Below are 57223 nucleotides of genomic sequence, written 5' to 3' on the forward strand. Positions count from 1 at the left end.
CCAGAGGCCGAACGCAGGTATTGCGTAGGGGGCACCGCGGCAAGGATGCCGCGGTAGCCGCCCCCGGCCATGGATGGCCGATGGCGGCGGGCCCCCGGAGCAATGCCGGAGTGAGGGCATGCCGAGCCTGGGCGAGGCACCGAATGGCGGGGCAAGAGCCCTTGGTTACTTGGGGCTTTTCCAAGTGACTCGCTGTAAAAGCGAAACCGCCAGCGGCCGTGACCGCAGAAACGGATATGTACGCCCAACACCAAGCACTAAGCGCCAAGCACCAAACCCCGGCAGTGAATCTGTAGTTCAAGAGATGTGTAGATACCCATGGCTATCGCCGGCAAGCCCTAATGCCAGTCAGTTAAGGGTAAATCGGACTTGTAGGAGTCAGGCTTGCCGGCGAAGGCGTCCTTAAGAGCGCCTTCGCCGGCAAGCCTGGCTCCTACGAAAAGCTAGGGCAAGCCCGCGATGGGGCCTTGAAGGCAACCGATCAATCCCGGTAAAACACCTGCACCAGGTGATACCCGAACTTGCTCTTGATCGGCCCATGCACCACCCGCAGCGGTTTTTTGAAGATCACCGCATCGATCACCCCGACCATCTGCCCGGGCCGCACTTCACCCAGGTCGCCGCCGCGTTTGCCGGACGGGCACGTGGAGTATTTCTTGGCCAGCACATCGAAGGCTTCGCCCTTGGCGATGCGTTGTTTGAGCTGCTCGGCTTCTTCCGAGGTTTTCACCAGAATATGGCGGGCTTGGGCTTTCATTGGCAGTACCTTGCAACGGTGGTGGCTATGTTGGTGTCAGCGTAGGGCGCGCGATTATGCCTTAACTCAGTCCGCTTGGCCGATCATCGTGCGAATCTTGTGGGCCAACAGGTCAATGGAAAAGGGTTTGGCCACCATGTCCATACCTTCCTCAAGGAAACCCTGGCGTTCGGCGGCGTTCTGCGCGTAACCGGTCATGAACAGCACCTTGAGACCCGGACGGTGCTGACGGGCGATTTCCGCCAGCTGTCGACCGTTCATGCCCGGCAGACCGACATCGGTCACCAGCAGATCGACCCGCAGGTCAGATTCCAGCAAGGGCAGGGCAGCCTTGGCGTCTTCGGCTTCATGGGCGTGATAACCCAGTTCATTGAGCAGGTCGAGCACCAGCATGCGCACCGCCGGATCGTCTTCCACCAACACCACGGTCTCACCGGCAATCGCTGCCGGTGCTTCGCCAGTGGCCGGCAGCAAAGTGTGCTCTGGCAGCGCAACGTGCAACCGTGGCAAATACAGGCGAACGCAGGTGCCTTGGCCCGGCAGGCTGTGAAGGCTGACGTGCCCGCCAGACTGCTGGGCGAAACCATAAATCATCGACAGTCCAAGACCGGTGCCCTGGCCGATGGGTTTGGTGGTGAAGAACGGATCGAAGGCCTTGGCCAACACAGACGGGGTCATGCCGGCACCGTTGTCGCTGACCGCAATCATCAGGTAATCCCCGGCCCTGACCGGTTCCAGGGGGGTGATGTCGCTACCGTCGAGGTGAACGTTGGCGGTTTCGATCAGCAACTCGCCGCCTTCGGGCATCGCATCCCGGGCATTGATGACGAGGTTGAGCAGAGCGTTTTCCAGTTGACTGACGTCAGTGCTGACCGGCCAGACTTCGTCGGCCAGTTGCAGCCGCATCTCGATGTGATCGCCCTTGGTCCGCCTGAACAAATCTTCCAGAGAAAGCACCAGCTGGTTGGCATTCAGCGGTTTGCGATCCAGCGACTGACGTCGGGAGAACGCCAGCAGGCGATGGGTCAGCGCAGCGGCGCGGTGGGCCGAGGACACCGCGGCGTCGGTAAAACGACCGATCTCGTCAGCGCGACCATTGGCGATGTAGCGTTGCATCAAATCAAGACTGCCGATGATTCCCGTGAGCATGTTGTTGAAGTCATGGGCGATGCCGCCCGTGAGTTGTCCGACCGCTTCCATTTTCTGTGCATGCCGCAAGGCGTCTTCGGCGCGCTCGCGTTCGAACATCTCGTTTTGCAGCCGCTGGTTGGTTTCGGCCAATTGTTGAGTGCGGGCGCTCACCCGTTCTTCAAGGGTTTCGTTAAGGTTGCGCAGGGCTTCTTCGGTCTGTTTGCGCTCGGTCTCGTCGATCACGAAGATGTAAAAGCCATTCACCGCGCCGTCCGGGCCATGACGGGGCAGGTAGTTCATCAAGGCCTGACGGATGCTGCCATCGCGGTGCGGGGTGCTGATGCTGAAACTGCAAGCCTTGCCTTTCAATGCCTCGGCAATGTATTCGGCGCGCAAGGCATAAGCTTCCTCGCCCAGCACCTCACGGATGGTGCGGCCGTAAAGCTCCTGGGGCGTCAGACCGTACCATTCCAGATAGGCGGCATTGTTCAGGCGAAAGCGCTCCTCGCTGTCGACGTAACTGATCAGGATTGGCATGGCGTTGATGATCAGTTGCAGCTCGGTCTGGCTCTGGCGCAAGGCCTGCTCGATGTGTTTGCGTTCGGTCAGGTCCAGTGCCGCGCCAAGGAAACGGATCGGCCGGCCATGATGGTCCTTGTAGCAGCGGCCTCGGGCAAACACCCAGCGCAGTTGGCCGTCAGGTTGCAGCAAGCGATACTCCTCGGCGTACTCGCTGCCATGGGTGATGCAATGCTTGATGCTGCGGGCAATCATGGCGCGATCTTCCGGGTGCACGCCGTGGAGGTATTCGCTGATGGGCAACTGGCTGGCCATGGCCGGGTTGATTCCATGCAGTTGGGCGAAGTGGGCATCAGCGATGAAACGGTCTTCGCCGATGTCCCAGTCCCAAGTGCCGACGGCATCGGTAGCGGCCAGTGCCAGTTGCAGGCGCTGCTCGGTTTCTTGCTGGGCCTTGAGGCTGGCGGCGGAGCGCTGTTCGAGTTCCAGGGCGATGCGCCGGCGTTCGTTGGTTTCGATGGCGGTGACCAGAATCCCGGCAACCTCGGCGCTTTCATTGCGAATGGGGCTGTAGGTCAAATCCAGCCAGAAGTCGGAATCCTGACCGTCACGCTGCAAGGTGAAGCGCTGTTCGCTGTAGGTTCGCACCTGTCCCTGTAGGACGGCGCTGTAAATCGGGTCGGTGAAGTCTTTCAGTTCTGGCCAGATCAGGTGCGTCGGTTGCCCGAAAGCGTGAGGGTGTTTGCTGCCGGCGAGAAGGGCGAAGCCGTCGTTGTAGATCTGTGTGAGCTGCGGACCCCACAGCAACAGCATGGGCATCGGCGAGTGGATCACAATGTCCACGGCGGTGCGCAGGCTCTGCGGCCAATGATCGGCGGCGCCCAGCGGGTTGTTTGTCCAGTCCAGTCGGGCAATCAGGGCCTGGGCGTCGCTGGCGGTCGGTGGTGCGTTCATTACAATGTCCTGCGCGTCAGTCGGTGTGGCGGCGTCTACTATCCTTGCATGGCGGTAGACGCTGGATGACCCGTTTTGGGTCATTTTTTCAATTGAATGCTTCGCGGGTGCTTTTTGCCATGGAAATCGATGCACTGTTGCAGATTCTGGCCAGCCGCAATGGCTCCGATCTTTACCTGTCCACCGGCGCGCCACCCAGCGCGAAATTTGACGGTGTGCTCAAATCCCTGACCGATCAACCGTTCAAGCCGGGGGAAGTGGCGGCCGTTGCCGCGTCCATCATGGACGCCGAGCAGCGCCTGGAGTTCGATAGGGAACTGGAGATGAACCTGGCGCTATCATTGGCCGGAGTCGGGCGCTTTCGGCTCAATATTTTCAAGCAGCGTAACGATGTGTCTATCGTGGCGCGCAACATCAAACTCGACATTCCACGCTTCGAAGACCTCAAGTTGCCGCCGGTGCTGCTCGAAACCGTGATGCTCAAACAAGGGCTGATACTGTTCGTCGGCTCGACCGGCTCGGGCAAGTCGACCTCGCTGGCGGCGCTGATCGATTACCGCAACCGTCACAGCAGTGGCCATATCATCACCATTGAAGACCCGGTCGAGTTTATCCATCGGCACAAGAAATCAATCATCAACCAGCGTGAGGTCGGCGTCGATACCCGCAGTTTCCACGCCGCGCTGAAAAACACCCTGCGCCAGGCACCGGACGTGGTGCTGATCGGCGAGATCCGCGACCGAGAGACCATGGAGCACGCGCTGGCGTTTGCCGATACCGGTCATCTGGTGATTTCCACTTTGCATGCGCACAACGCCAATCAGGCGCTGGACCGCGTGATCAATTTCTTTCCCGAAGAGCGTCGGGCGCAATTGCTCCATGACCTGGGCAATAACCTCAAGGCCTTTGTTTCCCAGCGTCTGGTACGTACCCGCGATGGGCAGCGCCGGGCGGCGGTGGAGGTGATGCTGGGAACGCCGACCATCGGCGACTTGATCCGGCGCAATGAGCTTTCTGAACTCAAGGGGATTATGGAAAAGTCTTCAGAAGCGGGGATGCAGACGTTTGATGGGGCGCTGTTTGAGCTGTTTGCCGAAGGTGCGATTGATGAGGCAGAGGCGTTGAAACATGCGGATTCGGTGAACAACTTGCGCCTGCGCCTGAAAATGCATGCAGAGGCTACCCCCGGGCCCCATTCACCGCCGGGGGAATGGGGATTAGTAGACTGACGGGGCCGCCGCTGATCAAACATGTGGGAGCGAGATAGCGGTGTGTCAGGCGACATCAATGTTTGACTGTCCCGGCGCCATCGCGAGCAGGATCGCTCCCACAGTGGATCTACGTTTCAATCGTTCAATTCGGGGCGGTCGCGAAACTGCTCCAGCGCCTCGGGATTGGCCAGTGCATCGGTGTTCTTCACCTTCTGGCCATGCACCACATTCCTCACCGCCAGCTCGACCACCTTGCCGCTGATGGTCCGCGGAATGTCCGTCACCGCGACAATCTTCGCTGGTACATGCCGGGGTGTGGTGTTGGCGCGGATGACTTGGCGAATCTGTTGTTGCAGCGCTTCGTCCAGCTCGACACCGTTGCGCAACTTCACGAACAGTACCACCCGCACGTCATCCTGCCATTGCTGACCGATGGCCACGCTGTCCAGCACCTGCGGGACTTTCTCCACCTGACGATAGATTTCTGCTGTGCCGATGCGTACACCGCCGGGGTTGAGTACCGCATCGGAACGCCCATGGATCAGCATGCCGCCATGGGGCAGTTGCTCGGCGTAATCGCCTTGGGCCCAGATGCCGGGGAACAGGCTGAAATAGGACTTTCGCAGCTTCTCTCCGTCAGGGTCGTTCCACAGACCGATGGGCATGGCCGGAAAATGTCGAGTGCACACCAGTTCGCCTTTTTCCCCTATCACAGGCTGCCCGGCGTCGTTCCAGACTTCCACCGCCATGCCCAGGCCCTTGCACTGCATTTCGCCACGGCGCACCGGCAGCACCGGGTTACCGATCACAAAGCACGACACGATGTCGGTACCGCCGGACATCGAGGACAGGCACAGGTCGGACTTGAACGCGCGATAGACGTAATCAAAGCTTTGCGGCGACAGCGCGGAACCGGTGGACAGCACGGTTTTCAGGCTGCTCAGATCATGACTTTCGCACGGCTTCAGGCCATTGCTTTCCAGCGCGGTGAGGAACTTGGGACTGGTGCCGAAGACGTTGATGCGTTCGTCGTCGATCAGGTCAATCAAGCGCTCCGGACCTGGATGAAATGGCGAGCCGTCATACAACACCACGGCGCTGCCGACAGCCAGGGCCGAGACCAGCCAGTTCCACATCATCCAGCCACAGGTGGTGTAGTAGAACAAACGGTCGCTGGGGCCGAGATCGGTGTGCAGGCCATGCTCCTTGACGTGTTGCAGCAGCACGCCGCCGGTGCTGTGAACAATGCACTTCGGCACGCCAGTGGTGCCGCTGGAATAGAGGATGTACAGCGGATGGGCGAAGGGCACGGGGACGAATTGTGGCTCGCCGCCCGGGTCGTAGAAATCATCCCACAGCGTCACGTTGGCCTGGCAATGGAAATCCTTGATGCGCGCCTGGGCGCGTACGTAAGGCACAACGATCAACTGCTGCAGGGACGGCAGTTGTCCGAGGATTTCGTTGACCTTGGCGCTCTGGTCGATCTCTTTACCGGCGTAGCGGTAACCGGCGCAGGTGATGAGTACTTTCGGCTCGATCTGGCCGAAACGGTCGATCACCCCGTGGGTGCCGAAGTCAGGTGAGGAACAGGACCAGATCGCGCCCAGACTGGTGGTGGCAAGCATGGCCACCAGGGTTTGCCAGGTGTTCGGCATGCACGCGGCCACGCGGTCGCCAAGGCCGACACCGGCGGCTTTCAGGCCGTTTTGAAAACCGGCGACATGGCTCGCGAGTTCGGCCCAGGTCAGTTGTTCCCGTTGGCCGTTTTCGCCGATGGCCACCACTGCCACGGCATCGTCGCGACGGCGCAGCAAGTGCTCGGCGAAATTCAGCGTGGCGCCGGGGAACCACTGGGCGCCGGGCATTTGTGCGCCCTCTATCAGCACCGCGTCTGGCTGATCGTGAAAACGGATGTCGAAGAAATCGACGATGGCCTGCCAGAAAGCTGCCCTCTGATCGATGCTCCATTGGTGCAAGGCAGGGTAGCCGGCGATCTCAAGGGTATGGCGCTGATTGACGAAGCGCCGGAAGGCCTCCATGCGGGTCTTGCCGATGCGCTCGGTGCCGGGTTGCCAGAGGATGTCGGACATGGCTTGGCCTCTTTTTCTTATGTGTACACAGTCTACTGTGGCGAGGGAGCTTGCTCCCGCTGGACAGCGCAGCTGTCCCAAACCGATTTACGACTGCTTCGCAGCCGAACGGGAGCAAGCTCCCTCGCCACAGGGGTTATCGGTGATTCATTGCGCCAACCATCCACCATCAATATTCCACGCAGCGCCCCGCACTTGGCTACCGGCTTCGCTGCATAAAAACAGCACCAACTCACCCAGCTGCGGCGGGGTCACGAACTCCAGCGACGGCTGCTTCTCGGCCAGCAAATCATGTTGCGCCTGCTGCGGCTCGATCCCGGTCGCGGCGCGATCATCGATCTGCTTCTGCACCAGCGGCGTCAGCACCCAACCCGGGCAGATGGCGTTGCAAGTGACGTTCGTCGTAGCGGTTTCCAGACCGACCACCTTGGTCAGGCCGATCACACCATGCTTGGCCGCGACGTACGCCGCCTTACCCACCGAACCGACCTGGCCATGCACCGAAGCGATGTTGATGATCCGTCCCCAGCCCTTGGTGCGCATGCCCGGCAAGCTCAAACGGGTGCTGTGAAACACCGACGACAGGTTGATCGCAATGATCGAGTCCCAGCGCTCCACCGGAAAATCTTCCACCGACGCCACGTGCTGGATGCCCGCGTTGTTGACCAGGATATCCACGCCGCCGAACTCACGCTCGGCGTACTCGATCATGTCGGCGATCTGCGCCGCGTCGCTGACGTCGGCTGGATGATGGCCGACCTTGCCGCCGAATTGCTCCACTTCGGCAATCACCCTGGAGGCATCGCCGAAACCGTTGAGAATCAAGTTGGCGCCGGCCTTGGCCAGGCTCAGTGCGATTCCCAGGCCAATGCCGCTGGTGGAACCGGTGACCAGTGCGGTCTTGCCCGAAAGAGTCGTCATGAATACCTCACACAATGCCAGTGGCGTAGAAAGTACCGATCACCACAAAAACAGCGAGTGTCTTGATCAGCGTAATACAGAAAATGTCTTTGTAGGCCTCGCGGTGGGTCAAACCGGTAACCGCCAGCAAAGTAATCACCGCGCCGTTGTGCGGCAGGGTGTCCATGCCGCCACTGGCCATCGCGGCGACCCGGTGCAGCACTTCCAATGGAATATTGGCGGCGTGGGCGGCGCTGATGAACGTCTCGGACATCGCTGCCAGGGCGATGCTCATGCCGCCCGACGCCGAACCGGTGATGCCGGCCAGCAGGGTGACGGTAATCGCTTCGTTGACCAGCGGATTGGGAATGCTTTTGAGCCAGCCGGACAGCACCAGAAAACCCGGTAGCGAAGCGATCACTGCACCGAAACCGTATTCCGATGCTGTGTTCATCGCTGCCAGTAATGCGCCGCTGACCGCACTTTTACTGCCTTCGGCCAACTTGCCGCGAATCGTCTGGAAGGCGAACACCAGCACCATGACGATGCCCACCAGCAAGGCCGCCTGGACCGCCCAGATCGCTGTCAGCTTGGCGATGTCGGTGGTCACCGGCGCTGCCATGCCCGGCAGCGAAAGGCTGTGAGTCTTGCCATACCACTCTGGAATCCAACGGGTGAATAGCAGGTTCATCAGGCCCACCATCAATAGCGGCGACAGCGCGATCCATGGGTTGGGCAGCTTGATGTCCGGCGCGGTTTCCGGCTCGTTGCGCAGCGCCGAACCATAACCTTCACCCTTGCGCTGGGCCTTGTTGCGCTGGCTCTGCAAAAACAGCATACCGGCGCAAAACACGAAAATCGTGCCGATCACCCCCAGCCACGGTGCGGCCCAGGCAGTGGTGTTGAAGAAAGTGCTGGGGATGATGTTCTGGATCTGCGGCGTACCGGGCAGGGCGTCCATGGTGAACGAGAACGCGCCGAGGGCGATGGTCGCCGGGATCAGGCGCTTGGGAATATTGCTCTGGCGGAACATCTCGGCGGCAAACGGGTAGACCGCAAACACCACCACAAACAGCGACACGCCGCCGTAAGTGAGCAGGGCGCAGACCAGTACGATCACCAGCATCGCCTGACGAGTACCGAGCAAGCGAATGGCCGCTGCAACAATGGATCGCGAGAAGCCCGACAACTCGATCAGCTTGCCGAATACGGCACCGAGCAGGAACACCGGGAAATACAGTTTGACGAAACCGACCATTTTTTCCATGAACACCCCGGTGAAGACTGGGGCAACGGCGGAAGGGTCGGTGAGCAGGACGGCGCCGAGGGCGGCGATCGGGGCAAAGAGGATAACGCTGTAGCCACGGTAAGCAGCCACCATCAGCAGCGTGAGGGCTGCCAAGGCAATGATCACACTCATGGTGTGTCTCCTGGATTGTTATTTTTGTAGGTGAAGCTTTGTTGGGAGGGCTATAGCGAGTTTCGTGCCAGAAGATAAGTTGTTGAAATTTAAAGGGATTATAGATTTTTGAAGTGGGTTTGTGAGTTTTTGTCTCTGTATTGAGATTTTTGGTGACTGGGCCGACGCTTTCGCGGGCAAGCCTCGCTCCTACGGGATTGTGGTGATTTACAACATTTGCACTATCTGTAGGAGCGAGGCTTGCCCGCGAAGAGGCCATATCTACCAATGGAGATCAACGTCTCGTTATTGAGACTCCGCAATCCCCAACGCCACCATTTTCTTGTACAGCGTCGATCGCCCCAACCCCAACCGTGCTGCCGCTTCGATAACCTTCCCACCGCATTGCGCGAGGGCGGATTCAATCAACTGCCGATCAAACCGTTCGCGAGCCTCACTGAAGGTTTCATGGGCAATCGGTTCAAGGGGCGGAGGCGTCACACGCTGCACCGGCATAAAACTGCCAATTGCCGCGCGGATATCCGCTGCATTCAGCATCAAATCATCACTGAGCAAGGCCGCGCGTTCCAGCACGTTGCGCAGTTCGCGGATGTTCCCCGGCCAGGCGTGTTGACCCAGCAACTCCAAGGCTTCGGGGTTCAGTTCGTGCTGACTGAGCAGCTCTTCCAGAATCGCTTCACTGAGGGCCGGCAGGTCGTCGAGGCGATCACGCAGGGGCGGCACCTGGATCGGCAGGACGTTGAGACGGTAATACAAATCGGCACGAAACTCGCCGCGTTTGATTGCCGCCTCCAGATCGGTGGAAGTGGCCGCGATTACCCGCACATCACTCTGGATCACTTCGTTGGAACCAACCGGCTCGAATTCCTTTTCCTGCAGCACCCGCAGCAACTTGCTTTGCAGCGGCAGCGGCATGTCGCCGATCTCGTCGAGAAACAGCGTGCCGCCCTGAGCGATCTGCAACTTGCCGGTGCGGCCCTTGCGATCGGCGCCGGTGAATGCGCCGGGGGCGGTACCAAAGAACTCGGCTTCCAGCAGTGATTCGGGAATCGCCGCGCTGTTGATGCTGACGAAGGCTTTGTGCGCCCGAGGGGAGGCGCCGTGAATTGCTTGGGCCAGCAGCTCCTTGCCGGTACCGGTTTCGCCGAGCAACAACACCGGAGACTCGGCACTGGCGCTGCGCCGGGCGCGGCGTTTGACTTCCAGGCTGGCGGCGCTGGTGCCGATGAAATGGGCGAAGTTGTACTTGGTCTGCCGTGCCCGCAGCAGCGAGCGGGTAGAGGCCAGTTCTTCCTGCATGCTCAGGTAGCGTTTGAGCATCGGCGACAGGCTGCGCAATTCGTCGAACAGGGCAAAGCCGATGGCGCCGATCACCGCGCCGGCATCGTCGTGAATCGGCAGGCGCATCACCACCAGCGGTTCCTTGGGGGTGTCCTGCATGTCCAGCAGAATGGGTCGTCCGGTGCGCACCACCTCGCGCAACAGACTGCCGGGAATCACACTTTCACAGGCCCTGCCGATCGCACCAGCGGCCGATTCGAGACCGAAACGCTTTGCGTAACGCTCGTTCATCCAGACGATGTTCGCGTCGCGGTCGACAATCACCGTGCCTTCGCTCGATTGCTCGATGATCTCGAACAGCGAGCGGATCGCCAGGGTGCGAACGCGCTGGTAGTCCTTGAGGCTTTCGGTGGTGTTCATGGGCTTCATGTCCAGAATGTTTGTTGTCTGTGCGGGCGCCTTCGCGGGCAAGCCTCGCTCCTACAGGTCGAGGTGATCCGTAGGAGCTAAGGCCGCGACGCGGTCTGACTGCATGGCGCCGATTATGCCCACCCCGGACGCGCCGCCGCCAACAGCTCTTTGGTATACGGATGCTGCGGCGAATCAAACACGTCGTGGCTCGCGCCGCTTTCCACCACTTTGCCATCCTTGATCACGATCATGTCGTGGGCCAGGGCGCGTATCACGGCCAGGTCGTGGCTGATGAACAGGTAGGTCAGGCCATGTTTTTCCTGAAGCTGGCGGAGCAGGGCGACCACTTGTTTTTGCACCGTGCGATCCAGCGCCGAGGTCGGTTCGTCGAGCAGGATCAGCGCCGGTTTCAGTACCAGCGCGCGGGCAATGGCGATGCGTTGGCGTTGGCCGCCGGAGAACTCGTGCGGGTAGCGATGACGACTTTGCGGGTCGAGGCCGACTTCTTCCAGCACCTGGATCACTTGCGCTTCGCATTCGTCCGGGGTGGACTGGCTGTGAACCTCAAGACCTTCACTGATGATCTGCGCCACCGACATCCTCGGGCTGAGGCTGCCGAAGGGATCCTGAAATACCACCTGCATCTTTTTGCGCCACGGTCGCAGCTGCTTTTGCGTCAGGCCATCCAGGGCCTCACCCTGAAAGCGAATGCTGCCCTGCGAGTCGAGCAAGCGCAGGATCGCCTGACCGAGTGTGGATTTGCCCGATCCGGACTCGCCGACGATGCCCAAGGTCTTGCCGCGCTGAACATTCAGGCTGATGCCATCCACCGCGCGTAAGTAAGTTTTACGCTGAAACAGCCCGCCACCGAGGGCGAACTGTACGTGCAAATTGTCCACTTCCAGCACCTTTTCACGCTCGTCCCGGGACAGGGCTTCGCCTTCCGGTTCGGCGTTCAACAGCACGCGGCTGTAAGGATGTTTCGGCTCGGTGAACAGTATTTCGCAGGGCGCCTGCTCGACGATTTCCCCGGCTTTCATTACGCACACTCGCTGGGCGATGCTGCGCACCAGATTGAGGTCGTGGCTGATCAGCAACAGTGACATGCCGAGCCGTTGTTGCAGGGACTTGAGCAGCAGCAGGATCTTGCGCTGCACTGTCACATCCAGCGCGGTAGTCGGCTCATCGGCGATCAGCAATTCCGGCTCGCAGGCCAGGGCCATGGCGATCATCACCCGTTGCCGCTGACCGCCGGACAACTGATGGGGATAGGCCTTGAGCCGCTCTTCGGGTTTCTGGATGCCCACCAGTTGAAGTAACTCGAGAGTCCGCGCTTGCGCCGCTTTGCCGCCCAGCCCTTTATGCAATAGCAGGGTTTCGCCGATCTGCTTTTCAATGCTGTGCAGCGGGTTGAGGGAGGTCATCGGCTCCTGAAAGATCATCGCGATCCGGTTGCCGCGCAGCTCGCGCAAAACCTTGATGTCGGTGCCGATCAATTCCTGGTCTCGATAGCGAATGCTGCCGGTGGTTTCAGTGCCGGTCTCGGGTAGCAGTTGCAGGATCGAGTGGGCGGTCACCGACTTGCCGCAACCTGACTCGCCGACCAGCGCCAGGCATTCGCCGGGGCGGATGTCCAGGCACAGGTTGCGCACTACGGTCTGGCCGCTGAAGGCCACGTTGAGGTCACGGATTTCGATCAGGTTGTCACTCATATCAACAGTCCGTCTCATCATCGTGGATCAAGATCGTGGATCAAAGGCATCACGCAACGCCTCGCCAATGAACACTAATAAAGAAAGAATCAGCGCCAGGGTGAAAAACGCCGTCAGCCCCAGCCACGGCGCTTGCAGATTCTGCTTGCCTTGACCGATCAATTCACCCAGAGACGCACTGCCGGCCGGCATGCCGAAGCCGAGGAAGTCCAACGCCGTGAGGGTGGAGATCGCCCCGGTCAGGATGAACGGCAGATAACTCAGGGTGGCGTTCATCGCGTTGGGCAGAATGTGCCGCACGATCACCTTACGGTCGGTCAGGCCCAGCGCACGGGCGGCCTTGACGTATTCCAGGTTGCGCCCGCGCAGGAATTCGGCGCGCACCACGTCCACCAAAGCCAGCCAGGAAAACAGCGCCATGATCCCCAGCAGCCACCAGAAATTCGGCTCGACGAACCCCGACAGAATGATCAGCAGGTACAGCACCGGCAGCCCCGACCAGACTTCCAACAAGCGCTGACCGAGCAGGTCGACCCAGCCGCCGTAATAGCCTTGCAGGGCACCGGCGGCGATGCCGATCAGCGCGCTGATAAACGTCAGCGCCAACGCAAACAAAATCGACACCCGTGCGCCGAAAATCACCCGGGCCAGCACGTCCCGGGCCTGATCGTCGGTGCCCAGCCAGTTGACCTTCGACGGTGGACTCGGCGCCGGTTGGTTGAGGTCGTAATTGGGCGTGTCGTCGCTGAACGGGATCGGCGGAAACAGCATCCAGCCGCCGTCCTTGTGAATCAGCTTCTGCACGTAATCGCTGCGGTAGTCGGCCTGGAACGGCAGTTGCCCACCGAACTCCTGCTCGGTGTGGCGTTTGAACGCCGGGAAGTACAGCGAGCCCTGATAACTGACCATCAGCGGTTTGTCGTTGGCGATCAGCTCGCCGCCCAAGGTCAGCAGGAACAGGCCGATAAACAACCACAGCGACCACCAGCCCCGGCGGTTTTTCTTGAAGCGGTCGAAACGGCGACGGCCCAGCGGCGAGAGCTTGAACATCAGGCGTTCCTCGCCGCGAAGTCGATACGTGGATCGACCAGGGTGTAGCAAAGGTCGCCGATGAGTTTTATCAGCAGGCCGAACAAGGTGAAGATGAACAGCGAACCGAAGACCACCGGGTAATCCCGTGAAACCGCAGCTTCGTAACTCATGCGACCCAGGCCATCGAGGGAAAAAATCACTTCGATCAGCAGCGAACCGGCGAAAAATACACTGATGAAAGCCTGCGGAATCCCCGACACTACCAACAGCATCGCGTTACGAAACACATGGCCGTAAAGCACCCGGCGTTCGCTCAAGCCCTTGGCACGGGCAGTAACCACATACTGGCGTGTGATTTCATTCAGAAAGGAGTTTTTGGTGAGAATGGTCAGCGTGGCGAAACCGCCGACCACCAGCGCCGTCACTGGCAGTACCAGGTGCCAAAAGTAATCGGTGATTTTGCCCAGGGTCGACAGCGACTCAAAATTGTCCGAGACCAGTCCGCGCACCGGGAACCAGTTCAACGAGGTGCCGCCGGCGAAAACCACGATCAGGAACATTGCGAACAGGAATGCCGGCATCGCATAACCGATGATGATCGCGGTGCTGCTCCAGATATCGAAATGGCTGCCATGGTGCACAGCCTTGCGGATGCCCAGAGGGATCGACACCAGATAAGTGATCAGCGTGGCCCAGAGCCCGAGGGAAATGGTCACCGGCATTTTTTCCAGGATCAGGTCGGTGACGGTGGCGCCGCGGAAAAAACTCTTGCCGAAGTCGAGGCGGGCGTAGTTCTTGAGCATCAACCACAGACGTTCCGGTGCCGGCTTATCGAAGCCGTATTGCTTTTCGATCTCTTTGATCAACTGCGGATCGAGTCCACGACTGGCACGCGAACTGCCCTGCACGGCGTCGCTGGAACCGCCGCCGACATTCGTGCCGCCGATGCCTTGCAACTGCGCAATGGCCTGTTCCACCGGGCCACCAGGCGCGGCCTGAACGATGATGAAATTGACCAGAAGAATGATCACCAGTGTCGGAATGATCAGCAGCAAGCGCCGCAATACGTAAGCCCACATCAGTGTGGCCCTCCGGGTTTGCCGCGTTTGATGAGCTCGGCAGTCATCTGTTGGTTGGTCAAGGGAGTGGAGCTCACTTCCCACCAACTCTCGATGGCTGCGTCATTGCTCGCCTGTACAGAGGGAATGCCGAAGCGGTTCCACCACACGGTCGAGCTGCCTGGCGGGTAATAATTGGGAATCCAATAGAAGTTCCATTGCAGGACACGGTCCAGGGCATGGGCGTAGCGCAGCATGTCAGCCTGGGTGGTGGCGCGGACCAGGCCGTTGACCAGCGTATCCACCGCCGGGTTCTTCAGCACCATGTAGTTGTTGGAACCGGGATCGTTGGCCGCCGCCGAGCCAAAATAGTTGTACAACTCGTTGCCCGGCGAAGTGGTGACCGGGTAGCCGGTGACGATCATGTCGTAATCCCGGGACATCAAGCGGTTTACGTATTGGGAGGCGTCGATGTGGCGAATATTCATGTCGATGCCGATTTGTTTGAGGGTGCGCTTATAAGGCAGCAGCAATCGGTCCATGCCGTTCTGGCTGATCAGGAAGGTGAAGCTCAGCGGTTGACCTTCTGCATTCACCAGTTGATCGCCATCGGGTTTCCAGCCCGCCTGTTCGAGCAAGTCCAGGGCTTGCAACTGTTTGTCGCGAATCACGCCGCTGCCGTCGGTTTTCGGTGCTTCGAAGACCTGGGTGAAGACTTCGTCGGGGATTTGACCGCGCAGCGGTTCGAGAATCGCCCGCTCACCTGCGTCGGGCAGTTGCCGGGCTGCAAGGTCGGTATTGGAAAAGTAGCTCTGCTGGCGGATGTACAGGTTGCGCATCATTTGCCGGTTGCTCCACTCGAAATCCCAGAGCATGGCCAGGGCCTGGCGCACTCGGCGGTCCTGAAACATCGGGTTTTGCAGGTTGAACACAAACCCCTGGGCCGTTTGCGGTGCCTCTTTGGCCAGGTGGGCCTTTTGCAGGCGACCGTCGCTCAGGGCCGGGCTCTCGTAACCAATGGAGTAAGCGGTGGCGGAGAATTCGCGGTTGTAATCGTAGGCGCCGCCACGCAGCACCTGACGGGCAACGTCGGTATCGCCGAAGTACTCGATGCTGAAATGATCGAAGTTGTAGAGGCCGCGACTGACCGGTAAATCCTTGCCCCACCAGTCGGCATTACGCTCGAAGGTGATGCTGCGCCCGGAGTCGACCTTGTTCACGCGGTACGGCCCGCTGCCCAGTGGCGGCTCGTAACCGCCACCATTGGCGAAATCGCGGGTCTTCCACCAGTGCTCGGGAAATACCGGCAAGGTCGCGAGGTCCAGAGGCAGGGTACGGTTTTCATTGCTCTTGAAGTCGAACCGGACAGTGAGTGGCGACTCTACTTCGACGCCTTTGACGTCGGCGAATTGCGTGCGATAGCGCAGGCTGCCCTGGGTCATCAGCAGGTCGAAAGTGTAGCGCACGTCTTCGGCGGTGATCGGCTTGCCGTCGGCGAAACGGGCCTTCGGATTCAGGTAGAAACGCAGAGACAGTCCGTCGTCGGAACGCTCGATCTGTTGGGCCACCAGACCGTAAACGGTATAGGGTTCGTCTAGCGAGCGCTGGGCCAGGGGCGAGTAGATCAAGCCGTCGATCTGCGTGACACCCGTGCCCTTGTCGATGTACGGCAAGATATGGTCGAAATGACCGATTTCCATCGCCGAGCGACGCATCGTGCCGCCCTTGGGCGCTTGCGGGTTGGTGTAGGCGAAATGGCTGAAGCCAGCGGGATACTTCGCCGGTTCACCGTATACGGTCAACGCATGTTGCGGTGCAGCGTTCACACCGGCGGCACTCAATAACAGGGCCACGGCAGTGAACAATAAAGTAGGGAAAGCCAGTCGCATTGTCAGCCTTGGAGCCGGGTGGTCGATAACCACAATTTGTACGCTAGCGGCGCGTCCCTCGCCAGCCGTATCACGTAACGAAAGCACAACGGCCCACCAAAAGGCGGGCCGTTGTGTAGAAAGTTTAGGGGTTGATCAGTCCTGACGGCTGGTCACTTCCAGCAGGTGGTAACCGAACTGGGTCTTGACCGGACCTTGTACCACGTTGATCGGTGCGCTGAAGACCACGGTGTCGAATTCCTTGACCATCTGGCCTGGACCGAACGAACCCAGGTCACCGCCCTGGCGGCTGGACGGGCAGCTGGAGTTGGCTTTGGCTACTTCGGCGAAGTCGGCACCGGCCTCGATCTGGGCTTTGAGTTCATTGCACTTTTCTTCGCTGGAAACCAGGATGTGACGGGCAGTGGCTTTGGCCATGGGAAAATACTCCATTCAATGTTCAATAAAGTGCGGAGCCTACCGGATTCAGTGGGCTATTTCTCTCTCAAAGTTCCGTCAATGTCAGTTCCGTCTATCTCGCATGGCATCGTGGCATTGCCTAAAGGCCGGCATTTCTCAAGCGTTCGGCATGCTGTACGTACAGGGCGATTGGGTCGATGCCCTTGCGGACCTGACCGGTTGTCTGGCCGAGGCTGTCCAGATGATCCAGCGGATAGTCCGAACGGATCACTTTCCCCAGATGGGTACTGAATCGGCCGACCATGCCGTCATTCTGCTCGGCTTCGGTGGTGAAATAGTGGGAGAAGGCCCGCAGGAAACCGTGCAGCGGATTGAGTGCATGGAGCCCCTCATCGGGAATGTTTCCCTGCAGGGTGCCGCTCCAGGAATAGTAGCGCACGCCGTTCACCAGTTCGCGACCCTTGCCGCCCCAGGTTTTCGGTAGGCCTTGAGGGTACTTGTCGTTGAATGCGCCGACGCCTTCGGTGGTCAGTGCATTGAGCGCGGCGATGGCGTTCTGCGGCAGGTGCCGGTTGCCACTGAGCAACGACAGGAAGTCGGCGAACAGGGTGGCCACCGCTCCGGCGACATGCTCCGGCAGGCGCCCGGGCGTCAGCGCCTTGCGCAGGAAGTCGGCCAGTTCCGAGCCATGGTTCGGCCCGCTGACCGATGTCACCGAGGCGACCGCCTCCGGCGCCAGTGCTCCGGCATACCGTGCAGCCAATGCGCCCTGACTGTGACCGATCAGGTTGACTTTGCTTGCACCGGTTCCTTGCAATACCCGATCGATCTGCGCCAACAGTTGTTCGCCGCGGGTTTCATTGCTGTGGGTAGCTGACAGATGTGGGATGAAAACCCTCGCGCCGGCACTTCTCAGGGCCAGCTTGACGTCATGGAACAGTTCCAGATTGCCGATGCGATCGAAGCCGAAGAGCCCATGGGTCAGCAGGATGGGATACTGAGTGGTTGCATTCCTTAGCATGTAGATTCCTTTTTCGCAGTAGGTCAGGTGTGTACTCAAGGGGCACTCTAAAGCACACCAGCCGTTCGGCGATGTATGGAAAAGCCGCTGCAACCTGATGAAAACGGAATAGAAACGGTACGAAAGTTCGGATGAACATGAGGTCTTGGTCGGAATTTCCGGACATCTTTTTAACGATGGCTGAACGCTTCTCCGTAATGACCTACCTCTGAAACGTCCTTTTACCGTGCAAGCCGACGCGATTGTCCGGCAGCGCGGATCGGCGTCGTGAGGTTCAATAGGCTTCGTTTGATGCCGACCGTCAAGGCGGCATTTATTCCAAGGACTGGAGCGTATGAATGACTACTTGTGAAGCAGAGAGCCTGAATGTCGTAGAGCAATATAGGGTGGCACCACAGCTGGACCAGGCGATTAACGCTACGCTCGATCCATCCGAAAAAAAGGCCATCGTCACCGTCGCGGCTTACCCCGACATGGTCTGTGGAGACAAGCTGGACATGCGCTGGTCAGGTATCGACTCAGAGGGTGTTGCGTATTGGCATGAGGTGTCGCGTTTTGTCAGCGAAGCTCAGGTGGGCAGGGCGATTGTCTTTTGCGTATCGGGTGTACACATCGCCGCACTGGACGGTGGGTCACTCGAGGTTTACTACATCCTCTACACTGCGCGCCTTCGTGAACCTGTGGAGTCCGGGCGTTTATACCTGAACGTCGGTGATGCCCGGCCAGGTTTGTTGCCTGTGATTGTGGACGATGCGGTGGGCGGCACGCTCGATCCGGACAGGGTCGCGGAGGGCGCGCGCGTAACGATCAGGCCGTATGCCCGGATGGCGGCTGGAGATCGGGTCTTGTTGTCCTGGGCAGGTGTTACGCCACAAGCGAGCTTCAATGACGCATTGAAAATCGAATCTTTTGCAGTCGGCGGCGAACTATCGTTTTGGGTAAATCCCGACTGTATTGCACCCAATCTCGGGGCAGTTGTTACGATCAGCTATTGCGTCGAGCAGAAGGGGCAAGCGTCACGCTTCTCAGAGCCTGCACGGCTATTGATCGGCCCGCTGGAGCGAGGACCGCTTTTGCCACCTACCGTGCTGGAAGCCGATGAGGGTTGGCTGGATCTGCAAGATGCGATCGATGGTGTCACGATTGTGATCGACGATGCCCAAGCCGAGGAGGGGGAACTGGTCTATCTGAAATGTGATGGGGAGCATTTCAGTCACCGTGATGATCGTGAAATATCCAGGGAAATGGCCGGTCAGTCGCTGGTATTTATCGTTCCCTACAGATTCTGGCGCGAGCATCGGGACTTGACGGTCCGAGTAGCCTATTCAGTTGAACGTCTCGACGATGTGAGCCAGCAGTCCGAAGTGACGTTGGTGCAAGTGCAGTCATAGCTGATTTAACGTCAACCACCGTCCGGTTTTCGATTGAAACCGGACGGCGGGCACTGGTCACTTTGGTTGTTGAGTATGGCGCTGAGAACGAAGTCGCTCGGCTGCCTGCAGCAACAATTGTTCCGTCCCGGTCCAGCCAAGACAGCCGTCCGTTACCGAAACGCCGTAACGCAGCGACGGGCTCAACGGTTGGCAGCCTTCGAACAAATGGCTTTCAAGCATCATGCCGACCAGCGAGCGATCACCTTGCAGGCGTTGTTCGAGCACGTCATTGAACACGGCTGGCTGACGCAATGGATCTTTACCGCTGTTGGCATGGCTGCAGTCGACCATGATCCGTGCCGGAATCTTGAGTCTGGTCAAATCGCTGTGCACTTGGGCAATGCTGTCGCGGTCGTAGTTCGGCCCGCGATGGCCACCACGCAGTACCAGGTGGGTGTCGGGGTTGCCTGGTGTCTGGATAATTGCAGGGTGCCCTTGGCTATCGACGCCGAAATGGCGATGCGGATGGGCGGCCGAGCGCATGGCGTCGCTGGCGATAGCCACACCGCCATCGGTACCGTTCTTGAACCCTACCGGCATGCTCAGGCCGCTGGCCATTTCCCGGTGGATCTGTGATTCGGTGGTACGGGCGCCAATCGCGACCCAGCTCAGCAGGTCATCGAAGTAGCCGGCGGCCATCGGCTGCAGCAACTCGGTAGCAACGGGTAAGCCCAGTTGGAGCATTTCGCGCATCAATTCGCGGGACAGCGTCAAACCGCCCGCCATATCGTCGCTGCCATCCAGATGCGGGTCGTAGGCCAGGCCTTTCCAGCCGATCGTGGTGCGGGGTTTTTCGACGTAGGCGCGCATTACCAGCAGCATTTCATCGCTGACTTGCGCGGACAGACGAGCCAGGTTGGCGGCGTATTCGAGGGCTGAACGGGGATCGTGAATCGAGCAGGGACCGACGATGACCAACAGACGGGAGTCTTCACCGTTGAGGATCGCGCGAACCGCCTGACGGTGGTCGGCGACTTGCCGGGTCAGGGCATTGCTGAGGGGTAATTGTTGTTTAAGCTGCAATGAGCTGGGCAGACGCAAAGTCAGCGCTTCATTGGCAGGGCTCAGGGTGGACAGTGGCAGAGCAGAGACGGACGAGTTCATATTCGGTCTTCCTGGGCTGGCGGCGGGTTCGTTCCCGCACGCTCGGCCCTACTGGGGTGTTCGACAATTGGCCGGATTGGCTGCGTGTGTGTGCTTGCCACCTGTGGGTGACCGATCGGAGGCGGCAGGCTGTCCCGAGCGGAGGCTGGTAAATCGCCAGGCGGTAAAGCTGTCGTAACGGTAATAAGTGGCGTAGTTCATGTTCAAAACTCCTGGATGTCTGATCTGACGCTAAAAATGTTCAGGGCTGAAAAAACAAAACCCCCGGTCGGGGAGCCGACCGGGGGTTGAGAATTCTCTGGTGGCGACCCGTTTAAAGTGGGCGCCGTGTGGGTATCAGGCGCGCCAGTGGCTAAACCAATACCCAAAATAAAAGCTGACCGAAGCACAAACGTCATTCGCCCGGGCAGCCACAACCGAGCGCGAGGCGCTGGCGGTACGAAGCTGTAAGAGGGCGTTGAGCATGGTCTGTCTCCGATGAATGCACCGAGCTTACTAGAGGCCGGTACGCGGATTCAATCAGAAAATGCTATCGATGATCACGGGTTTTTCTATCGCTTGAGTACATAGAGGGTTGTGACACACTTTGCACTGCGCCCAAACACAACGACACAAGGACGAACCATGACGACACTGAGCATCGCCGCCGCTCAAGCGATCTCCATCGCTGGTGATCTTGCCGCCAATATTTCCTGGCACCAGCGCTTCATGCAGGTTGCCGCGGAGCAGGGCGTGCAATTGCTGGTGTTCCCGGAGTTATCGCTGACCGGGTATGAGCGTAGCCTGGCGGCGGAGTTGGCCATAACGCCTGACGCCGGGGTGTTGCAGCCGCTGCGCGATTTCGCACGGGAAGTCGGTGTGACCAGTATCGTCGGGATGCCGATTCGTCTGTCGGACGATTCGCCGATATTGATCGGTGCTCTGGTCTTGGGCGCCGATGGTTCGCTCGGGGTTTACAGCAAACAGCATCTGCATCCGGGCGAAGAGGTAGCATTTGCTCCTGGAACGGGCGGTTCGACATTGAAAATCGGTACCGACACCGTCGCACTGGCGGTATGTGCTGATTTTTCTCACGCCAGTCACGCGACAGCGGCGGCGGCTCAGGGCGCTGATCTTTACGCTGCGGGCGTGTTGATCACAGAAAACGGCTACGCTCCAGATACCGCACTATTGCAAGGTTATGCCCAAACCCATGCGATGGCGGTGCTGATGGCCAACCATGGCGGCGCAACGGGTGGCTGGGAATCGGCAGGACGCAGTGCAATCTGGGCGGCGGACGGGACGTTGATTGTGGCGGCACCGGGCACGGGGAATCTTATGGTTGTTGCTCGCCGCAATGCCGACGGCTGGAAGGGGCAAATCGTGGCTGTGGCGGAGGCTTGAATGGGGTTCGAATTACGTCCGGCAACATCTCGGGACCTGGACTTCGCTCGTAACCTGACTTGCCGAAACATGCTTCGCTACTACATTCAACATGATCTGTTATGGCTGGACGAGGCCTTCGATGTCGCTTGGGAGGGACGCGAAAACTGGCTGATTGTGCGTGATGAGACGCTGATGGGTTATATCAGCCTGAGCCGTGATGCCAGGGCCTTGTATATCCGCGAATTGCATTTACTTGAAGCGTATCAGGGCCAGGGCGCAGGTTCCTGGGCGATCGATCAGGTATTCGCCATGGCATGCAAGGAGCGACGTTCGGCATTGCGTCTGACCGTTTTTGAAAATAACCCGGCAAAAAAGCTCTACGAAAGAAAGGGTCTGAAGGTGGTCGGCAAAGACGACTGTTTCCTGAGAATGCAGCGTGATATCAATGAACTGCTTCGCTGAAACACTCTAGTGGCAAGCCTCGCAAGAAGAATTGACACTTTTTATATGCTGCTTTCCGCTAGGTCTGCCAGTTGCTTTTTGCTAAGGTGTTCGGCAATCCAATAAGACCAAATCGCGAGGTGTCTGCTTGATTAGGGTGCTAGTAGTCGATGACCATGATCTCGTTCGTACAGGCATTACACGAATGCTGGCTGACATCGATGGCCTGCAAGTAGTCGGCCAGGCTGAGTCAGGGGAGGAATCCCTGCTTAAAGCGCGAGAGTTGAAACCCGATGTGGTGCTGATGGACGTCAAGATGCCCGGGATCGGTGGTCTTGAAGCCACGCGCAAATTATTGCGCAGTCATCCAGACATCAAAGTCGTCGCAGTTACCGTATGCGAAGAGGATCCGTTTCCTACCCGGCTGTTGCAGGCAGGTGCCGCAGGTTATCTCACCAAGGGCGCCGGATTGCCTGAAATGGTCCAGGCCATTCGCCTGGTGTTTGCCGGGCAACGCTATATCAGCCCGCAGATTGCCCAGCAACTGGCGATCAAGTCGTTCCAGCCAACCAATGATTCGCCCTTCGACGCCTTGTCGGAGCGGGAAATCCAGATTGCGTTGATGATTGTCGGCTGTCAGAAGGTGCAGATCATTTCTGACAAGCTGTGCCTGTCGCCAAAAACAGTGAATACCTACCGTTACCGAATTTTCGAGAAGCTTTCGATCAGCAGCGATGTCGAGTTGACGCTGTTGGCGGTTCGTCACGGCATGGTTGATGCCAGCCTCTGAAAATGACTGAAACCTTCGATCCAAGTGCTTTTCTGTCGACGGTCAGTGGGCGGCCGGGCGTCTATCGCATGTTCGACATCGATGCGCGTCTGCTTTATGTCGGCAAAGCCAAAAATCTCAAGAAGCGTTTGGCGAGCTATTTCCGCAAAGCGGGTCTTGCCCCCAAGACCGCTGCGCTGGTAGGCCGTATCGCCCAGGTCGAAACCACTATCACGGCCAACGAAACCGAAGCCTTGCTGCTTGAGCAGACGCTGATCAAGGAATGGCGCCCGCCATACAACATCCTGCTGCGCGACGACAAATCCTACCCTTACGTCTTTCTCTCGGATGGTCAGTTCCCACGCTTGAGCATTCATCGGGGGGCGAAAAAGGCCAAGGGCAAATATTTCGGCCCTTATCCCAGCGCCGGTGCGATTCGCGAAAGCCTGAGTCTGCTGCAAAAGGCTTTTTTTGTTCGTCAGTGTGAAGACAGCTTTTACAAGAATCGCGCTCGACCTTGCCTGCAATACCAGATCAAGCGCTGTAAGGCGCCGTGTGTGGGACTGGTGGAACCCGAGGTGTATGCCGAAGATGTACGCCACTCGGTGATGTTTCTTGAAGGGCGCAGCAACGCCCTGGCGGACGAGTTGTCTGCGGCCATGGAGGAGGCGGCGGTCAACCTCGAGTTCGAGCGTGCCGCCGAGTTGCGTGACCAGATCTCATTGCTGCGTCGGGTCCAGGACCAGCAGAGCATGGAAGGCGGGACGGGCGATGTCGATGTGATTGCGGCGTTCGTCAATCCAGGTGGCGCCTGTGTACACCTGATCAGCGTGCGCGGTGGCCGGGTATTGGGGAGCAAGAACTTCTTTCCGCAGGTGGGTATTGAGGAAGACGTTGCCGAAGTCATGGCCGCGTTTCTCGGCCAATATTACATCAGCAGTCCCGAACGCGACTTGCCGAGCGAGCTGATCGTCAACGTGGTACACGAAGACTTTCCGACCCTGATCGCAGCCATCGAAGAGCTGCGCGGTCGTGAGTTGACCATCAGCCATCGAGTACGCGGCACCCGAGCGCGCTGGCAGCAATTGGCGGTCACTAATGCTGAGCAAGCGCTGGGCGCACGTCTGGCTAACCGGCAACACGTTGCGGCACGTTTCGATGCTCTGGCCGACGTGCTGAGCCTGGATGAACCGCCGCAACGTCTTGAGTGTTATGACATCAGTCATTCCAGCGGCGAGGCCACTGTGGCGTCCTGCGTGGTGTTCGGCCCGGAAGGCCCGATCAAATCCGACTATCGCCGCTACAACATTGAAGGCGTTACGCCAGGCGACGACTATGCCGCGATGCATCAGGCCTTGAGCCGGCGCTTCAGCAAATTGAAGGACGGCGAGGGTAAATTGCCGGACATTTTGCTGGTCGACGGCGGTAAAGGTCAGCTGTCGATGGCGCGTGACGTGCTAAACGAACTGGCTGTGCCGGATCTTATTCTCTTGGGTGTGGCCAAGGGCGCAACACGCAAGGCCGGTTTCGAAACCCTGTACCTCAACGATGCGGCCCATGAATTCACCTTGCGCGGCGATTCCCCCGCGCTGCATTTAATTCAGCAGATTCGCGACGAAGCCCACCGTTTCGCCATTACCGGGCACCGCGCACGTCGTGGAAAAACTCGCCGCACGTCTACACTTGAGGGCGTTGCCGGCGTCGGACCGACACGTCGACGCGATTTGTTGAAACATTTTGGTGGATTGCAGGAGCTGTCTCGTGCCAGCATCGAAGAGATTGCCAAAGCACCCGGAATCAGCAAAAAGCTCGCAGAGTTGATTTATGCAAATCTGCACAGCGAGTAGAATGCCCAACTCACCTCGTAGCCAGTTGTGCCGATGAATATCCCTAATCTGATTACCGTTCTACGCGTCCTGCTCATCCCGATCTTCATTTTGCTGTTTTACTTGCCTTACCATTGGAGCTATTTGGCGTCCGCCTCGGTCTTTGCATTTGCTGCCGCGACCGACTGGCTCGACGGGTATCTGGCCCGTCGTCTGGAACAAAGCACACCGTTCGGGGCCTTCCTCGATCCTGTTGCGGACAAGCTGATGGTCGCTGTTGCCCTGGTTCTGCTGGTGCAAGAGCATGGCAACCTGTGGCTCACGCTGCCGGCCGCCGTAATCATCGGTCGTGAAATTGTCGTTTCGGCACTGCGCGAGTGGATGGCCGAACTCGGTGCCCGTGCTCATGTGGCGGTGTCGAACCTGGGCAAATGGAAAACCGCCGCGCAAATGCTGGCGCTGGTGATCCTGCTGGCCAATCCGTCGAGTTTCAGCTTCTGGGTCCTGATGGGTTACGCCTTGCTGCTGGTGTCCGCGGGCCTGACGTTGTGGTCCATGGTCCAATACTTGCGGGCCGCCTGGCCACATCTGAAGACGGACGTGGAAAAGAAATAAAACTTTTTTGAATCAAGGGGTTGACGGAGCATCTGGATTCTATAGAATGCGCCTCACCAAGACGCGGGAATAGCTCAGTTGGTAGAGCACGACCTTGCCAAGGTCGGGGTCGCGAGTTCGAGTCTCGTTTCCCGCTCCAAATATTGCGCTACAGAGTTCCACTGAATTCTGTAAGTGATTGAAATCAGGACCTTCGGGTCCTTTTTTCGTTCCGGCGGGAAGCACTGAAATCCAGCACTATCCGGTGCGTTTAAGTCCAGGATTCTGACGCGTACTAAATCGGTTTGTTGCTGGAGCAGTTTACGTAGCGAGATGAGCATCTAGCCCTGACTCTGTTCAGGAGCTCGCGATGGCACTCTCAGAAATGGCTGTTCGACACGCCCGAGTCACAGGTAATGACTACACGCTCGGTGACAGTGATGGCCTCACGCTCAACGTGGCGGTTAGCGGCGGAAAAATCTGGCTTTTCCGTTACTACTGGTCAGGCAAGCAGAAGCGCATGTCTCTCGGTAGTTACCCGCAGATCAGCCTCAAAGAAGCCCGAGCGCGACGCGATGAGGCGCGTGCCTTGGTAGCCTTTTAGGCGGCATCACTGGCCGGTGTTCGTCAGGCCAGCACGTCCAGGCGTGACGTTACTGCGCCTTGATCGCTGTAACCGTGATCTCCACCAACCAGCCCGGCGGTACCAGGCGTATGACTTGAGCGCGGGTACGCGCAGGCACGTTAGGCTGGGCCTGCGTTCCGAAGTACTGGTTGTAAACCTCTGAGAAGCCCTCGAAGTCGGCCTCTCCGTTCAACGCCGGGTCGCCGACGACAAGCGCTTGCATACTCACCACGTCACCCAAGGTATAACCGTGACGCTTCAGTGTGGCCTCGATCTGCTTGATGACACTCAGGGTTTGCGCCTTGGTGCCGCCGTAGGCCTTGATCGAGCCGGCTGCGGCGCTGGGGTCGGCAAGCTCCGGCCCGACCCCGCTGAGGACGATCTGCCTGGCATTGGCAGGGACCTCGATGGCTTCGGCGAATTCCCGAGCCCAAGGCTCGCTGGCACTGGCGGGGTTCAGGTGGCGAATGATGTTGTCACTGGCTTGAGTGGGCATGATGGATAGCATTCCAGTTAGTACGATAAAGAGGGTTGCAACACGCATTGGAGTGTCCCTTTGATGTCTTGGCATTGCCACGCCGAGCAGCCCTGCCATCAGGGATTGCGGCGCAGCAACCGATCATCGGCAGGTGCTCATGCACTGACAAACGATTTGATTGCACACATGCATGAGCTGAGGGCATGCATGGTGGAATTCACTTGGTTTCATGAATGATCTTGCTCGCCAGGTCACGAATCTGCGCCGCCTCGCTCTGTACCCATTTGCAGAATAATCTCAGGGAGCGGTCCTCCGCCGCGTCTTTGCCGGTCAGCAGGTAATACTCCCCGGCGCTCTCAAGCCCAGGCTCGAAAGGGCACAGCAGTTCATGGCGAAAATCGCATTGCTGGAGTAGCACCAGTGGCACGATCGCCACGCCCTTGCAATCGCGTGCCGCCTGCAACGCAATAAAGAAGTGCCCGAAATCCGCCGTCTCCTTGAATTTTTCGTAATTGAGCTTGTGCTGGCCAAGCCAGTCAGGCCAGGCATGCTTGCGGCTTGAGGTATTTATCAGCCGGTAATGCAGCAGATCCTTGGGCGTCTCCAGCGGTGCGCCTTGGGACAGTAGGCGGCGGGCAATGACCGGCACCAGCACGTCGGCAAACAACGGCTCAGCCCTGACGCCGGTCCAATTGTCGACCATCTCCATTTCTATGCGCGGCTGTTTCTTCTGATAGACCTTGCCCGGCAGCCGCCCCACCCGTAGGGCGACGTCGACGGTGCCTGAATGAAAATCCACCGGATGGATCGAGGTGATCAGGCGTAGCTCGATGTCCGGATAAGCCTGGGTGAACTTGCCCAGGCGTGGCATCAGCCAGAGTGTGGCGAGCGTCGGCAGCACGTTGACCGTCACTATCTGCGGGTCCTTGCTGTTCCTGACTTTGGTAGTGGCTTTGGCGATGGCCTGAAACGCGGCCTGAATGCTCTGCAAGTATTGACTGCCGGCATCCGTCAGCTCAATGCGCCGGGTCATGCGCTCGAACAGCTTGCAGCCCAGGAAGGATTCCAGGGCGCGGATCTGGCGACTGACGGCGCTTTGGGTAATGAACAGCTCCTTGCCGGCGTCGGTGAAAGACAGATGACGGGCGGCGACTTCGAACACTTTGAGCGCAGCGAGCGGGGGCAACTGAGGCGACATGTAGGCACCACCTAGGAAAGGTTTATGCATGATTCTGGCTCATGCATAGAGGTGCAACAAGTTGTTTGTCAGGCCTCGAAGGTCGGCCTTACGATCACCCCATCAGCCGGCGACCAATGTCGGCTGGGGCGTGCAAACCCAGAGCTGGAAGAGCCTAATTACAATGAAAACCATTTTTCAGGCGTCAGGAATTTCCAAACACTACGGCACCACCTGCGCTCTGCGCGATGCGAACCTGGTGTTGAAAGCAGGGCAGATTCACGCATTGATGGGGGAGAACGGCGCAGGAAAATCGACATTCGTCAAAATCCTGGTCGGCGCCATTCGCCCGGATGGCGGGGCACTGGTGCTGGACGGGCAACCGGTGGTCTTCGGTTCGGTGCGTGATGCATTGAAACAGGGCGTGGTTCCGGTTTATCAGCACTCCACCTTGTTCACCCCATTGACCGTGCTTGAAAACCTGAGTGCCTTTGGCCTGGGTAGCGCGCAACGTTCGTGGGCCCGGAACAACTGCCTGGATCGCCAGCAAGCGACTGAAGTGCTGAGCCTGGTCGGCCTGGATGTATCGCTGGACAGCCTGGTCGATGAGCTGTCGCTGGGCGAGCGGCAGTTGCTGGAAATCGCCCGTGGCGTGGGCCGCCGCTGTTCGGTGCTGATTCTCGACGAGCCGACCGCCGCCCTGGGCGCCAGGGAAGCCGATCGCCTGCACCAGGCGTTGCAGGTGCTGTGCGCCAAAGGCACGGCGATTCTCTACATCTCGCACAAGATCGACGATATCAAGCGCATGGCGGACGCCGTGACCATTCTGCGCGACGGTTTGACGGTGGTGAATGCCGCTGCCCGCGACGATATTTCAGCAGAGCAGATCGTCCAGCACATGCTCGGGCAAACCTTTGAGCCGCAAGCGTTGTGCGTGAGTACCCGAGGTGAGGTGGTGCTTGAGGCCAAGGACATCCGGCTGACACCCACGGCGCAACCGTTGTCGCTTTGCGTGCACCAGGGTGAAGTGCTCGGCATCGTCGGTGTCGCCGGTTCTGGCGCCCTGCGCCTGGGCGAGGTGCTGGCGGGTGCGGCCAGCGGCCACGGCGGGACGGTCTCGCTCAATGCAACGTCGGAGGTGGTCAATGATCGCCAGTCGGCAATGCGCGCTGGTATCGGCTACGTGCCCTCGGATCGACATGCCGATGGTTTGTTCCTCGGCTTGTCCGCGCTGCAAAACGCCTCGGCATCGGTCTTGCGTGGTTTTTCGAGCTGGGGCGTCCTGCGCTTGCGCGAGGAGGCCGGTCCGTTCGACGCCTTGATCGCTCAATTCAATCTCAACCCGCCACGACTGGATCTGGACGCGGCGTATTACAGCGGTGGCAATCAACAAAAGCTGCTGTTCCTGCGCAACCTGGTGCTACCGAACCTGCGCGTCCTGGTGGTATTGGAGCCGACCCGAGGGGTGGATGTGGGGGCCCGCGAAAGCATTCATCAAGCGCTTCGTGCACTGGCCTGTCGCGGCATTGCGATCATCGTGGTGTCGTCCGATCTGCTGGAGGTGAACACTTTGTGTCATCAGTTGCTGGTGGTCGCTTCCCATCAGGTCGCGGGCCGGATGATGGCCGACGCGCAAACCGATGCAGTCCTTTCAATGATGGCGGGAGCGTGCTGATGACGACGTTGATCAAACAGCATCCGGCGATTGTGCTGGGCTCACGGATCGGTGTGATTGCCGTGCCGTTGCTGGTGTTTATCTTGTGTATATTGTTCGTGCCGAGATTCCTGTCCGTGGACAACCTGCAGAACGTATTGCGTGTCGGCTCGATTCTGCTGATTGCGGCCTGCGGGCAAACCGGGATCCTGATCGTCGGCGGAATCGATTTCTCAATGGGCTCGGCGGTCGCGCTGCTCAGCGTTGTGACCGTGATACTGGCGCCTGAGTTGGGGGTCGCGCTGGCATTTACCGGCGGTATCTGTGTCGCGGTGCTGGTCGGTTTATGCAACGGTTTACTGATCGCGTACCTGAAGCTTCCGGCCTTTCTGGTGACCCTGGGCATGTTGCTGGTGCTGCATGGACTGGCGTCGCTGCTGTCCGGCGGAATGCCGCTGGACGCCGCACCTTCGCCGGGCTTCTTGTGGCTGGGCAGCGGGCACGTCGCGGGTATACCGGTGCCGATCATCCTCGCACTGCTGGCGGTACTGAGCCTGCATGGCCTGTTGCGGTCCACGCTGGTCGGGCGCAGCTGGTACCTGGTCGGGACCAACTTCAACGCCGCGCTGAATGCCGGGCTGCCGGCACGGCGCATGGTGTTGCTGGCCTATATCGTCGCCGGGCTGTTTTGCGCACTGGCCGGGGCGATTCTGACCAGCCGCGTTGGCTCCGGCCAGCCCAATCTTTATCCCGACCTGGCGTTCGCAACCATCGCGGTCTGTGCCATTGGCGGGATTCCGTTGAATGGCGGGCGCGGCTCTGCGGTGCAGGTGGTGTGCGGTACGCTGATCATCGCCATGCTCAATAACGCTGTGGTGCTGCTCAACCTGACGTCGGCCTGGCAACAGTTGCTGATGGCGCTGGTTATCGGTGCCGCGGTGGTACTGCCGCAATTGCCCAACGTTCGTCGACGCTGCATCCACCTGCTCAGGGGCAACGTTCAATGAAGGCATCAACGATCAACCGCCAGGCACGTTTTCTGGTGGCCCCCGGTGCTTTGCTCCTGGTTTTATTGATGGCCGGGGCCCTGGTTGCCGATTACGCAAGCCTGGGCAACCTGCAAAACATCGGCTCGCAAGCCGCCATCCTCGCGCTGCTGGCGTTGGGGCAGATGCTGGTGATGCTGGTGCGCGGCTTTGATATTTCGGTGGGGGCGGTCGCGGCCTGTTCGAGCACCGTCGCGGCATTGACCATGGATTGGCTGGGTACGCCCTCGATCACCCTCGCGGTGGTGGTCGGTTTACTGTTTGGTGGCCTCAATGGGCTGCTGATTGCCTACCTTCGGGTGCAGCCGATTGTCGCGACACTGTGCAGCATGATCGCGGCTCAAGGCCTGGCGCGGCTGATTTCCGATGACGGTCAACCGGTGGTGCCCATCGACGCCAGCGCACTGACAGACCTTGCCTTTCAAAACGTCGCGGGGATCCCCCTGCTGCTGGCCCCGGCCTTGATCTGCATGCTGCTGGTCGGGCTGACCCTGAAGAAATTCACCCTCGGGCGGCACCTGTTCATGGTCGGCTGCGACCCGCAGGCCGCGTCACTGGTGGGCGTCGACAGTCGCCGGGTGACGTGCATCGCCTATCTGGCCTGTGGCGCATTGGCGGGCCTGGCCGGCGCCGTGCTCTTCTGCAAGACCGGCACCGGCTTGCCCACCGAGGGCGTCAGTTGGGCACTGCAGTCGGTGGCCGCGGCCGTGATCGGCGGCACCGCGTTGCAGGGCGGGACGGCGAGCGTCTGGCCAGTGTTTTTCGGCGTGCTGCTGATCCAGGCGCTGGAGACCGCATTGAATATCGAAGGGGTGTCACCGTTCATTGCGGAGATCGTGATGGGTCTGATCATCCTCGTTGCTGGCGGCCTGGATCGTTTGATCCTGCGGCTTTTTTCCTCCTCTACCGCATACGGTGAATCATGATGAAGACGTTCATACAGCCTTGGCGTGCGCCACTTGCAATGCTTGCCGTGACCCTATCGTGCGTCGCCGAAGTGGGCGCCGAGGAGTTGACGATCGGTTATGCCGTGCCAAGCCTGTCGCAGTCTTTCTGGATATCCAGCGCCTATGGCGCGCAGGACGAGGCGAGCAAGGAGGGCGTCAAACTGATCAAGCTCAGTGCTGGCGGGGATGGCAATGTCGCCCAGCAGATCTCCCAGTTGCAGTCGTTGATCCAGCGACGTGTCGGGGCCATCGTCGTCGGGGCAACCAATGGTGACGCGGTGCGCGCGGTGGTCGATCAGGCGGTGCGCCAGGGGATTGCGGTGATCGGTATTTCGTCACCGCCCAACAGCCAGCACCTGACCTCCATCGTCACCGCCGATCATTACGACATGGGTCGCATGCAGGCCGAATGCCTCGGTGAGGCGCTGCAAGGGCAGGGCGATGTGGCAATGCTCGCAGGTCCCGCCGGGCAAGCGTGGTCGGACCTGCGCGCCCAGGGTTTTCGTCAGACCCTCAAAGACAAATTCCCCGGGATCAACGTGGTAGCGCAATCGCGCCTGGCAGACAACCGCAACGCCTCGCTCAATACCACCGAAGACTGGTTGCAGCGATTCGCCAACCTCAAAGGCATCTACTCGGCCACCGAAGACATGGCCGCAGGTGCCGTGGCCGCGCTGCGTGCCTCGGGCCGTCTGGAGCAAGTCAAGGTTTCCACCTCTAACTTCAGCCCGACCACCCGGGAGCTGTTGGCCAACAACGAGGTGGTGTGCAGTTCGGTGCAACAGGTGGTCGAGCAGGGGCGTTCCGCCTTGCGCCTGGCCGTTGCGGCAGCGCACAAGCAAAGCGTCGAAAAAGTCGTGTCGCTGCCCGCCCTGAAAATCTCGCCCCAGGACGTGGCAACAATCAACCTGGACCAGGTCATGGCGCCTGCCAGTTACACCCCGTGACCATCGGCCAACGGTTTCTCCCGCTCCTTCAAGAACCGTCATCAAAAGAGGCTTGCTCATGCTACCTGGACCTAATCGTTTCGCTTATTCAGGCATAGAGTCACGCGCAGATTTTCAATGGCCGGAGGGCAAGCGACTGGCGTTTTATGTCGCGCTCTGCGTCGAGCATTTTTCCTACGGCAGCGGCGGGCTCGGGCTGTCTTACTCGCCCGGTATTTCTCAACCGAACACCTACAACTGGGCTTGGCGCGAGTACGGCAATCGCGTCGGCGGCTGGCGCATTCTTACACTGTGCAAGGAGTTGGGCATTCCGCTCACGGTGCTGCTCAACACTGAATGCTATGAGCACTGCCCTGAGCTGGTACAGGCACTGGTAGATGCCGGAGCGGAAATCGTTGCCCATGGGCGCAGCAACTCCGAAATACAGAACGGTTTGTCAGAAGAGCAGGAACGACAGTTGATCCATTCGGCGACCGAATCGATCAAGCAACACAGCAGCTTACAGCCCGTCGGCTGGATGAGCCCCGGTGCCAACCCCAGCGCCGTGACCGAGGACCTGCTGCAAGAAGCCGGCTATTTATACACGCTGGACTGGCCGATGGATGACCAGCCGGTATGGATGAAAACCCGTGAAGGCAAGCTTCTGAGCCTGCCTTACCCGCATGAAGTCAACGATGTGCCCATGGTCGTTCTGCACCACGGAACCGCACCGGCCTTCGCGGAAATGGCGATCGCCAATTTCGATGAAATGCTGGTCCAGTCCACCCAGCAGTCCCTCGTCTACGGCATGACCCTGCACACCTTCATCATGGGTCAGCCGTTTCGGCTACAGGCCTTGCGCAAACTGCTCGAACACATCAAGCGCCGGGACGATGCCGTTTGGTTCACCACCGCCGGGCAAATTGCCAAGCATTACGCGCAGCAGATTGCGCCGGATTTCAACGATAGCCCTCAGGGAGCCCCAGCATGACCACTAGCCCCTATTCTTCCGATTTACGCATCGGCATCGTCGGTCTGGGCGCTGTGGGTGCGTCGTTGGCGCGAACCTTCGACGCAGGCATCCCCGGCATCCGCCTGGTGGGCATCACCGTACGCAACCCCGAGCGCGCAGCAGGGGTGTTGGCCAACCTGAAGAATCCACCGGCGCTGCTGGACCTGGATGAATTGGCGCAGGCCAGCGATGTGGTCATCGAATGCGCACCCGCGACGCTGTTGCCGCAGATTGCGCTGCTCGTTCTGAGCGCCGGTAAAAAGCTGGTGGTGCTCAGCTCCGGCGCCTTGCTGGAAAACCCGCACCTGATCGACCTGGCGCGCCTGCATGGTGGCCAGATTCTTGTGCCCACCGGTGCCTTGCTTGGGCTGGATGCAGTGACCGCAGCGGCGGAGGGCGTGATTCACTCCGTACGAATGATCACGCGCAAGCCACCTCGTGGCCTGGTGGGTGCGCCTTATCTGCTGGAGAACTTCATCAGCATCGAAGGGCTCGACAAGCCCAAGCGCGTGTTCAAGGGCAGTGCACGCGAGGCCGCTCGCGGGTTTCCGGCCAACCTCAATGTGGTGGTGGCCCTATCGCTGGCGGGGATCGGCCCTGACCGCACGACCCTGGAAATCTGGGCAGACCCGTCGGTGACCCGCAATACTCATTTGATCGAGGTCGATGCCGATTCGGCGAGCCTGACCATGACCATCGAGAACATCCCCTCGGACAACCCCAGGACCGGTCGCATCACCGCGCAGAGTGTGGTGGCTCTGCTACGCAAAATGAACGCGCCGCTGCGCATCGGTACGTGAAGCCGCAGCCCCATGGCGTCTGTCAATTGGCCGCCTGCTGCTTGCCAGTGCCGACGCCGAGCGGTCGGCCCTGGCTAATCGCCCGATCGATCATGGAGCATTGTCCGTCATGAGCATGATGTCGCTGGAGTCATTGCGTATTGAGTTGGCGCGCGGTCGAACCACCAGCCGCGCACTACTTGAAACCTGCCTGGAACGCGCACTCGATCCAGACGGTGAAGGTGCGCGCACCTTTTTGCATATTGATGTGAGAGGCGCCCGGCTGCGGGCGGATTCGGTCGATGCCTGGCGGCAGAAGGGCCAACAGATGTCGCCTTACGCGGGGCTCGTGGTCTCGGTCAAGGACCTGTTCGACGTGGCGGGGCAAGTCACGGCCGCCGGCTCCTGGGTGCTATCCAGCGCATCGCCGGCCCACGAGGACGCCTTCGCCGTTGCGCGACTGAAGGCCGCGGGCTTGATCATCATAGGCCGAACCAATATGAGCGAGTTTGCCTATACCGGCATTGGCCTCAACCCCCATTACGGGACGCCGGCCAACCCCTTTGAGCGGGCACTCAAACGCATCCCCGGGGGCTCGTCTTCGGGGGCGGCGATATCTGTCACTGACGGGATGGCGGCGGCGGGGCTCGGTACCGATACAGGTGGCTCGTGCCGGATTCCTGCGGCCTTGACCGGCATTAGCGGCTTCAAACCCAGCGCATCGAGGGTCAATGGCAGGGGCGTGTTTGGGTTGTCCAAGAGCCTCGACTCAGTAGGCGTACTGGCGCCTGACGCGGGCTGTTGCGCGATTATCGATAGCATCGTTGCCGGAACAGACATCCGCCTGCCCGCTGAAATCAATCTGCGTGGAGTGAAGTTCGGCGTGCCCCAGACCCTGGTGCTCGATGGCCTCGATCAGCACGTGGCGCAGACGTATTCGGCAGTCTTGAAGCGCTTGCACGATGCCGGCGCCGAGCTGCGGGAGATGGCGCTTGATGAGTTGGCCGAAGTGGCCACGATCAATCGCCGGGGAGCGATTGTGGCGTTTGAAGCTTATGCCTTGCATCAGGAGATATTGCGCACCCGTGCGGATCAGTACGACCCCAATGTACGGGCGCGTATCGAGAACGGTGCGTTGTACCGCCAGGCTGATTATGAGGATGCCTGTAACGCTCGCCGGGACTGGATCACGCGTGTGCAGCGGCGCATGCAGGACGTGGATCTGTTGATATGCCCCACGGTCCCGATCATCGCACCGACCTTCTCCCAAGTGGCAGACAACAGGGATTTCCAACACTTCAACCTGCTATTGCTGCGCAATCCCATGCTCGCCAATTTTCTTGATGGCTGCTCTGTTTCCATCCCTTGCCATGAACCCGGCACAGCCCCTGTGGGGTTGATGCTGATCGATCGGCATGGCCGCGATGAATCGTTGTTGAGTGTGGCTCAGTCCGTGCAACGACTTTTACGAAGCGTCGAAAACCGCGTGTGACCTAACGTTCAGTTGTTATCTGGAGAACATCATGCAATCAATTTTTCACTTGGCTTATCACGTTCGCAACCTTGATGAATCGCGTCATTTCTACTGCACGTTGTTGGGGTGCAAGGAAGGGCGGAGTACCGAGACCTGGGTCGATATCGACTTTTTCGGTCACCAGCTCTCATTGCACCTTGGCGAGCCTTTCGCCGTGACCAACACCGGACGCGTCGGCGAACATTGGGTGCCGATGCCACACCTGGGGGTGATTCTCGCAATGCCCGACTGGCAGGCGCTGGCTGATCGACTGGTAGAGCAGGGGCTTGCATTTGTCATGGCGCCGAGCATTCGTTTTGCCGGCCAACCGGGCGAGCAGGCGACGATGTTCTTCCTCGACCCGGCGGGAAACCCGATTGAAGTGAAAGGCTTTGCGGATCTGCAGCAGGTGTATGCTGTATGAATCCGCCGATTCCGTTTCTCGCCGCGCCTGGCTATCCGGCGACGCAACAATGGATCGCAGCCCTGCAAGAGGCGATGCCTGGCGAACGTATTGTCATGTTCAGCCAACTCAATGATGCTGATAAAGCCGCGTGCACCCTGGCCATCGTGGCCAATCCCAGCCCCGCCGACTTGAAGCAGTTGCCTGAGTTGTGCTGGGTACACAGCGTCTGGGCGGGCGTCGAACGCCTTGTCGCCGACCTGAAGCAGACTCAGGCTGAACTGAAGATCGTCCGCCTGATCGACCCGCAACTCGCCGAAACCATGGCCGAAGCCGTACTGGCCTGGACGCTGTATCTGCATCGCGACATGCCCAGCTATATCCGTCAGCAACGGCAGAAACGTTGGCAGCCACTGCCTGCCGTGCGCGCTCAAGAGCGGACGGTCGGCTTGCTTGGCATGGGCGTGCTGGGCGAAGCGGCCGCACAGCGTCTGCATGCGGCGAACTTCAAGGTCAGAGGCTGGAGTCGCGAGCGCAAGGCACTGGCGAATGTCGAGTGCTTCGCCGGCGCTGCAGAATTGCAATCGATGCTCGCCGCGACCGACATCCTGATCTGCCTGCTGCCATTGACCGAGCACACCACCGGGTTGCTCAACGCTCAAACCCTCGGCTGGTTACCGGCGGGCGCGAGCCTGATCAACTTTGCCAGAGGGCCGATCATCGATGACGCAGCGCTGTCGAGCGCACTGGACAGCGGCCATATTGGCCATGCGGTACTGGACGTCTTTGCCGTCGAACCCTTACCCCAAGATCAATGGCAGTGGACGCACCCACAGGTGTCGGTGCTGCCACATTGTTCCGCACCGACCCATCATCAAACCGCATCAGCCATTGTCGCATCCAACATTCAGGCATTTCGCAGCAGCGGTTTGATCCCAGCAAGCGTCGATACGCAAGCAGGTTACTGATTCGGCCGGGGTGGTCCTGTTCATTATCCTGGAGGGTGAGGGTGCATAGCACCCTTTTAATCGTCAGAGGCTTATGGGCTCTTGTGCGAGGGGGCACACAGTGATCATGAAGGTGTGCAGAGTCGGTGCTAAGTGATAAGTCGATTCCTGCAACCTGCTGGCTGCTCCTCCAGTTGGCTATGAGAAAATCCAATATCGTGGCTTGGAATTGCCCCCTTTTTTTGTTCTTGATACCCCCTGAAAACACTCAGATCCAGCCCCAATGGGCACATTTTGCACTGCATCAATCCGGTGCTCGGCAGATCGGTTTTCTCGTGGCGTATGGCGCTCACCAAGACCGCGGTCCGACACGCCAAGCCCGGAGCCAAGGATTACACCCTCCCTGACTTCAACGGCCTCGCGAAAGGCGCCAAGTGCTGGCACTTCCGCTTTTCCTGAGCGGATAAGCAACCCCGTATTTCTCTCGGTACCTATCCTGAAATTAGCTTACGAGATGCTCGCGCTCTGCGTGATGAAGCGAGGGCACTGGTCGCCAGGAGCATCGATCCGCGTGTCCATCGGCAGCTGGAGCGTAATGCCAGGCGCCAGGCCTCGGAAAAACGCCTAAGAAGCGCTTGTTCAGCATTGGCCTCCCGCTTCAATTGGCCGCCGAGTCGGCTGACAGCGAGGGCGCTCAGGTTGCGATGTAGAGGCGGGCGCCTTTCCTACGCTGTTCATGGGCAGTTAAGCCTTTTGGGCCGGCCAGGTCGGTGATCAGTCATTAGGCAAGTGCAACTGCACTTCCATGGCGTCATGAAGGAGTCGGACGACCTCGATCACGTCGTCGTTTGCCACACGATAGAACACGATATGGCGCGGGTTTTTGACCATCCCATGAGGGTGTTTGGCCTGCTGGCGTGAATAGACGAGGTGATAGCTGCGAAGCCCCGGTGCAAGCTCATCGCGATCGTGGCTGCCAATGCGATAAGGCGTGCCGGCAATCGCTTGCAGCGCCGCGAGGATCAGTGCCTGGTAGCGCTGGCGTGCTTGATCTCCGAACTGAGTCTGGGAGAGCCTGAGGATGTCGACAATGTCGGCGCGCGCCGCGTTGGAAATCCGATACGGCGGCATGCTCAGTCTTTCTTCCGCGCGGGGAGGGTTGCCTCCATGCTCAAGTCCTCGAGGTAGTGCTCCAGATCTCCTTCGGTCAACTGAGTAAAGCGCTCGTGCTCAAGATCCATGATGCCGATCGAGGTCGCCTGGCGCAGGGCTTCAATTTTGGCGGTGTCTTCGGCGACGCGCTGTTCCAATAGACGCAAACCTTCTCGCATCACTTCGCTGGCGTTCTGATAACGGCCGGACTGGACCAGGTCATGGATAACCTGTTCCTGGTGAGGGGTGAGCACAACGTTTCGCGTCGCCATAATTAGCTCCAGCCTTGGGCAGACAAGTTCTTCCGATCATTGGCATATAATGCCATTTTACCTGCGTACATATAGTTTGGGATTTGTATCTGACGAACTGTGTCGTTCGACATCCGAAGGGAGTTTTTTGAACGCTACCATGAGACGGGAAAAGGCGGGTGGGGGTTTGGCCAATGCTTGAGGGCAGAAATATTGCTGCTGAGCGTGCTGAAGATAAAGCTGGGGTCGGTTGGCCGAGCCCCGGCGCTGTCAATCGACGCAATACTTGCGTTGTGGCCTCAAATCCCCGGACTGGACTGCCCCTGCATGGGCTCTTTGGACATGTTGAGCATCACCAACTGAATCAGCCCCAAAGCAATGAGGACGACCATCGAAATCAGGATCAGCCACTTGTTCAGCCATCCTGCTTCCGGCGTGCGCGGCCACATCAGGTTGATGATGGAGGCAATGCCGAAAACCAGTGTGATCACTTTAACCACAAGGCCCGCAGATCCAAGTTGAAATCCCCATCAGCGCGCCACCCGCGAAGACTGATCCCGCCGACCAGCTAAAGCTCTATCTCTACGGCCATTTCCAGCGGATTCGCTCTTCGCGTCGACTTGAAGCCGAATGTCAGCGCAACATCGAGGTCATGTGGCTGATCAGCTGACTCAAGCCAGACTTCAAGACCATCGCTGACTTTCGCAAAAACAACAAACCCGCCTTTGTTGCGACTTGCCGTGCCTTCGCCCGGTTTTGCCGCACGGCCGGCCTGATAGCAGGCGTGGCCTTCGATGGCAGTAAGTTTCAGGCCGTCGCTTCCTCGCGGCGTCAGCGCCTGTCAGCGTAAGGCGCTATGGGTTCGACCGGCAACGGCAGGTTGCCTTGCCAGGGGTCGAAGGTGTAACGCAGGTAGAGCAAGGCCCGGCTCGGAGCGTAGCCCTCGCTGTGCTGCCAGGTGATGCCGGAGCCCAGGACCAGGTTGTCCGATAGCCTGCGTTCGAACAGGCCTTGCAGGCGGACGTTAACCCCGCTGCTACTGCTGCCGGTGTTGGCCTGGCTGGCATTTTCGTCGAACACGTAGCCGGCCTGCTCGACCAGCTCGCGCAACTTGTCCGCCCCATGAGCGGGATAAAGATCGCTATCGCTGGTCTTGGCATAGGACCAGCCCACCGAGCTTTCCAGCAGCACTGACCAGTCGGCATTTCGCCAGGCATAGTTGAGCGGTACGCCGATGGAATAGTACTGCTGTGGGCTGTAGTAACCGCCCTGGCCCAGGCTGTATTCGCTCAGGTCTTTGTCGTAGCCCCAGTACATGAGGGTCAGACCGGTGCGAAGACGCTCGTCGGCGCGGTCGATCAGGCGGTAGTAATAGCCGGCCATGGCCGACCGGCGCTGGTTGTCGGCGACGTTCTTGCCCCGCAACCAGTGGGCGCCGAGGCTGGCCCAGACGCCGTCGACCCCCCCTTCGTCATGACTGAGCCCCAGGGTGACGCCATTGGCGGTGACGCCCCCCCAGGTGATTCCGGTGATCGGGTCGACCGCGCCGGCATAGGACACCAGAGAGTTGCTCAGCGGCCGTCGCGAGGCCGTAAGGGACCAGCCAAGGGACCGCCAGTCACTGCTGTAGGTGACCCCGCCGAGCCAGTTCGGAACCTTGAAGCCTTCTGGCGAATGTCCCAGATCCAGCGCCCAGCGCTCATTTTTCCAACCCATCGCCAAGCCTGTGCCGCTGGTACTTTCCGAGGTATCCGGGCAACCGCTGGTGACCAGTGCGCAGGTACCGAACTGCTCGCGGTGCAGGCCGTTGGCATCGGTGGCGAAACTGCCGGCATCCAGCTCCACCCGCTCGGCCTGGAGGAAGCCCTGACCTTCGGTAATCGGCGCATCCAGGCGCAGGATGGTGGTCTGTGTGGTCAGGTCGGAAATTCCCGACGACGAGTTGTCCGTACGCCAGGCGAAGTCATGGGAGAGGTGCACAGTCGGGTTCTGCGCCTGGTACAGGGTGTCCACGTCACTGCGCAGGCTGCGCGGCAGCCACTCGTCGGCGTCCTTCGCCCGGCTCGCCAGGGTCATGGCGCGATCGTCGCGGGGGTTGGCCTGCGCGGGATCGATCAAGCTGGCGGCGGCCATGCTGCGGGCATAGTTGTCCAGCGCCTGCTGGGGCTGTTGGCGGGACATCAGCCGCGCCGCATCTCGATACAGCAGCGGATCGCTCTGTGGCGTATCGAGCAGGCGGGCGTACAGCGCGCGCGCCTTGTCCGGCTGGCTCACCCCGGTCCAGGCATTGGCCAGGCGCCGCTGGTAGGCCGCTGGCGCGTTCGCTGGCACCGCCAGTTCTTCCAGGGCGCGCTGCGCCGGCGCAAGCTGGCCGCGGGTAATCAGGGTTTCGATCAGGCCCAGCTGTGCCTCGGCGTTGTGCGGCTCGCGCTGCAGGACTTGCCGATAGTAGGTCTCGGCTTGCAGCTGATCGCCGCGCTGGTAGGCCCAGTCTGCCAGGGTCGCCAGATCGTCGGTGCTCGGGGCGCGCAGCAGCAGGGCGATCGCCTGCGGCTCGTGACCGGCATCACGCAGGGCCCGGGCCCGGGCCAACAGCTGACGGCGTTCGACCCGGCTGGACAGATCGCGCATATTGTCGTCCCACTGCGCCGCGGGAATGGCGGCCAGGGTGGCGAGAGTCTCGCTATCACGCCCGATCGAGGCCAGGTACAAGCCGTGGGCGTAACGGGCCTGGGCATTGCTGCCCTGGCGCCGGATCAACTGGCGGAAGCTGTCTTCGGCCGCGCTGTCCTTCCCCTGTTCATGCTGGGCATTGGCCAGGCGATAGGTCAGCCAGGGATCGTCCGGGGCCAGTGGCCGGGCCTTGAACAGCACCCGCGAAACCGTAGGCCAGTCGGCGCGCTGGGTCGCGGCATCTGCTTCGAGGTTAAGACGGTCGAGTTCCAGGCTCCGGCGCAAGGCCGCAAATTCGCGCTGGGTGGCCGCCGGCAAAGTGTCGAGGTAGCCCTGGGCCTTTTCCGGCGCTTGCGTCTGGTACAGACGCACCAGAGCGCGCACCGCCTTGCCGTTGTCGGGCTGCAGCTTACGCGCCTGCAGCAGCAGGGCCTCGGCCTGAATGTCTTCGCCTTCGGCCAGTGCGACATTGGCCAGGCCCACTAGCCAGTCGGCTTCGTCGGGATTGACCTGGCGCGCCTGTTGATAGGCTTTGCGGGCCACCGCCAGGTCCTTGCGCTCCAGGGCTTCGTCACCCTGCTGCAGCAGCATCCAGTTGCGGTTGGCCAGCTGCAGGTCTTTCCACTTGCTGATCCAGGAAGTGTCCTGTTCCTTGCCCAAGGCTTCGGTGAACGCCGTATAGGCCTGGTCATGCTTGTTCTGATGCATCAATGCGATGCCTAGGGAGCCGATCAGGCTGGCATCATCCGGGTAGCTGCGCGAAGCGCGGCGCAAGAGCTTTTCGGCGCCGACATTGTCGTTGGCCTCCAGCAGCTCCTTGCCTTTGACGCCGGCCTGCCAGGCCGGGTCGCCGAGCAACTGGCGCTGATGCTGCAGCTGCTTGGCTGCTTGGTTCTTGAAGGTCGAATAGGGGTAATGCCGTTGGAAGTCTTCCCAGGCGCGAGCGGTTTCGCCGTTGACCGGCAGCTTGCTCAGGTAGTTGTATTCGCGCTCGGAGGCGAGGTTGCTGGCCTGGGGATCGCTGGCCAGCTGGTGCAGAATCGCCAAGGCTTCGGCATCGCGCTGTTCGGCGAACAGCAGGCCGGCGAGCATCTGGCGCAGCCCCGCGTTACCCGGGTACTGGCTGTCGAGGCTTTGCAACTGCTGGGTCACCGCGGGGCGCTGGCCGCTGATGGCACTGCGCACAGCCCAGTATTCCAACGCGCTGGAGAAGTCCGGCGGCTCGCTGCCGAACAGCTCCTGGTACTGTGCGGCGGCCTCTTCGGCCCGTCCGGCAGCTGCCAGCAGGCGGGCTTGCTGCAACAGATGCTGACCGTCCTTGCTCTGCAGCTTGATCAGGGCCTGGGCCTGGTGCAGAGCCGGCGAACCCGGGGCCTGGCGGCGCAATTGCTGCAGGCGTTGCTCGACCAGCGGCTGGTTATGTTGCAGCAGGGCTTGGCGAATCCCGCCGACCAAGACCTGCGGATGTTCTGGAGCAATCGACTCCAGGCGCGCCAGCGAGTCGCGCACCAGGTCCTCGCGATACATCGCCTCGCCCAGGCGTACCTGTCCGAGCAGCCACTGTTGCTGGTCCTGGGGGGTAACCGGCTGAGCCAGCGCGGTGCCCGACAAGCAGCTCAACACCAACGTCCATTGCGACACGACTTTGCGCATGAGCACTACTTGCATGATGAAGTCCACGCCGGCAGCAGCCGGCCGTCCTTGTCGAAACGATAACGCTGTTGGTCCCAGCCTTGGCCGAACATCAGCAGTGATTGGTTGTAATAGGCGTCCGCCGGAGGCGGGTTCTGGCGTAGGCGTTCGCGTTGGGCCGCCAACGCCGCATCGCCTTCGGCTGCGCTGGCCAGCAGCGGCAACAGCGCCGCCGAGAAGCCAACCGGGCCGACGCCCTCTGCGGTGCCTTGGGCGATATCCACACGCTCCGGCGGATGGCCGAGCCGCGCCGTCAGCGCCACCATGGGTTGCACCTGCGCGAGCAACTCGGTCCTGTCCGGGGCTTGGGGATCGAGCATGCCCAGCCAGAGGTAGACGCGGATCGCGTCATAGCTGCCGATAGCGCCCTTGGCATCCGCTGCCCAGCCTTGCCCTGCCTTCCAGGCCACCCAGTCGGCGACTTGGCCCTTGGGCGAGCTTTCCAGCAGCAGGCGCCGGGTACTGTTCGCCACGTCGCCCCACACGGGAGCGACCAGGGCAAAACGCGCCAGCAGTTGTGGCGGCAGGTAGCTGGGGTTGAGTCGCCAGCCATCGGCGGATTCGAAGCCGACATCCCCCGGCAACAGCATCAGGCCCAGCCCGGGCAGCGGGCGCAGGGTTTGCGCGGCGCTGCGCCAGAGCATGTTGCGGCCAAGGGTTTCATAATCCGGTCGCTTCCAGAGGCGACCGGCCTCCAGCAGGCTGTAGGCCATCCACAGGTCGGCATCGCTGGCGTTGTTCGGATCCAGCACCTGCCAGCGACCCTCCTTGCTCAGGCCCCACTGCCAGGCGGGCAGCTGGTGGTTCAGGTCTCCGCCGGCGAGGTTGTCCCGGGTCCAGTTCAGCAGCTTGGCGAAGCTGTCACGGTCGTTGCCCAGCAGGGCAAAGAACATTCCGTAGCTCTGGCCTTCCGAGGTGGTGATCTGCTGCTGCAACGAGTGATCGATCACCCGTCCATCGGGGCTCACCATCGCCTTCTTGTAGCTCTCCCAGGCCGGCCAGGTGCACTCGGCGGCAGTCGCCAGACCCGGCAGGCTCAGGGCCAACGCCCATGCGATGGCGGCTTTCATCCCTTACTCCTCGTTCGCCAACCGACGACGCGCAGCCCAGCGCAAGGCGCGCCACAGCAGGAAGGCGGTCAGCAGCACGCTCAGGACCGCCATGCCAGCCAGCAGTACCGGATGTTCCGAGAGCTGGAACCAGAGCATCAGCCACCAGGGCAAGTAGCCGACAAAGTACTGCTCGCCGACCAGCTGGCTGTTCACGCCGCTGCTGCGGATCATCGCCACGGAACCGGACACGGCATCGATTTTCCCGTTATCGCTCAGGGTTTCGCGCAGCATCTGGTAGTCGGGGGTATCGGTGGCCAGCAGCGCGACAATGCTGCGCTGGCTATGGAAGGGCGACTGCATACCGACGATCGCTGCCATCGGGGCCTTGGCCGACACTTCGACCCGGTTGGCTCCCAGGTTGCGCTCATCGTTGATCTGCCCGGCCCGGGGCGAAGACTGACCGGCGGCGGCATTCGACGCCTGCATCAGGGAGTCGCGGGTGTGGTCGAGCCACAGGTTGAGGTCCGGTTGGTCCCGCAGGTCCGCGGGCAGGGCGCCCAGCACAAGCAGGTCGACGTCGGCTTTCCTGGCGTCATCCCATTTGTCGCTCAGGTTCAGGGCCAGCGCCGGGAAGCCGGTTTGCGAGGAGATCTTGGCGACCGCCTCAAACAAGGTGCTGAGCTGGGTGGCGGTCGGATTGGCCGGCACCACCACCAGGGTCTCCGACAGGTCGGCCATGCGGCTGAACGGGAAGCCGCTGCGGGCGAAAGCGCGCAGGTCCGGCATGGCGATGTAATGGTGATAGCCCGACAGGTCGATGGTCGACTCATCGTCGATCAGGGCCCGGGTGTCCACCGGCAGGGAGGTCTGGCAACGGTCGCGCTGGGAGCTGCCGAAAGTGCTGGCGAAACTGAAATCGAAGCGGATGCTGTTGCGATCGCCGATTTTCAGTGCCGGTACCAAGAGGTGGTCGCTGGTGTTTGCCGACTCGTTGGACAGCACCGCCAGGCGCAGTTCTTCCAGACGGCTGTTGGTGTTGCGCAGCAGTGGCAGGCTGGTGATGAACTGGTTGTTGAGGCTGATGTTCAGGCGCGACTCGTCGTTGGTCGACGGCGGCGTGTAGCGGTACTTGGTCTGCAGCGGGATGCCCTGGTTCCGCCAGACGAACAGGTCGGGCGGCAGGTTGATGTCGAGGATGATCGGCCGCGGCAGAAGGCCGCTGATCTGCAACTGCTCAGGGTACTTGAGCAGTTCGGCGAAGCGCACCGGGCGGTCGGTACGCATCCAGTTGGGGGCGTCGTAGGGCTTGCGCGGCTGCAACTGCTGGACGTTTTCCACCGTCACCCGCGAGCTGCGGAACAGCTCGCCGCCCAAGGCCAGGGCACGGGCGGCCACCGCCAGGTCAGCGTCATTGCGCCCCATTACCAGCAGCACTTTACTGTAGCGGTCGTTGGGGTGGTCGATCAGCTGCACCACTGGCGCCTGCACCAGCGGGAACTTCTCCAGGTCAGCGAGGAACTGTGGCCGATGATCGTTGGTGGCGAACACCACCGAAGGGTTGAGGGTGTCCTGGTCCTGGCTCGCCGGCAACTGATCGAATAGCACCGGGAACCGGGTACCACGCCAACCCGCCAGGCTGCCGAAGTAAGAGGCCAGGATGCCGGCGGCGCGCTGTTCGCCTACGGTCGGGGAGGCGGCGAACAGCAGGTTGATGACCGGCTTGCCATAGCCCAGTGCGTCGAAGAATGGCCTCGGGAAGAACGCCAGATCGTTTTTGGTCGCCAGTGCCTGTTCCTGCAGGGAAACCTGGCTGGCGCGGCTGACGTTAACCCACAAGGCGCTGTTGGCGGGGTCTTCGCACATGTCGGTGTAATGGCCGACGAATTCCAGACGGACGCGGTTGAAATCGGTGACCAGCCGGGGATCCAGGGCGATCTGCTGCGTGGTCTTGCGCCCCAGTTGTTCTTTCTCGATGGGCACCACGCTCATCAGGGTGTCATTCAGGTAGACCCGCATATGCGAGAGCGTCGGCAGCAGCGCCGGAGACGGGGTGTATTCCAGCTTAAGCCTGGCATCGCTGGCGATACGGTCGCGCCGCAGGGTGAACTCGATCTGATCGCTGTTGTGGATCCCCAGCAACAGGCTGTCGGCCGAACGCCCCAGCTGTTCGAAGGTGCGCGTGGTGGCCCAGCTCGGGGCTTGCTGCTCCTGCGCCAGCGGAGGAGTGACAGGCGCCGGGGCGGCCTGCGCGCAGGCGACGGCCAGGAGCGCCAGGCTGGCAAATAAAGATTTGCTGAAATAGCGGCTCATGATGCGTTCACCGTTATAGAAGAAGAGGAGGGGGAAGACGCCAGGGGCATACGCGGCAGGTAACTGCCCAGCAAGGCCAGCAGGCGCAGGAACGGACCGATCACCACGCGGGCCCAGGCTGGCAGGTATTCGTAGAGCCGGTAGTAACCCTTGGCGCCCAGCTTGAGAATGTCCAGGAAACTGTGCAGCGGCCGGTCCTGGGCGAAGTCTTCGCGCCAGTTAAGCCAGGCGTCGGCCCGGGCGAAGGTGCACTGCACGAAATCGATCTTTTGTTGCTCCGTGAGCTGGGTGAAGCTGATGCCCACGAAGTTCTTGTGGCTACGACAGACCACGCCGGGAAACAGGAACTCGCGCTGCCCACGCTGCATCAGCAGAGAAACGCGACTGCCCGCCGGCAGCGACAGCGGCACATCCACCTGGAACCCGGCGCCGCCGTCGGAGTAATCCACCAGCATGCCGGAGTAGAAGCGACCGTTATCCAGACGCACGGCCGCCGGCAGCTTGGACTGCACCCTGTGGGTCTGGCGCACCTGCCGAACTTCAGCGGCAATCGCCACTGCGGCACCGATGATCAGCAGGTTGTAGACCACCCAGAGAGTGCTCACCAGCACCGTGCCGATCTCGGTCGCGGGGCCAGTGAACAAGCGCCAGAAGGCGAAGCCCAGGCCCGCTATGTTCAGGGCCGAGAGCACCAGATAGGGCTGGGCGATTTTCCAGTCGAACTGGTTGTGCTCCATCAGGCCGCCTTTGGCCGTGACGTTGAACTTGCCTTTCCTGGGGTTGAACAGCGCCATGGTGGTGGGTCGGGCGATGTACCAAGCCAGCACCGTTTCGTAGACCTCACCCCAGAATGTCTGGCGAAAACTGCCCTGCATCCGCGAGTTGGTCAGGCTGGCATGGATCATGTGCGGCAGCACATACAACAGGATCATCAACGCCGGGGCGTAGATGATGTAGGCGTGCAGAAACAGGAAGGCCAACGGCGCGGTGAGAAACACCAGCCGCGGCAGCCCGGCCAGGAAGTGCATCATCGCGTTGGCATAACAGACCCGCTGGAAGATCGTCAGGCCCTTGCCCAGCAAGGGGTTGTCGGTGCGGAAAATCTGCGCCATGCCGCGGGCCCAGCGAATCCGCTGACCGATGTGCGCCGACAGGCTTTCGGTCGCCAACCCGGCAGCCTGGGGAATGCGCATGTAGGCCGAGTTCCAGCCGTGCCGGTGCAATCGCAGCGCGGTATGGGCGTCCTCTGTCACGGTTTCGACCGCGAAGCCGCCGATCTCGTCCAGCGCGGCGCGGCGCAATACCGCACAGGAACCGCAGAAGAACGCCGCGTTCCACATATCGTTGCCGTCCTGCACCAGGCCGTAGAACAGTTCGCCCTCGTTGGGCCGGCGACGGAACATGTTCAGGTTGCGCTCAAACGGGTCGGGAGACAGGAAGTGGTGCGGGGTCTGCACCAGGGCCAGCTTCGGATCGCGCAAAAACCAGCCCACTGTGAGCTGCAAGAAGGAGCGCACAGGGATGTGGTCGCAGTCGAAAATCGCCACCAGCTCGCCATCGATACGGCTCAACGCATGGTTGAGGTTGCCGGCCTTGGCATGCCGGTTATCGGCGCGAGTGATGTAGCCGACGCCGACGTCGGCAGCGAACTGGCGGAAGTTCTCGCGCTTGCCGTCATCGAGAATATAGATGCGCAGCTTGTCCTGCGGCCAGTCGATGCCCAGGGCGGCGTAGACCGTGCCGCGGACCACCGAGAGGTCCTCGTTGTAGGTCGGGATCAGCAGATCGACGGTGGGCCACAACCGGGTATCGCGAGGCATCTGCGCCGGCTGGCGCTCCAGCGGCCAGCAGGTCTGGATATAGCCCAGGATCAACACCACCCAAGCGTAGGTTTCGGCCGCCAGCAGCAACAGGCCGATGGTCAGGTCCAGCGGGTTGTTCCAGTTTAGGGTCGAGGTGTAGCGCCACCACAGGTAACGGCAGGACACGATGGTCGACAGGACGATCATCAACAGCGTCGGGAAGCGCCCCGGGATACGCCGCACCAGCATGGCCAGCGCCCAGAGCAGAATCACGAACACCAGTTGGGCGATGTAGCCGAAGGGTTCGGTGATGCACACCAACATCAGCACCACCGCTACCACGCCCACACCGATGTTCAGCCAGCGCTGACAGCGAGGCTCCAGGTCTTTCCACCAGATCTGGCTCTGCCGTACTCGCCGGCTTTGCTGGACATGGCGCGGCAAGGCTTCGAGCAAGCGGTCCAAGCGCACGCCGAGCAGGCGTTGCCGCAGCCGCGCGGGGCGCGTCCAGCGCGGCCAGCTCAGCGGGTGGCGTGGCCGCAGCGGCTGCACCAGCAGCAACCAGACGCTTTGCACCAGGAAACGCAGCGGATCACCCAGGCTCGGTGGCTTGTTCGCCAACTGCGGATACCAGCGCTGGCGCTGCTCGCGCAACTGCTGCCAGCCCGGCGCCTCCAGGCGCAGGAACAGCCAGGCCAGAGCATTGAGCGAGGCCAGCCAGAGCCCGGTCAGAGGGGGGGTATCGTACTCGCGACGCAGGTAGGTGTAGGGAAACCAGCGGGCAATCATGCCACCTCCCGGCGGCGGGCCAGGCACCAGGTCGCCAGGCTCAGCACGTCCTGGGCCGCCAGACTGCCCGGCGCATACAGCCCGATCGGGGTCTTGAACGCGAGCGACTCGCGCATCGCCTCATCGTTGTGCACGGTCAGGGACAGCAACCGATCGGCGTGGGTCTTGCGCCAGATAAGCATCAAGTCGCGCTGCAACTGGCTACCGGGATCGAAACGATTGACCAGCAGCGGACCGCTTACCGTCTCTTGCTGTTGCAGCAGCACATGGCAAGCAGCGTCCGCTTCGGCGATCTGGATAGGGAAATGGCAGGGGCCGGTGTTGCCGTGCCCGACCAGGCGCTGCGGCACATCGAACAGTACCCAGTCGTAGTGTTCGGCCAGGCTGGCCTGACGCTTGGCCCACAGGGTGTGGTCCATCGCCAGGCGGCGTTCCATTTCAAGTTGTTCGTCACGGTCGAGGCGGCCATAGGGCAGCAAACTCAGATTTGGCGCCAGGCTCCAGGCCTGGTTGTACCAATTCTCGCCATCGAGCATGCCGCGGGCCCAGCCGCCGCTTTCCAGGGTCGCCAGATTGAAGTACAGGCGCAGCAGGTTTTCCGGACACATGTCCACCACCAGCACCCGCTCGCCCAGGCTGTGCAGGGCGTAGCCTATCCCCGCCAACAGGGAACTGCTGCCGACGCCCCCACGCAACCCGCGCAGACTCAGCGATCTCACGTCCTCACCTCCTCTGGGGCCTTCAGTTGTGTTTCCAGCTGCAGTGCCTCTTCGAGCTCGGCCAATAGCGGCCAGCGCTGCAAGGCGCGGCGCAGTTCCAGTTCGGCGGAAATGTCCAGGTACTCGAGGTCCTGCAGCTCCAGCTCAAGCTTCAGTCGGGCGATGTCATCGGCCCGCCCGTTACGGGCATGCGCCAAGGCACTCATTTGAAGCGCTGAGGGTAAGGTAGCCATGCACCTTTCTCCTTGATCCGGACATAGGGCTTGCCGGCGTAGTCGAGCACCACGGTGCCGGAGTTCTCGGACACCGCAGGGGTCTGCGGCAGATCGCTCAACAGCGCCTGCCAGTCCAGCCCCTGGCCCTCGGCCTGAGGAGCGGCGGCATACAAACGGGCGATGATTTCGGACAAGGCCAGGTAACTGGTGGGTGCGCTGACATGCAGTGGGGCTGAGTTCGCCGCGGAACCCATGCCGATCAGCTTGATGCCCACCGGCACGTGAGTGATCGACGGGCTAGGAATCTCGCGCATGCCGGGGATCTGCATGCGATCGCCATGTAACGCCGCGCCGTGCTCGGGCACTATCACCACGGCCACGCGTCGACCGCTGCGCTCGAGTTTCTTGATAAAGGCCGTCAGGTCGTCGATCAGGGCCTGGGCACGAGGTTTGTACTCGGCGCTCTTGGTGCCGCCGTCGGCAGTCAGCGCTCGGTTGCCGTCGTGCAGCGTGGTGGTGTTGTAGAACAGCGCCACGCGCGGATCCTGATTGTTCTCGCGGTGCTGCCACCACTTGTCCAGGACTTCCCGGTCGCGCCAGATCGGCGAGCCGTCGAAGCCCACCAGTGCCCGCGACAGGTTCGAGGCGCTCACCGCCGGATTGGGCAGAGCTCCCTGGCTGCGGACTTCATCGAGGAAGCCTTCGAACTGCCCGGTGTGGTTGAGCATTACTTCGCTGGCAAACCCGAGCTTGCGCAGATCGTCCATCAGCAGGCATTGCTCCGGCGCCACGCCGTAGAGCTTGTGGTGCGGTTGCTGGCCACAGCTGGCGCGCAATAGACGTATCGCCGCCGGGCCGCTGTAGGCGGTGGCCGAGTTGAAGTTGTCGAACACCACATCCATCTGCTGCAACAGCGGGTTGTCCCGCAGGCCCACGGAGTCCAGGTCGTCCCAGGCCATGGAGCAGATATTGATCAACAGCAGATCGAACGGCTGGGCCGCCGAGGTCGAGGGTTTGAACTCGACGCGCCGGCCGGCCTCGGTGTCATAGAACTTCTGCAGGTAGTCGTCCAGCGTCGCGCTGTCGGGCTCTGCGTTGTTGACCACGGCGCTGGCAGAAGCCGTGCCGGGGTTCGCAGCCTGTTGCGCGGGTGCTTGCAAAGCCAGCAGGTTGGCGCTGCCCAGCAACGCCAGCCAGCCCAGGGTCAGGGTGGTCAGGCGCAGCCACTGGCTGACGAACAGGTAGGCCACCACCACGATCAGCAGCAGCCCGCAGAGGTTCCAGTCGATGAAACGACCGGCCAGCTCCAGTAGGTATTCACCGGTGAAGTTCAGTACGCCGGGTTGGTCGAGCAGGCGGCTGAACGGCGGCAACCAGGAGTCCTGATAGAACAGCGCCACCCCCAGCGGCACGGCGATCAGCCAACGCAGAAGACTCGCATGGCGATTGCGCAACGGCACCAGCAAGACGGCAGCGAACACCAGATTGGGCAGGATCTGCAGGTTGAGGTAACCGCCCCAGAACAACAGCAACTTGATCAGGAAGTACAGGTTCCACAGGCCCAAACCCGGCCAGCTCCACGCAGGTTGCGCGATGACAGGGATTTCAAGACGGCTCATGGGGCTCACTCTGGGCAGGTTGCGGGGTCGTACGCCGACGTACGCCACGGGATTTCAAGTAACGCGGGCGCAAGTAACGCTCAAGCCCGCGCCTGATACGCTGACTGAAACGGCTCAGCAGCAGCGCCAGCGCCAGCGTCAGCAGACTGCTGGCGGCTATCACCTGCAGCAACTCGGAATACATCATGCGCAAGGTTCCGTGAGCGAAAGGGTGATGCGGTGTGGCGTAAAGCCGGTCAACCCGACGGGCGGCAACAGGTTGTCGACGACCCGCTCATCCGCCAGCCGGAAGGTCTCGGGCAATTCGGTCGCCTCGATAAAGTCCTTACGCGGCAAGTGATCCACCGACGACAATGACTCGCAGGCGCTGAAAATATCGGCCCATGGCAGGCGGCATATATTGCCCAGGGCCGGCTCCAGGCCATCGGCGCGACAGGCGAACAGAAACAGGTAGAAGGTGCCGTCCAGCACGCAAGCGATGTCGCCATAGCGGCGCAGGCTGATCTGACTCAGGTATTGCTCGATCTCGAGCCCGCCACGTGACTGCAGTTTCAGCAACTGGTGGCTGATCTCGCCCGAGGCGCCGCTATACACCTGGTCCAGGATTGCGATGAACGTGCTCGGTGTCAGCAGCCCGCGAACATGAGGGGGGTGCATGCGGTCGTACAGGGTCTGGAAATCAATGTCGCTGCGGTAATGCCAGAGCTGCCCCTGCACGCTATCGGTCAGGCTTAGAAAGTGCGCCAGCGAGGCCTTCAGCGGCACGATCAGATTGGCGCCGCAGGCCAGCAGCAGACGCTCGTCGCGGTAGCGCAGGCAGGGCTCCATTTCGCGAACGATGATTTTCAGTGCCGCTCCGCACTGATTGCGCAATTTGTGCAACTGACGGGCAAGGTCTTCGACCTGGTCGTTGCCTTCGATGGCCACGATCACGCTAGCGGCTCGCATCTTGAGGGCGTGCAGCAGCAACTCGTTGCGCCCCTCGAACAGTCGCCATTGCTGGGACAGCGGCGGTGCGCCTTCGAGTACGCTGCGCTGAATCAGGTAGATGCGCCGGTCATCGGTGCGGATGGCTTGCGGGCTGCCACGTTGCGCCTGGCTCAAGCCAAGAACGCCGTCGGCCTGCTCCAGTTCGAACTCTTGGGCGGTACACACGCCCAGCTCGTTGTGCCAGAAGTGCAGCTGATAACGGATGCTGCCATCACGCCGATACAACTGCGCCAACCCCGATAACTCTTCGTTGAGGCCCACCAGTTCGGCATGCACCGCCGGTTCCTGACCGTGGCACAGTACCACCAGGGTGCAGCGACGCTGGCGCAACCACTGGCGCACTTCTTCACACCATTGCTGCAGATGCCGGGCGTCAAAACGCCGCCAGGCCAGGGCCGGTAATAGCAGGAGGATTTGACTGCCTGGGGTCCTGACGCTGCGATGCAGCTCGGACACCCAGGATTTCAGGGCCATCCCGAGATCATCATCGGCTAATTCGAAGAGCCGCAGACGCTCCGGGCCAGACTCGCCGTCGAGGTTTTCCAGAAGGATCCATGGATCGCATCCGCCGCATACCAGTGTGGTTGGCTGGGCTTGCGGCAAGGCGCTCAGGAACTGAAGCGCAAGCGTCTCGGCATCGCCGTTCAGGTCGACGGAGACCCAGTACAGGCCGCCTTGACGCAATAGCACTTGCTCATCCTGCAAATGCCGGATGCCTAAGCTGACATGACTCAAACTGACCTCTGCGTAACAGAAAAATGCCTTAAACCAAACGGGCCGCAAGCCCAATGCAACAATCGATCCTCTACCGCTTTCTTACCCTGTGAACCGGGTGTGCAACGGCCGTTGCAAAGGAGCTGCCATCTGGCCGAAATACCTCGAAAAAACGTTCAGGATGAACCCTGCGCCTGACATGATCTGAATCATCCTTGCTGCTGGACGGGGCAGACCCGTTCATGTGCCAGTTGCCATATCGGATGCGAAAACAATCCGGGGCGCTCCGTGTCTGGCTCGTGTGACTTCTTGAACCATCCACGGCAGCGCCTCGGGATCCCGTAAAGCCGGGACTCGCGGCGTGCAATCATCGAGTGTTTTTTCGAGTAATGGATAACGTCCTTGTCATCTTGCAGCGAACCTTTCCTTGGTTATCAAGACTTTACGACAATGATCGGTGAGCTTCGCGTTCAGGGCCGAGGGCGCTGTCAACGCGGCACCTCGTTGGCGTGGCGGGATTCCCATGCAACTTGAACCAGCCCTGTCGTCACCAATCACTCAGTCGAGTGTCTTGTCTGAATACTTTTGTGTTCACCAGGGTGCATGGCAAATCAAGCTGCTGGTCTGTGCATTTTGATCCGAGCCCGGTAGGCGCCGCAAACAGCGCAACGTACAGGCAAGTGCAACCACGGTTTCGAAGCCTATCCGCTGCTTGTCATGTCGGTTAAGCAAGTCGACAGCAAGGTTGATATTAAAATGATACCGCCAATTTTTTGAATTGTCCAAGAGTTGATTCGGGAATTATCATTAGAAACAACCAAATGGCGCCAAAAAAATGGCGGCATGCGCTTGGCCATCGTCACAGCCCATTCGAGAGCGCAAAAAACTCAGCGGGCTGCGCCGATGATTGCAATATCGACTGTAATTGCCTTTTGAAGGGGAAGCGTCGGCGTTCGCCGGTCCAGCAGCTCAACCCAACCGGAGGTCGTGGTCAGTTGCAATTTTGAAGCGACGAACATGGTGTTTCCCTTGCTCAAGACGCAGCTGGCTTCGAGTTCTACCAGTTGCCCTAGCGCGTCGAGTAGCACTCTGGTTGCTCGGCAGAAAGGGGAGTCAGGGGACGCCGGGGTTGGCCGGCACCGTATCCGGTGATGTCGGCGCCGGCATAAACGGATTGAACGTAGTCGCCCTCCCAAATCAGCGACATCACGGGTTCAAGCAGCGTTCAGATTTCCCGAGCCTCATCCCAAAGATGTTGGGTGGCGGCTTTTACTAGCGCGACGCAGGTCTTGGGAGCCATGTTCGCACCGCCCCAGATGAGCCCTGCACAGCCAGCAAAGAGCGCATAGGGAACCAAAGGGGTCAGCGCCATTCATGACAGGCAACCCGGTGCGGATCAGTGAGGCTTGTTTGCCGAGATCGCCGCTGCTGTCCTTAACGCCTGAAAAACCAGGGATCAGGCACAGTTTGCGGTGAAGATCCGGAGTGACTTCGACGCCGACCGCTTGAGGTGCGTTGTAGCCAATGATCGGCAAGCGCGATATCACTCTACTTCATCCTGGATTCGGTTAATTGCGAAGTAATCGAGCGGTCGCACTGACAAAAACCAGCAGAACACTTATGCAACCCAGAGCGAATGACAAGGTGCTTAGATGGGCGACCGCCCCGATAAATACGGGACCGATCAGAATGCCCGCGTAGCCCATCGAGATGACAGCGGGGATGGCTACCGACTGTGGCATCCGTTGCTGGCGGCCTACAGCGGTAAAGAGCACTGGGACAATGTTTGAGCATCCAGCCCCGACCAGAGCGTAGCCAATCAAGGGCGCGACCCAACCTTCGATCTCAAGCGACACGAGCATGCCTGCGGCTGCGCAGAGCCCGCCTAGCGCAACGACGCGCGCACCGCCAAGTTTGCTGACGATGGCATCTCCTGTCAGGCGGCCCACCGTCATCGCAGCGGCGAAGGATGCGTAGCCCAAACCGGCGATGCTCGGCTCTAACCCTCGGCTCGAGACAAGGAAAACCGCGCTCCAGTCGAGTATTGCGCCTTCAGTGAGGAAGACGATGAAACAGAGCGCCCCTAAAAACAGCACGATACCCCTGGGCACCGCGAACATTGGTCCACCCCGTTCAGTGCCATAAGTCAGCAAAGCAGGCGCAGCCTTGTAAAGCGCTCCCAAAACGGTGGCAACGATGCAGAGCGCAGCAATCAACGGATTCAGGCCGAAGGTCAGCAGGGCGGTCATCGCCCCGGCGCCCAATATGCCTCCGACGCTGTAAAGGCCATGGAAGCCGGACTGAAGTGCCTGCCCGCTGTTTTTCTCGACGATGACGGACTGTATGTTCATGGCGCAATCAAGCATGCCCATGCTGGCGCCGAAGATAATGACAGCTATGACCAGGCCGGGCAGCCAGACCACGGTGCTCAACAGCGGAAAAACGGCGCACAAGACAATCGTCGACCAGATTACGACCGGTCGGCATCCATAGTGTGCTGTGAGATAACCAGCGAAGGGCATGGCCACAATTGATCCACCGCCCAGGCCAAGAAGCAGCAACCCTAGGCCACCATCGTCCAAGCCAGCGCGGGCTTTAACCAATGGGACCAGAGGCGCCCATGCGGACATGAGTAAGCCCGCGATAAGGAAGGCGATGCGTGTAGACATCCGCTCGCTGTGGTTAGCCGTGGGTACCAACACTTGCGATGGAGCATTCATAATTCTCGGTAATCCTTATCGATGATGCTAGTCATCATTTGCTCGGCTTAGACAGTGCGGGTTCTTGTGTTTTTTGCATGCCCGGGTTTCGGAAAACTTAGCGCCTGCGCTCATGCGTCGCTCTATAACTACTCGGCGCGACGCCAAAGAAGTCCCGAAAGCGCATATGGAAGTTGGCGAAACTACAGAAGCCGGTCGCAATCGCGATATCGGTGATCGGCCGATTGCTCTGCAAAATAAGCTGTCGCGCTCGAGTCAAGCGCAGCTCAAGGTAGTAACGTGTGGGCGTGGCGCCCACGAAACGACAGAAGCGACGTTCCAATTGTCGTCGGGAAATGTTCACACACTCAGCCAGTTCATCGATCGATAACGGCTCTTCGATGTTCTTTTGCATCAGCTCTAAAGCGAGCTTCAGGGTTTGTGGCAAGGTGGGGTCAGAGTCAACGATGACAGTCGATATCCCAGAAACTTCAGAGCTCTGATCGCAACTGAGTATTTCCTCGACAGCATGGGTCAGTGACACGCCTTGTTTAGCGGTGATGAGCTCCAGCATCATTCGTAACGAGCTGCTGGCGCCGGCGCACGTGATACGGTTTTTGTCTATTACGTGAGTTCGACAAGAGACCAGGACTTTGGGGAAAACATCCTCCATCATTGCTCGCCCATCTGGATGGAAGGCGCACTCGACACCGTCCATTAGCTGAGCTTCCGCCAGGAAAAATGCACCGTTCCACAATCCCCCCATGGTCGCGCCAAGAGAGGCGACATTACGATGAGATTTCTCCATTTTTTGGCCCTAATCAAATGCCGTCTTCTCTGCCGCAATTCGAGAAGGTTGCCGAAGATTACCATTCCTCTGTATTGGCACTCGCGCGAATGCTTATTGGCGGGATCGCGCTGAGCTTGGGTTTACCACAAGATTACTTTGAACATCTTCAGCGTAAGCCCATCACTATTCAACGGATTTTGCGTTACCCGCCCCAGATCGGAAGGGTTTCCCAAGAGGAGATCGGTATCGGGGCACACACGGACTATGGTTTCTTGACGGTCCTGTCCCAAGATGCAGTGGGCGGTTTGCAAGTCAGGAACCGTGCAGGGGAGTGGGTTACTGCCCCACCAGTCGAAGGCACTTTTATCGTCAATATTGGTGACCTGGTTCAAACCCTCACCAACGATCGCTACACCTCAACAATGCATCGCGTCATAAATACTAGCGGTCTAGAGCGCTATTCAATTCCTTTCTTTATTGATTTGGATTTTGATGCAGTTGTTGAGCCTGTGCCAACCTGCGTGAGTGAGGCTCAACCCGCGAAGTACGAAGCGTACACTTGTGGTAAACACAAATTTAAGCGTTTCGTTGATAGCTATGCGCATCTTCAAGAAATCGAGAAGGTATGATCGCTCTTCTGGCTACGCTAATGCCTGATTTAGGTATTGTTGAGTAATAGCAGTGAGGTTACCGCGATCACCAATTCGTCGAGAGATCAAGGCTTGTCCCAAGTAAATTGGTGCCCTTTGAACCAGCCGGCGCGACTTAGCGAGCATGATCCTTATGCCTGTTTGAAGGACATTCTCACGCGCCTGCCAACGCATTGAGCGAATGAAATTGCCGAGCTGCTGCCACATAAGTGGCAGCCTGCGTGATGACAAATGGGATCTAAGCCGGGATCGTTGATCCAAGGTGCAAAACGGTCGCAGGGC

Annotated in this window: 48 protein-coding genes, 1 tRNA gene and 4 pseudogenes (1 of these 53 cut by a window edge); 21 read left to right on the forward strand and 32 right to left on the reverse strand. The window is 60.2% G+C overall.

What is annotated here, in order from left to right; all coding sequences use genetic code 11:
• Positions 1 to 481 precede the first annotated feature (481 nt).
• Together CKW20_RS24490 and CKW20_RS24495 are read right to left on the reverse strand one after the other, a co-directional pair.
• Entirely contained in the window at positions 482 to 757 is a 276-nt protein-coding gene (locus tag CKW20_RS24490) for a peptidylprolyl isomerase (protein WP_007898282.1), read from the reverse strand.
• Positions 758 to 823: 66 nt separating this feature from the next.
• On the reverse strand, positions 824 to 3361 hold the full coding sequence (locus CKW20_RS24495; RefSeq protein ID WP_095055188.1) for a PAS domain S-box protein: 2538 nt from the start codon (positions 3359 to 3361) through the stop codon (positions 824 to 826).
• Between the two features lie 119 nt (positions 3362 to 3480).
• On the opposite strand from CKW20_RS24495, the gene CKW20_RS24500 reads away from it, so the two are divergent.
• Positions 3481 to 4590 (forward strand): PilT/PilU family type 4a pilus ATPase, encoded by a 1110-nt coding sequence (locus CKW20_RS24500; RefSeq protein ID WP_095055278.1) that lies wholly within the window; start codon positions 3481 to 3483, stop codon positions 4588 to 4590.
• Positions 4591 to 4706: 116 nt separating this feature from the next.
• On the opposite strand, the gene CKW20_RS24505 is transcribed toward CKW20_RS24500, so the two are convergent.
• The 10 genes from CKW20_RS24505 to CKW20_RS24555 all read right to left on the reverse strand — a co-directional run bounded on the left by CKW20_RS24505 (position 4707) and on the right by CKW20_RS24555 (position 17785).
• Positions 4707 to 6662 carry an acetoacetate--CoA ligase gene (locus CKW20_RS24505; RefSeq protein WP_095055189.1) on the reverse strand — a complete coding sequence of 652 codons (1956 nt, stop codon included), beginning with the start codon at positions 6660 to 6662 and terminating at the stop codon, positions 4707 to 4709.
• 147 nt (positions 6663 to 6809) lie between these two features.
• Positions 6810 to 7583 (reverse strand): 3-hydroxybutyrate dehydrogenase, encoded by a 774-nt coding sequence (hbdH, locus tag CKW20_RS24515; protein WP_095055191.1) that lies wholly within the window; start codon positions 7581 to 7583, stop codon positions 6810 to 6812.
• Positions 7584 to 7590: 7 nt separating this feature from the next.
• On the reverse strand, positions 7591 to 8982 hold the full coding sequence (locus tag CKW20_RS24520) for a GntP family permease (protein WP_095055192.1): 1392 nt from the start codon (positions 8980 to 8982) through the stop codon (positions 7591 to 7593).
• 285 nt (positions 8983 to 9267) lie between these two features.
• Complete coding sequence (locus CKW20_RS24525) at positions 9268 to 10683, reverse strand: sigma-54-dependent Fis family transcriptional regulator (protein WP_095055193.1); 1416 nt, start codon at positions 10681 to 10683, stop codon at positions 9268 to 9270.
• A gap of 122 nt (positions 10684 to 10805) precedes the next feature.
• Positions 10806 to 12386 (reverse strand): ABC transporter ATP-binding protein, encoded by a 1581-nt coding sequence (locus tag CKW20_RS24530; RefSeq protein WP_095055194.1) that lies wholly within the window; start codon positions 12384 to 12386, stop codon positions 10806 to 10808.
• A gap of 27 nt (positions 12387 to 12413) precedes the next feature.
• The gene (locus CKW20_RS24535) at positions 12414 to 13436 is read right to left on the reverse strand and encodes an ABC transporter permease (RefSeq protein WP_095055195.1); all 1023 of its coding nucleotides are present in this window, start codon (positions 13434 to 13436) and stop codon (positions 12414 to 12416) included.
• Positions 13436 to 14497: a microcin C ABC transporter permease YejB gene (locus CKW20_RS24540; protein ID WP_095055196.1), complete on the reverse strand. Its 1062-nt coding sequence runs from the start codon at positions 14495 to 14497 to the stop codon at positions 13436 to 13438. Before CKW20_RS24540 ends, CKW20_RS24535 begins: the two co-directional genes overlap by 1 nt.
• Positions 14497 to 16365, reverse strand: coding sequence for an extracellular solute-binding protein (locus CKW20_RS24545; protein WP_095055197.1), 1869 nt, complete (start codon positions 16363 to 16365; stop codon positions 14497 to 14499). The genes CKW20_RS24540 and CKW20_RS24545 overlap by 1 nt, the downstream gene beginning before the upstream one ends.
• 135 nt (positions 16366 to 16500) lie before the next feature.
• Positions 16501 to 16782, reverse strand: coding sequence for a peptidylprolyl isomerase (locus tag CKW20_RS24550; RefSeq protein WP_007898306.1), 282 nt, complete (start codon positions 16780 to 16782; stop codon positions 16501 to 16503).
• 121 nt (positions 16783 to 16903) lie between these two features.
• Positions 16904 to 17785 carry a triacylglycerol lipase gene (locus tag CKW20_RS24555; RefSeq protein ID WP_095055198.1) on the reverse strand — a complete coding sequence of 294 codons (882 nt, stop codon included), beginning with the start codon at positions 17783 to 17785 and terminating at the stop codon, positions 16904 to 16906.
• 338 nt (positions 17786 to 18123) lie between these two features.
• Here CKW20_RS24555 and CKW20_RS24560 point away from each other — a divergent pair, with 338 nt between their 5' ends.
• A complete protein-coding gene (locus CKW20_RS24560; RefSeq protein ID WP_095055199.1) occupies positions 18124 to 19176 on the forward strand; it encodes a hypothetical protein in 1053 nt (350 codons plus the stop codon).
• A gap of 57 nt (positions 19177 to 19233) precedes the next feature.
• Here CKW20_RS24560 and CKW20_RS24565 read toward each other — a convergent pair whose 3' ends face one another.
• Positions 19234 to 20322, reverse strand: a complete 1089-nt coding sequence (locus CKW20_RS24565) for a 3-deoxy-7-phosphoheptulonate synthase (protein ID WP_095055200.1) — start codon at positions 20320 to 20322, stop codon at positions 19234 to 19236.
• 624 nt (positions 20323 to 20946) lie between these two features.
• On the opposite strand from CKW20_RS24565, the gene CKW20_RS24570 reads away from it, so the two are divergent.
• The 7 genes and pseudogenes from CKW20_RS24570 to CKW20_RS24600 form a co-directional block, all read left to right on the forward strand.
• A complete protein-coding gene (locus tag CKW20_RS24570) occupies positions 20947 to 21705 on the forward strand; it encodes a carbon-nitrogen hydrolase family protein (protein ID WP_095055201.1) in 759 nt (252 codons plus the stop codon).
• Positions 21706 to 22149 (forward strand): GNAT family N-acetyltransferase, encoded by a 444-nt coding sequence (locus CKW20_RS24575; RefSeq protein WP_095055202.1) that lies wholly within the window; start codon positions 21706 to 21708, stop codon positions 22147 to 22149. It begins immediately after the preceding gene.
• 127 nt (positions 22150 to 22276) lie between these two features.
• Complete coding sequence (gene uvrY, locus CKW20_RS24580) at positions 22277 to 22918, forward strand: UvrY/SirA/GacA family response regulator transcription factor (protein WP_008015884.1); 642 nt, start codon at positions 22277 to 22279, stop codon at positions 22916 to 22918.
• Positions 22919 to 22920: 2 nt separating this feature from the next.
• Positions 22921 to 24744, forward strand: coding sequence for an excinuclease ABC subunit UvrC (uvrC, locus tag CKW20_RS24585; RefSeq protein WP_095055203.1), 1824 nt, complete (start codon positions 22921 to 22923; stop codon positions 24742 to 24744).
• Positions 24745 to 24777: 33 nt separating this feature from the next.
• Positions 24778 to 25338 carry a CDP-diacylglycerol--glycerol-3-phosphate 3-phosphatidyltransferase gene (gene pgsA, locus CKW20_RS24590; protein WP_007896267.1) on the forward strand — a complete coding sequence of 187 codons (561 nt, stop codon included), beginning with the start codon at positions 24778 to 24780 and terminating at the stop codon, positions 25336 to 25338.
• Between the two features lie 63 nt (positions 25339 to 25401).
• Positions 25402 to 25477 (forward strand) — tRNA-Gly (locus CKW20_RS24595).
• A 210-nt stretch (positions 25478 to 25687) separates the two neighbouring features.
• A pseudogene (locus tag CKW20_RS24600) lies at positions 25688 to 25915 on the forward strand (Arm DNA-binding domain-containing protein); the annotation flags it as partial.
• Between the two features lie 55 nt (positions 25916 to 25970).
• Here CKW20_RS24600 and CKW20_RS24605 read toward each other — a convergent pair.
• Together CKW20_RS24605 and gcvA are read right to left on the reverse strand one after the other, a co-directional pair.
• A complete protein-coding gene (locus CKW20_RS24605; RefSeq protein WP_095055204.1) occupies positions 25971 to 26438 on the reverse strand; it encodes a RidA family protein in 468 nt (155 codons plus the stop codon).
• A 199-nt stretch (positions 26439 to 26637) separates the two neighbouring features.
• Positions 26638 to 27648, reverse strand: a complete 1011-nt coding sequence (gene gcvA, locus CKW20_RS24610; protein ID WP_095055205.1) for a transcriptional regulator GcvA — start codon at positions 27646 to 27648, stop codon at positions 26638 to 26640.
• A gap of 133 nt (positions 27649 to 27781) precedes the next feature.
• On the opposite strand from gcvA, the gene CKW20_RS24615 reads away from it, so the two are divergent.
• The 10 genes and pseudogenes from CKW20_RS24615 to CKW20_RS30265 form a co-directional block, all read left to right on the forward strand.
• A complete protein-coding gene (locus tag CKW20_RS24615) occupies positions 27782 to 29272 on the forward strand; it encodes a sugar ABC transporter ATP-binding protein (protein ID WP_095055206.1) in 1491 nt (496 codons plus the stop codon).
• Positions 29272 to 30258, forward strand: a complete 987-nt coding sequence (locus CKW20_RS24620; RefSeq protein WP_095055207.1) for an ABC transporter permease — start codon at positions 29272 to 29274, stop codon at positions 30256 to 30258. Before CKW20_RS24615 ends, CKW20_RS24620 begins: the two co-directional genes overlap by 1 nt.
• Positions 30255 to 31223 carry an ABC transporter permease gene (locus CKW20_RS24625; RefSeq protein ID WP_095055208.1) on the forward strand — a complete coding sequence of 323 codons (969 nt, stop codon included), beginning with the start codon at positions 30255 to 30257 and terminating at the stop codon, positions 31221 to 31223. Before CKW20_RS24620 ends, CKW20_RS24625 begins: the two co-directional genes overlap by 4 nt.
• Positions 31223 to 32191: a substrate-binding domain-containing protein gene (locus tag CKW20_RS24630; RefSeq protein WP_095055209.1), complete on the forward strand. Its 969-nt coding sequence runs from the start codon at positions 31223 to 31225 to the stop codon at positions 32189 to 32191. The genes CKW20_RS24625 and CKW20_RS24630 overlap by 1 nt, the downstream gene beginning before the upstream one ends.
• Positions 32192 to 32249: 58 nt before the next feature.
• Complete coding sequence (locus CKW20_RS24635) at positions 32250 to 33161, forward strand: polysaccharide deacetylase family protein (protein WP_095055210.1); 912 nt, start codon at positions 32250 to 32252, stop codon at positions 33159 to 33161.
• Positions 33158 to 33982, forward strand: coding sequence for an aspartate dehydrogenase (locus tag CKW20_RS24640; protein WP_095055211.1), 825 nt, complete (start codon positions 33158 to 33160; stop codon positions 33980 to 33982). Before CKW20_RS24635 ends, CKW20_RS24640 begins: the two co-directional genes overlap by 4 nt.
• A 109-nt stretch (positions 33983 to 34091) precedes the next feature.
• Complete coding sequence (locus CKW20_RS24645; protein ID WP_095055212.1) at positions 34092 to 35453, forward strand: amidase; 1362 nt, start codon at positions 34092 to 34094, stop codon at positions 35451 to 35453.
• Between the two features lie 31 nt (positions 35454 to 35484).
• On the forward strand, positions 35485 to 35898 hold the full coding sequence (locus CKW20_RS24650) for a VOC family protein (RefSeq protein ID WP_095055213.1): 414 nt from the start codon (positions 35485 to 35487) through the stop codon (positions 35896 to 35898).
• Positions 35895 to 36845 carry a glyoxylate/hydroxypyruvate reductase A gene (locus CKW20_RS24655; RefSeq protein ID WP_095055214.1) on the forward strand — a complete coding sequence of 317 codons (951 nt, stop codon included), beginning with the start codon at positions 35895 to 35897 and terminating at the stop codon, positions 36843 to 36845. The genes CKW20_RS24650 and CKW20_RS24655 overlap by 4 nt, the downstream gene beginning before the upstream one ends.
• A gap of 321 nt (positions 36846 to 37166) precedes the next feature.
• A pseudogene (locus CKW20_RS30265) lies at positions 37167 to 37418 on the forward strand (Arm DNA-binding domain-containing protein); the annotation flags it as partial.
• A gap of 180 nt (positions 37419 to 37598) precedes the next feature.
• Here the strand turns inward: CKW20_RS30265 and CKW20_RS24665 are convergent.
• The 3 genes from CKW20_RS24665 to CKW20_RS24675 all read right to left on the reverse strand — a co-directional run bounded on the left by CKW20_RS24665 (position 37599) and on the right by CKW20_RS24675 (position 38718).
• On the reverse strand, positions 37599 to 37955 hold the full coding sequence (locus tag CKW20_RS24665) for a type II toxin-antitoxin system RelE/ParE family toxin (RefSeq protein WP_095055215.1): 357 nt from the start codon (positions 37953 to 37955) through the stop codon (positions 37599 to 37601).
• 2 nt (positions 37956 to 37957) lie between these two features.
• Positions 37958 to 38248 (reverse strand): type II toxin-antitoxin system ParD family antitoxin, encoded by a 291-nt coding sequence (locus CKW20_RS24670; protein ID WP_095055216.1) that lies wholly within the window; start codon positions 38246 to 38248, stop codon positions 37958 to 37960.
• Between the two features lie 278 nt (positions 38249 to 38526).
• The gene (locus CKW20_RS24675) at positions 38527 to 38718 is read right to left on the reverse strand and encodes a hypothetical protein (RefSeq protein ID WP_141228982.1); all 192 of its coding nucleotides are present in this window, start codon (positions 38716 to 38718) and stop codon (positions 38527 to 38529) included.
• A 62-nt stretch (positions 38719 to 38780) separates the two neighbouring features.
• On the opposite strand from CKW20_RS24675, the pseudogene CKW20_RS24680 reads away from it, so the two are divergent.
• Positions 38781 to 39059: pseudogene (locus CKW20_RS24680) on the forward strand (transposase); the annotation flags it as partial.
• On the opposite strand, the gene bcsC reads toward CKW20_RS24680, so the two are convergent.
• The 13 genes and pseudogenes from bcsC to CKW20_RS24740 all read right to left on the reverse strand — a co-directional run.
• The gene (gene bcsC, locus CKW20_RS24685; RefSeq protein WP_371857450.1) at positions 39059 to 42568 is read right to left on the reverse strand and encodes a cellulose synthase complex outer membrane protein BcsC; all 3510 of its coding nucleotides are present in this window, start codon (positions 42566 to 42568) and stop codon (positions 39059 to 39061) included. The pseudogene CKW20_RS24680 and the gene bcsC overlap by 1 nt on opposite strands.
• Positions 42559 to 43662, reverse strand: coding sequence for a cellulose synthase complex periplasmic endoglucanase BcsZ (gene bcsZ, locus CKW20_RS24690; protein WP_095055218.1), 1104 nt, complete (start codon positions 43660 to 43662; stop codon positions 42559 to 42561). The genes bcsC and bcsZ overlap by 10 nt, the downstream gene beginning before the upstream one ends.
• A gap of 3 nt (positions 43663 to 43665) precedes the next feature.
• Positions 43666 to 45954, reverse strand: a complete 2289-nt coding sequence (bcsB, locus tag CKW20_RS24695; protein WP_095055219.1) for a cellulose biosynthesis cyclic di-GMP-binding regulatory protein BcsB — start codon at positions 45952 to 45954, stop codon at positions 43666 to 43668.
• The gene (gene bcsA, locus CKW20_RS24700) at positions 45951 to 48545 is read right to left on the reverse strand and encodes a UDP-forming cellulose synthase catalytic subunit (RefSeq protein WP_095055220.1); all 2595 of its coding nucleotides are present in this window, start codon (positions 48543 to 48545) and stop codon (positions 45951 to 45953) included. The genes bcsB and bcsA overlap by 4 nt, the downstream gene beginning before the upstream one ends.
• Positions 48542 to 49264: a cellulose biosynthesis protein BcsQ gene (bcsQ, locus tag CKW20_RS24705; protein WP_095055221.1), complete on the reverse strand. Its 723-nt coding sequence runs from the start codon at positions 49262 to 49264 to the stop codon at positions 48542 to 48544. The genes bcsA and bcsQ overlap by 4 nt, the downstream gene beginning before the upstream one ends.
• Positions 49261 to 49497, reverse strand: coding sequence for a cellulose biosynthesis protein BcsR (bcsR, locus tag CKW20_RS24710; RefSeq protein WP_095055222.1), 237 nt, complete (start codon positions 49495 to 49497; stop codon positions 49261 to 49263). The genes bcsQ and bcsR overlap by 4 nt, the downstream gene beginning before the upstream one ends.
• The gene (gene bcsG, locus CKW20_RS24715) at positions 49467 to 51098 is read right to left on the reverse strand and encodes a cellulose biosynthesis protein BcsG (RefSeq protein WP_095055223.1); all 1632 of its coding nucleotides are present in this window, start codon (positions 51096 to 51098) and stop codon (positions 49467 to 49469) included. Before bcsG ends, bcsR begins: the two co-directional genes overlap by 31 nt.
• Positions 51085 to 51285 carry a cellulose biosynthesis protein BcsF gene (bcsF, locus tag CKW20_RS24720; RefSeq protein WP_095055224.1) on the reverse strand — a complete coding sequence of 67 codons (201 nt, stop codon included), beginning with the start codon at positions 51283 to 51285 and terminating at the stop codon, positions 51085 to 51087. The genes bcsG and bcsF overlap by 14 nt, the downstream gene beginning before the upstream one ends.
• The gene (gene bcsE, locus CKW20_RS24725) at positions 51282 to 52877 is read right to left on the reverse strand and encodes a cellulose biosynthesis protein BcsE (RefSeq protein ID WP_371857451.1); all 1596 of its coding nucleotides are present in this window, start codon (positions 52875 to 52877) and stop codon (positions 51282 to 51284) included. Before bcsE ends, bcsF begins: the two co-directional genes overlap by 4 nt.
• Before the next feature lie 812 nt (positions 52878 to 53689).
• Entirely contained in the window at positions 53690 to 53821 is a 132-nt protein-coding gene (locus CKW20_RS30015) for a hypothetical protein (RefSeq protein WP_256585121.1), read from the reverse strand.
• 222 nt (positions 53822 to 54043) lie between these two features.
• Positions 54044 to 54349 carry a dihydrodipicolinate synthase family protein gene (locus CKW20_RS30270; RefSeq protein ID WP_218228016.1) on the reverse strand — a complete coding sequence of 102 codons (306 nt, stop codon included), beginning with the start codon at positions 54347 to 54349 and terminating at the stop codon, positions 54044 to 54046.
• Between the two features lie 21 nt (positions 54350 to 54370).
• Entirely contained in the window at positions 54371 to 55522 is a 1152-nt protein-coding gene (locus CKW20_RS24735; RefSeq protein WP_095055225.1) for an MFS transporter, read from the reverse strand.
• Between the two features lie 97 nt (positions 55523 to 55619).
• A pseudogene (locus CKW20_RS24740) lies at positions 55620 to 56297 on the reverse strand (GlxA family transcriptional regulator); the annotation flags it as partial.
• 29 nt (positions 56298 to 56326) lie between these two features.
• Between CKW20_RS24740 and CKW20_RS24745 the strand changes: the two are divergent.
• On the forward strand, positions 56327 to 56920 hold the full coding sequence (locus CKW20_RS24745) for an isopenicillin N synthase family oxygenase (RefSeq protein WP_256585123.1): 594 nt from the start codon (positions 56327 to 56329) through the stop codon (positions 56918 to 56920).
• Between the two features lie 259 nt (positions 56921 to 57179).
• Here the strand turns inward: CKW20_RS24745 and CKW20_RS24750 are convergent, their stop codons facing one another.
• A protein-coding gene (locus CKW20_RS24750; RefSeq protein WP_095055226.1) for a putative quinol monooxygenase crosses the window boundary here: on the reverse strand, positions 57180 to 57223 show its final stretch. It continues 259 nt past the right edge of the window; 44 of the gene's 303 nt are visible here — the last part of the coding sequence; its start codon lies beyond the right edge, outside the window; the stop codon is at positions 57180 to 57182.

It is taken from the genome of Pseudomonas sp. Irchel s3b2, assembly GCF_900187445.1.
Lineage (GTDB): Bacteria > Pseudomonadota > Gammaproteobacteria > Pseudomonadales > Pseudomonadaceae > Aquipseudomonas.

Excerpts from the sequence above, each read along its gene's own strand:
- CKW20_RS30015 (WP_256585121.1), bottom strand. The coding sequence starts at position 53,821 with ATGTTCGTCGCTTCAAAATTGCAACTGACCACGACCTCCGGTTGGGTT.
- CKW20_RS24520 (WP_095055192.1), bottom strand. The coding sequence starts at position 8,982 with ATGAGTGTGATCATTGCCTTGGCAGCCCTCACGCTGCTGATGGTGGCT.
- CKW20_RS24635 (WP_095055210.1), top strand. The coding sequence starts at position 32,250 with ATGCTACCTGGACCTAATCGTTTCGCTTATTCAGGCATAGAGTCACGC.
- CKW20_RS24550 (WP_007898306.1), bottom strand. The coding sequence starts at position 16,782 with ATGGCCAAAGCCACTGCCCGTCACATCCTGGTTTCCAGCGAAGAAAAG.
- CKW20_RS24620 (WP_095055207.1), top strand. The coding sequence starts at position 29,272 with ATGACGACGTTGATCAAACAGCATCCGGCGATTGTGCTGGGCTCACGG.
- CKW20_RS24655 (WP_095055214.1), top strand. The coding sequence starts at position 35,895 with ATGAATCCGCCGATTCCGTTTCTCGCCGCGCCTGGCTATCCGGCGACG.
- CKW20_RS24530 (WP_095055194.1), bottom strand. The coding sequence starts at position 12,386 with ATGAGTGACAACCTGATCGAAATCCGTGACCTCAACGTGGCCTTCAGC.
- CKW20_RS24645 (WP_095055212.1), top strand. The coding sequence starts at position 34,092 with ATGAGCATGATGTCGCTGGAGTCATTGCGTATTGAGTTGGCGCGCGGT.
- bcsR (WP_095055222.1), bottom strand. The coding sequence starts at position 49,497 with ATGGCTACCTTACCCTCAGCGCTTCAAATGAGTGCCTTGGCGCATGCC.
- CKW20_RS24575 (WP_095055202.1), top strand. The coding sequence starts at position 21,706 with ATGGGGTTCGAATTACGTCCGGCAACATCTCGGGACCTGGACTTCGCT.
- bcsF (WP_095055224.1), bottom strand. The coding sequence starts at position 51,285 with ATGATGTATTCCGAGTTGCTGCAGGTGATAGCCGCCAGCAGTCTGCTG.
- pgsA (WP_007896267.1), top strand. The coding sequence starts at position 24,778 with ATGAATATCCCTAATCTGATTACCGTTCTACGCGTCCTGCTCATCCCG.
- CKW20_RS24565 (WP_095055200.1), bottom strand. The coding sequence starts at position 20,322 with ATGAACTCGTCCGTCTCTGCTCTGCCACTGTCCACCCTGAGCCCTGCC.
- CKW20_RS24670 (WP_095055216.1), bottom strand. The coding sequence starts at position 38,248 with ATGGCGACGCGAAACGTTGTGCTCACCCCTCACCAGGAACAGGTTATC.
- CKW20_RS24535 (WP_095055195.1), bottom strand. The coding sequence starts at position 13,436 with ATGTTCAAGCTCTCGCCGCTGGGCCGTCGCCGTTTCGACCGCTTCAAG.
- CKW20_RS24560 (WP_095055199.1), top strand. The coding sequence starts at position 18,124 with ATGACTACTTGTGAAGCAGAGAGCCTGAATGTCGTAGAGCAATATAGG.
- CKW20_RS24545 (WP_095055197.1), bottom strand. The coding sequence starts at position 16,365 with ATGCGACTGGCTTTCCCTACTTTATTGTTCACTGCCGTGGCCCTGTTA.
- CKW20_RS24640 (WP_095055211.1), top strand. The coding sequence starts at position 33,158 with ATGACCACTAGCCCCTATTCTTCCGATTTACGCATCGGCATCGTCGGT.
- bcsC (WP_371857450.1), bottom strand. The coding sequence starts at position 42,568 with ATGCAAGTAGTGCTCATGCGCAAAGTCGTGTCGCAATGGACGTTGGTG.
- CKW20_RS24505 (WP_095055189.1), bottom strand. The coding sequence starts at position 6,662 with ATGTCCGACATCCTCTGGCAACCCGGCACCGAGCGCATCGGCAAGACC.
- CKW20_RS24665 (WP_095055215.1), bottom strand. The coding sequence starts at position 37,955 with ATGCCGCCGTATCGGATTTCCAACGCGGCGCGCGCCGACATTGTCGAC.
- CKW20_RS24615 (WP_095055206.1), top strand. The coding sequence starts at position 27,782 with ATGAAAACCATTTTTCAGGCGTCAGGAATTTCCAAACACTACGGCACC.
- uvrC (WP_095055203.1), top strand. The coding sequence starts at position 22,921 with ATGACTGAAACCTTCGATCCAAGTGCTTTTCTGTCGACGGTCAGTGGG.
- CKW20_RS24540 (WP_095055196.1), bottom strand. The coding sequence starts at position 14,497 with ATGTGGGCTTACGTATTGCGGCGCTTGCTGCTGATCATTCCGACACTG.
- CKW20_RS24500 (WP_095055278.1), top strand. The coding sequence starts at position 3,481 with ATGGAAATCGATGCACTGTTGCAGATTCTGGCCAGCCGCAATGGCTCC.
- CKW20_RS24605 (WP_095055204.1), bottom strand. The coding sequence starts at position 26,438 with ATGCCCACTCAAGCCAGTGACAACATCATTCGCCACCTGAACCCCGCC.
- hbdH (WP_095055191.1), bottom strand. The coding sequence starts at position 7,583 with ATGACGACTCTTTCGGGCAAGACCGCACTGGTCACCGGTTCCACCAGC.
- CKW20_RS24650 (WP_095055213.1), top strand. The coding sequence starts at position 35,485 with ATGCAATCAATTTTTCACTTGGCTTATCACGTTCGCAACCTTGATGAA.
- CKW20_RS24555 (WP_095055198.1), bottom strand. The coding sequence starts at position 17,785 with ATGCTAAGGAATGCAACCACTCAGTATCCCATCCTGCTGACCCATGGG.
- CKW20_RS24525 (WP_095055193.1), bottom strand. The coding sequence starts at position 10,683 with ATGAACACCACCGAAAGCCTCAAGGACTACCAGCGCGTTCGCACCCTG.
- CKW20_RS24570 (WP_095055201.1), top strand. The coding sequence starts at position 20,947 with ATGACGACACTGAGCATCGCCGCCGCTCAAGCGATCTCCATCGCTGGT.
- bcsG (WP_095055223.1), bottom strand. The coding sequence starts at position 51,098 with ATGAGCCGTCTTGAAATCCCTGTCATCGCGCAACCTGCGTGGAGCTGG.
- CKW20_RS24630 (WP_095055209.1), top strand. The coding sequence starts at position 31,223 with ATGAAGACGTTCATACAGCCTTGGCGTGCGCCACTTGCAATGCTTGCC.
- bcsA (WP_095055220.1), bottom strand. The coding sequence starts at position 48,545 with ATGATTGCCCGCTGGTTTCCCTACACCTACCTGCGTCGCGAGTACGAT.
- CKW20_RS24495 (WP_095055188.1), bottom strand. The coding sequence starts at position 3,361 with ATGAACGCACCACCGACCGCCAGCGACGCCCAGGCCCTGATTGCCCGA.
- gcvA (WP_095055205.1), bottom strand. The coding sequence starts at position 27,648 with ATGCATAAACCTTTCCTAGGTGGTGCCTACATGTCGCCTCAGTTGCCC.
- bcsZ (WP_095055218.1), bottom strand. The coding sequence starts at position 43,662 with ATGAAAGCCGCCATCGCATGGGCGTTGGCCCTGAGCCTGCCGGGTCTG.
- CKW20_RS24745 (WP_256585123.1), top strand. The coding sequence starts at position 56,327 with ATGCCGTCTTCTCTGCCGCAATTCGAGAAGGTTGCCGAAGATTACCAT.
- CKW20_RS24625 (WP_095055208.1), top strand. The coding sequence starts at position 30,255 with ATGAAGGCATCAACGATCAACCGCCAGGCACGTTTTCTGGTGGCCCCC.
- bcsB (WP_095055219.1), bottom strand. The coding sequence starts at position 45,954 with ATGAGCCGCTATTTCAGCAAATCTTTATTTGCCAGCCTGGCGCTCCTG.
- CKW20_RS24735 (WP_095055225.1), bottom strand. The coding sequence starts at position 55,522 with ATGAATGCTCCATCGCAAGTGTTGGTACCCACGGCTAACCACAGCGAG.
- CKW20_RS24490 (WP_007898282.1), bottom strand. The coding sequence starts at position 757 with ATGAAAGCCCAAGCCCGCCATATTCTGGTGAAAACCTCGGAAGAAGCC.